This window comes from Actinoplanes sp. NPDC000266, assembly GCF_042899005.1.
GTDB lineage: Bacteria > Actinomycetota > Actinomycetes > Mycobacteriales > Micromonosporaceae > Actinoplanes.
This window is the reverse complement of record NZ_JBIAZI010000013.1, coordinates 1-56,885: the sequence shown is the minus strand read 5'-3', so window position 1 is coordinate 56,885 and position 56,885 is coordinate 1. Positions and strand designations below refer to the sequence as shown.

Annotated in this window: 49 protein-coding genes (1 of these 49 running past the window's edge); 24 read left to right on the top strand and 25 right to left on the bottom strand. The window is 70.8% G+C overall.

All coding sequences use genetic code 11. The features are described from left to right. Window positions 1-610, bottom strand: the beginning of a protein-coding gene (locus tag ACFY36_RS41365; RefSeq protein ID WP_499751386.1) for an AAA family ATPase. The gene continues 2,150 nt to the left of window position 1, outside the view; the window shows 610 of its 2,760 coding nt (coding positions 1-610); the start codon lies at window positions 608-610; its stop codon lies off the left edge, out of view. Window positions 611-629: 19 nt separating this feature from the next. Further along, window positions 630-1,265: a response regulator gene (locus ACFY36_RS41360; RefSeq protein WP_097328517.1), complete on the bottom strand. Its 636-nt coding sequence runs from the start codon at window positions 1,263-1,265 to the stop codon at window positions 630-632. Window positions 1,266-1,397: 132 nt separating this feature from the next. Between ACFY36_RS41360 and ACFY36_RS41355 the strand changes: the two genes are divergently transcribed. Together ACFY36_RS41355 and ACFY36_RS41350 are read left to right on the top strand one after the other, a co-directional pair. After that, complete coding sequence (locus tag ACFY36_RS41355; RefSeq protein WP_499751385.1) at window positions 1,398-2,324, top strand: hypothetical protein; 927 nt, start codon at window positions 1,398-1,400, stop codon at window positions 2,322-2,324. A gap of 26 nt (window positions 2,325-2,350) precedes the next feature. After that, window positions 2,351-3,964 carry an esterase/lipase family protein gene (locus tag ACFY36_RS41350; RefSeq protein ID WP_499751384.1) on the top strand — a complete coding sequence of 538 codons (1,614 nt, stop codon included), beginning with the start codon at window positions 2,351-2,353 and terminating at the stop codon, window positions 3,962-3,964. On the opposite strand, the gene ACFY36_RS41345 is transcribed toward ACFY36_RS41350, so the two are convergent. Both ACFY36_RS41345 and ACFY36_RS41340 read right to left on the bottom strand, forming a co-directional pair. Continuing rightward, the gene (locus ACFY36_RS41345; RefSeq protein ID WP_499751383.1) at window positions 3,959-5,335 is read right to left on the bottom strand and encodes a hypothetical protein; all 1,377 of its coding nucleotides are present in this window, start codon (window positions 5,333-5,335) and stop codon (window positions 3,959-3,961) included. The two genes, ACFY36_RS41350 and ACFY36_RS41345, sit on opposite strands and share 6 nt — an antisense overlap. Beyond that, on the bottom strand, window positions 5,332-8,292 hold the full coding sequence (locus tag ACFY36_RS41340) for a peroxidase family protein (protein WP_499751382.1): 2,961 nt from the start codon (window positions 8,290-8,292) through the stop codon (window positions 5,332-5,334). Before ACFY36_RS41340 ends, ACFY36_RS41345 begins: the two co-directional genes overlap by 4 nt. Window positions 8,293-8,379: 87 nt before the next feature. On the opposite strand from ACFY36_RS41340, the gene ACFY36_RS41335 reads away from it, so the two are divergent. Then, window positions 8,380-10,059, top strand: a complete 1,680-nt coding sequence (locus ACFY36_RS41335) for a GAF domain-containing sensor histidine kinase (RefSeq protein WP_499751381.1) — start codon at window positions 8,380-8,382, stop codon at window positions 10,057-10,059. 24 nt (window positions 10,060-10,083) lie between these two features. Here ACFY36_RS41335 and ACFY36_RS41330 read toward each other — a convergent pair whose 3' ends face one another. The 5 genes from ACFY36_RS41330 to ACFY36_RS41310 form a co-directional block, all read right to left on the bottom strand. Further along, window positions 10,084-10,269, bottom strand: coding sequence for a hypothetical protein (locus ACFY36_RS41330; protein ID WP_499751380.1), 186 nt, complete (start codon window positions 10,267-10,269; stop codon window positions 10,084-10,086). A gap of 65 nt (window positions 10,270-10,334) precedes the next feature. Then, window positions 10,335-12,026: a thiol reductant ABC exporter subunit CydC gene (gene cydC, locus ACFY36_RS41325; RefSeq protein ID WP_499751379.1), complete on the bottom strand. Its 1,692-nt coding sequence runs from the start codon at window positions 12,024-12,026 to the stop codon at window positions 10,335-10,337. Then, window positions 12,023-13,720, bottom strand: coding sequence for a thiol reductant ABC exporter subunit CydD (gene cydD / locus ACFY36_RS41320; protein ID WP_499751378.1), 1,698 nt, complete (start codon window positions 13,718-13,720; stop codon window positions 12,023-12,025). Before cydD ends, cydC begins: the two co-directional genes overlap by 4 nt. Continuing rightward, window positions 13,717-14,712, bottom strand: a complete 996-nt coding sequence (gene cydB, locus ACFY36_RS41315) for a cytochrome d ubiquinol oxidase subunit II (protein ID WP_499751377.1) — start codon at window positions 14,710-14,712, stop codon at window positions 13,717-13,719. The genes cydD and cydB overlap by 4 nt, the downstream gene beginning before the upstream one ends. A 51-nt stretch (window positions 14,713-14,763) precedes the next feature. Continuing rightward, complete coding sequence (locus ACFY36_RS41310) at window positions 14,764-16,164, bottom strand: cytochrome ubiquinol oxidase subunit I (RefSeq protein ID WP_499751376.1); 1,401 nt, start codon at window positions 16,162-16,164, stop codon at window positions 14,764-14,766. A 158-nt stretch (window positions 16,165-16,322) separates the two neighbouring features. Here ACFY36_RS41310 and ACFY36_RS41305 point away from each other — a divergent pair, with 158 nt between their 5' ends. The 4 genes from ACFY36_RS41305 (at window position 16,323) to ACFY36_RS41290 (ending at window position 26,475) form a co-directional block, all read left to right on the top strand. After that, window positions 16,323-18,938 carry a cation-translocating P-type ATPase gene (locus ACFY36_RS41305; protein WP_499751375.1) on the top strand — a complete coding sequence of 872 codons (2,616 nt, stop codon included), beginning with the start codon at window positions 16,323-16,325 and terminating at the stop codon, window positions 18,936-18,938. A 5-nt stretch (window positions 18,939-18,943) separates the two neighbouring features. Beyond that, entirely contained in the window at window positions 18,944-19,897 is a 954-nt protein-coding gene (locus ACFY36_RS41300) for an Acg family FMN-binding oxidoreductase (RefSeq protein WP_499751374.1), read from the top strand. Between the two features lie 19 nt (window positions 19,898-19,916). Beyond that, the gene (locus tag ACFY36_RS41295) at window positions 19,917-20,867 is read left to right on the top strand and encodes an Acg family FMN-binding oxidoreductase (RefSeq protein ID WP_499751373.1); all 951 of its coding nucleotides are present in this window, start codon (window positions 19,917-19,919) and stop codon (window positions 20,865-20,867) included. 181 nt (window positions 20,868-21,048) lie between these two features. Then, window positions 21,049-26,475, top strand: coding sequence for an ATP-binding protein (locus ACFY36_RS41290; RefSeq protein ID WP_499751372.1), 5,427 nt, complete (start codon window positions 21,049-21,051; stop codon window positions 26,473-26,475). A gap of 37 nt (window positions 26,476-26,512) precedes the next feature. Here ACFY36_RS41290 and ACFY36_RS41285 read toward each other — a convergent pair whose 3' ends face one another. From ACFY36_RS41285 to ACFY36_RS41275, 3 genes are read right to left on the bottom strand one after another with little or no spacing between them, the layout of a single operon-like run. Continuing rightward, a complete protein-coding gene (locus ACFY36_RS41285) occupies window positions 26,513-27,037 on the bottom strand; it encodes a hypothetical protein (RefSeq protein ID WP_499751371.1) in 525 nt (174 codons plus the stop codon). Between the two features lie 49 nt (window positions 27,038-27,086). Next, window positions 27,087-28,499, bottom strand: coding sequence for a hypothetical protein (locus tag ACFY36_RS41280; RefSeq protein WP_499751370.1), 1,413 nt, complete (start codon window positions 28,497-28,499; stop codon window positions 27,087-27,089). Beyond that, entirely contained in the window at window positions 28,496-29,857 is a 1,362-nt protein-coding gene (locus ACFY36_RS41275) for a thiamine pyrophosphate-binding protein (protein WP_499751369.1), read from the bottom strand. Before ACFY36_RS41275 ends, ACFY36_RS41280 begins: the two co-directional genes overlap by 4 nt. Before the next feature lie 110 nt (window positions 29,858-29,967). On the opposite strand from ACFY36_RS41275, the gene ACFY36_RS41270 reads away from it, so the two are divergent. The 3 genes from ACFY36_RS41270 to ACFY36_RS41260 are packed head-to-tail and all read left to right on the top strand — an operon-like array spanning window position 29,968 to window position 31,670. Beyond that, window positions 29,968-30,528: a hypothetical protein gene (locus tag ACFY36_RS41270; protein WP_499751368.1), complete on the top strand. Its 561-nt coding sequence runs from the start codon at window positions 29,968-29,970 to the stop codon at window positions 30,526-30,528. Next, window positions 30,525-30,941, top strand: coding sequence for a response regulator transcription factor (locus ACFY36_RS41265; protein ID WP_499751367.1), 417 nt, complete (start codon window positions 30,525-30,527; stop codon window positions 30,939-30,941). The genes ACFY36_RS41270 and ACFY36_RS41265 overlap by 4 nt, the downstream gene beginning before the upstream one ends. Window positions 30,942-31,001: 60 nt before the next feature. Then, window positions 31,002-31,670 (top strand): hypothetical protein, encoded by a 669-nt coding sequence (locus ACFY36_RS41260; protein ID WP_499751366.1) that lies wholly within the window; start codon window positions 31,002-31,004, stop codon window positions 31,668-31,670. A gap of 625 nt (window positions 31,671-32,295) precedes the next feature. Here the strand turns inward: ACFY36_RS41260 and ACFY36_RS41255 are convergent. Next, the gene (locus ACFY36_RS41255) at window positions 32,296-33,702 is read right to left on the bottom strand and encodes an Nramp family divalent metal transporter (protein ID WP_499751365.1); all 1,407 of its coding nucleotides are present in this window, start codon (window positions 33,700-33,702) and stop codon (window positions 32,296-32,298) included. Between the two features lie 152 nt (window positions 33,703-33,854). Here ACFY36_RS41255 and ACFY36_RS41250 point away from each other — a divergent pair, with 152 nt between their 5' ends. Beyond that, complete coding sequence (locus ACFY36_RS41250) at window positions 33,855-34,286, top strand: hypothetical protein (RefSeq protein WP_499751364.1); 432 nt, start codon at window positions 33,855-33,857, stop codon at window positions 34,284-34,286. Here the strand turns inward: ACFY36_RS41250 and ACFY36_RS41245 are convergent. Beyond that, on the bottom strand, window positions 34,182-34,928 hold the full coding sequence (locus ACFY36_RS41245) for a thymidine kinase (protein ID WP_499751363.1): 747 nt from the start codon (window positions 34,926-34,928) through the stop codon (window positions 34,182-34,184). The two genes, ACFY36_RS41250 and ACFY36_RS41245, sit on opposite strands and share 105 nt — an antisense overlap. A 112-nt stretch (window positions 34,929-35,040) precedes the next feature. Here ACFY36_RS41245 and ACFY36_RS41240 point away from each other — a divergent pair, with 112 nt between their 5' ends. From ACFY36_RS41240 to ACFY36_RS41215, 6 genes are all read left to right on the top strand, one after another. Next, window positions 35,041-35,319 (top strand): hypothetical protein, encoded by a 279-nt coding sequence (locus ACFY36_RS41240; RefSeq protein WP_499751362.1) that lies wholly within the window; start codon window positions 35,041-35,043, stop codon window positions 35,317-35,319. Between the two features lie 89 nt (window positions 35,320-35,408). Next, on the top strand, window positions 35,409-36,746 hold the full coding sequence (locus tag ACFY36_RS41235) for an ABC transporter substrate-binding protein (protein ID WP_499751361.1): 1,338 nt from the start codon (window positions 35,409-35,411) through the stop codon (window positions 36,744-36,746). Beyond that, window positions 36,743-37,612: a carbohydrate ABC transporter permease gene (locus ACFY36_RS41230; protein ID WP_499751360.1), complete on the top strand. Its 870-nt coding sequence runs from the start codon at window positions 36,743-36,745 to the stop codon at window positions 37,610-37,612. The genes ACFY36_RS41235 and ACFY36_RS41230 overlap by 4 nt, the downstream gene beginning before the upstream one ends. After that, complete coding sequence (locus ACFY36_RS41225) at window positions 37,609-38,463, top strand: carbohydrate ABC transporter permease (RefSeq protein ID WP_499751359.1); 855 nt, start codon at window positions 37,609-37,611, stop codon at window positions 38,461-38,463. Before ACFY36_RS41230 ends, ACFY36_RS41225 begins: the two co-directional genes overlap by 4 nt. 64 nt (window positions 38,464-38,527) lie before the next feature. Continuing rightward, entirely contained in the window at window positions 38,528-38,911 is a 384-nt protein-coding gene (locus ACFY36_RS41220; RefSeq protein ID WP_499751358.1) for a DNA-binding protein, read from the top strand. Between the two features lie 46 nt (window positions 38,912-38,957). Next, window positions 38,958-39,503: a hypothetical protein gene (locus ACFY36_RS41215; protein WP_499751357.1), complete on the top strand. Its 546-nt coding sequence runs from the start codon at window positions 38,958-38,960 to the stop codon at window positions 39,501-39,503. Here the strand turns inward: ACFY36_RS41215 and ACFY36_RS41210 are convergent. From ACFY36_RS41210 to ACFY36_RS41180, 7 genes are read right to left on the bottom strand one after another with little or no spacing between them, the layout of a single operon-like run. Further along, the gene (locus ACFY36_RS41210; RefSeq protein ID WP_499751356.1) at window positions 39,500-39,997 is read right to left on the bottom strand and encodes a hypothetical protein; all 498 of its coding nucleotides are present in this window, start codon (window positions 39,995-39,997) and stop codon (window positions 39,500-39,502) included. The two genes, ACFY36_RS41215 and ACFY36_RS41210, sit on opposite strands and share 4 nt — an antisense overlap. A 36-nt stretch (window positions 39,998-40,033) precedes the next feature. Next, a complete protein-coding gene (gene yiaA, locus ACFY36_RS41205; protein WP_499751355.1) occupies window positions 40,034-40,480 on the bottom strand; it encodes an inner membrane protein YiaA in 447 nt (148 codons plus the stop codon). 47 nt (window positions 40,481-40,527) lie between these two features. Further along, window positions 40,528-41,235: a respiratory nitrate reductase subunit gamma gene (gene narI, locus ACFY36_RS41200; RefSeq protein WP_499751354.1), complete on the bottom strand. Its 708-nt coding sequence runs from the start codon at window positions 41,233-41,235 to the stop codon at window positions 40,528-40,530. Further along, the gene (gene narJ, locus ACFY36_RS41195) at window positions 41,232-41,801 is read right to left on the bottom strand and encodes a nitrate reductase molybdenum cofactor assembly chaperone (RefSeq protein WP_499751353.1); all 570 of its coding nucleotides are present in this window, start codon (window positions 41,799-41,801) and stop codon (window positions 41,232-41,234) included. The genes narI and narJ overlap by 4 nt, the downstream gene beginning before the upstream one ends. Continuing rightward, entirely contained in the window at window positions 41,798-43,438 is a 1,641-nt protein-coding gene (gene narH, locus ACFY36_RS41190) for a nitrate reductase subunit beta (protein WP_499751352.1), read from the bottom strand. Before narH ends, narJ begins: the two co-directional genes overlap by 4 nt. Before the next feature lies 1 nt (window position 43,439). After that, a complete protein-coding gene (locus ACFY36_RS41185; RefSeq protein ID WP_499751351.1) occupies window positions 43,440-47,057 on the bottom strand; it encodes a nitrate reductase subunit alpha in 3,618 nt (1,205 codons plus the stop codon). Further along, window positions 47,050-48,255 (bottom strand): MFS transporter, encoded by a 1,206-nt coding sequence (locus ACFY36_RS41180; protein WP_499751350.1) that lies wholly within the window; start codon window positions 48,253-48,255, stop codon window positions 47,050-47,052. The genes ACFY36_RS41185 and ACFY36_RS41180 overlap by 8 nt, the downstream gene beginning before the upstream one ends. 101 nt (window positions 48,256-48,356) lie before the next feature. Between ACFY36_RS41180 and ACFY36_RS41175 the strand changes: the two genes are divergently transcribed. Genes ACFY36_RS41175 through ACFY36_RS41165 form a run of 3 tightly spaced genes read left to right on the top strand, consistent with a single transcriptional unit; the run spans window position 48,357 to window position 51,186 of the window. Continuing rightward, entirely contained in the window at window positions 48,357-48,899 is a 543-nt protein-coding gene (locus ACFY36_RS41175; protein WP_499751349.1) for a helix-turn-helix domain-containing protein, read from the top strand. 11 nt (window positions 48,900-48,910) lie between these two features. Then, complete coding sequence (locus ACFY36_RS41170) at window positions 48,911-49,711, top strand: copper homeostasis protein CutC (RefSeq protein ID WP_499751348.1); 801 nt, start codon at window positions 48,911-48,913, stop codon at window positions 49,709-49,711. Further along, on the top strand, window positions 49,690-51,186 hold the full coding sequence (locus tag ACFY36_RS41165) for an ApeA N-terminal domain 1-containing protein (protein WP_499751347.1): 1,497 nt from the start codon (window positions 49,690-49,692) through the stop codon (window positions 51,184-51,186). The genes ACFY36_RS41170 and ACFY36_RS41165 overlap by 22 nt, the downstream gene beginning before the upstream one ends. Here ACFY36_RS41165 and ACFY36_RS41160 read toward each other — a convergent pair. After that, window positions 51,157-52,239: an epoxide hydrolase family protein gene (locus ACFY36_RS41160; RefSeq protein ID WP_499751346.1), complete on the bottom strand. Its 1,083-nt coding sequence runs from the start codon at window positions 52,237-52,239 to the stop codon at window positions 51,157-51,159. The genes ACFY36_RS41165 and ACFY36_RS41160 overlap by 30 nt on opposite strands. 42 nt (window positions 52,240-52,281) lie before the next feature. Between ACFY36_RS41160 and ACFY36_RS41155 the strand changes: the two genes are divergently transcribed. Then, window positions 52,282-53,214, top strand: a complete 933-nt coding sequence (locus ACFY36_RS41155) for a helix-turn-helix transcriptional regulator (RefSeq protein ID WP_499751345.1) — start codon at window positions 52,282-52,284, stop codon at window positions 53,212-53,214. A 77-nt stretch (window positions 53,215-53,291) separates the two neighbouring features. Here ACFY36_RS41155 and ACFY36_RS41150 read toward each other — a convergent pair whose 3' ends face one another. Both ACFY36_RS41150 and ACFY36_RS41145 read right to left on the bottom strand, forming a co-directional pair. Next, the gene (locus ACFY36_RS41150; protein WP_499751344.1) at window positions 53,292-53,534 is read right to left on the bottom strand and encodes a hypothetical protein; all 243 of its coding nucleotides are present in this window, start codon (window positions 53,532-53,534) and stop codon (window positions 53,292-53,294) included. A 44-nt stretch (window positions 53,535-53,578) separates the two neighbouring features. Next, window positions 53,579-54,052 carry a hypothetical protein gene (locus ACFY36_RS41145; protein ID WP_499751343.1) on the bottom strand — a complete coding sequence of 158 codons (474 nt, stop codon included), beginning with the start codon at window positions 54,050-54,052 and terminating at the stop codon, window positions 53,579-53,581. A 134-nt stretch (window positions 54,053-54,186) separates the two neighbouring features. Between ACFY36_RS41145 and ACFY36_RS41140 the strand changes: the two genes are divergently transcribed. Together ACFY36_RS41140 and ACFY36_RS41135 are read left to right on the top strand one after the other, a co-directional pair. Continuing rightward, a complete protein-coding gene (locus ACFY36_RS41140; protein WP_499751342.1) occupies window positions 54,187-54,606 on the top strand; it encodes an RrF2 family transcriptional regulator in 420 nt (139 codons plus the stop codon). Window positions 54,607-54,621: 15 nt separating this feature from the next. Then, on the top strand, window positions 54,622-55,818 hold the full coding sequence (locus ACFY36_RS41135) for a globin domain-containing protein (RefSeq protein WP_499751341.1): 1,197 nt from the start codon (window positions 54,622-54,624) through the stop codon (window positions 55,816-55,818). Between the two features lie 61 nt (window positions 55,819-55,879). Here ACFY36_RS41135 and ACFY36_RS41130 read toward each other — a convergent pair whose 3' ends face one another. Then, complete coding sequence (locus ACFY36_RS41130) at window positions 55,880-56,482, bottom strand: helix-turn-helix domain-containing protein (protein WP_499751340.1); 603 nt, start codon at window positions 56,480-56,482, stop codon at window positions 55,880-55,882. A 79-nt stretch (window positions 56,483-56,561) separates the two neighbouring features. Here ACFY36_RS41130 and ACFY36_RS41125 point away from each other — a divergent pair, with 79 nt between their 5' ends. Further along, on the top strand, window positions 56,562-56,795 hold the full coding sequence (locus ACFY36_RS41125; RefSeq protein ID WP_499751339.1) for a putative antibiotic biosynthesis monooxygenase: 234 nt from the start codon (window positions 56,562-56,564) through the stop codon (window positions 56,793-56,795). Window positions 56,796-56,885 lie beyond the last annotated feature (90 nt).

Genomic DNA, 56,885 nt, shown 5'->3' with positions numbered 1-56,885 from the left:
CCCGGGCATCGGCGTCGGCCAGCGCGGACAAATGCAGCTCGGGCAGCCCGGCGGCCGCGCCGGACCCGCGGGCGGCCCCGGTGACCGCGCCGGCTTCGCGGGCGGCCAGGACGAGCCCGACCGACTCCACGCTGAGCCGCCGGGCCACGAAGACGAGAATGCTCGCCGAGGCGGCGTCGATCCACTGAACGTCATCGACAACACCGACGAGCGGTCGCCGGGCCGCGGCCTCACCGAGCAGCCCGAGCACGGCCAGCCCGACCAGCAGCCGCTCCGGCACCGGCCCGGCGACCAGCCCGAACGCGGTGGCCAGGGCCCCACGCTGCGGCGCCGGCAGATGATCGAGATATTCCAGGAGCGGCGCACAGAGCTGCTGCAACCCCGCGTACGCGATCTCCGACTCGGACTCGACCCCAGCCGCCCGAACAACCCGGCACCCGGCGCCATCGGTGGCGCGATGGGCCAACTCATCGAGCAGCGCGCTCTTGCCGCTGCCGGCCTCGCCTCGCAGGACCAGCGCCCGGCTGCGCCCCTCGCGGATGTCGCGGAGCAGGCGGTCGAGCTCGCCGAGCTCCCGCTGCCGTCCGAACAGCCCGCCGTCGCCTGTCACGCGGGCAGACTACCCAGCCTTACTTGTCTCCGAGCAAACGTGTGGCCAGCACCGCAGCCTGCGTGCGGCGCTCGAGGCCGAGCTTGGCCAGCATGCTCGACACGTAGTTCTTCACCGTCTTCTCGGCCAGGAACATGCGGGAGGCGATCTCGCGGTTGGTCAGCCCCTGCGCCACGAACTCGAGGATCTTGCGTTCCTGGTCGGTGAGCCCGGCCAGCTCGCGCGGCTGCTCGACACCGTTGCGGATGCGCTCGAGGACCCGCTGGGTGACGGCCGGATCGAGCAGCGACTGCCCGGCCGCGACCCGGCGCACCGCGTCCACCAGGTCGGTGCCGCGGATCTCCTTCAGCACGTAACCCGACGCCCCGGCCATGATCGCCGCGAAGAGGGCCTCGTCATCCTCGTACGAGGTCAGAATAAGCCCTTTGATCGACGAGTCGACCGCTCGCACGTCACGGCACACGTCGATGCCGTTGCCGTCGGGCAGCCGCGCGTCGAGCACGGCCACGTCGGGCCGCAGCGCCGGAATGCGGCGGGCGGCCTCCTGCGCGGACCCGGACTCGCCGACCACCTCGATGTCACCGCCGGCCTGGAGGAGGTCGATGAGGCCGCGGCGGACGACTTCGTGGTCGTCGAGGAGGAAGACTCGGATCACGCTTCATTCCTATCGCGCGGGCGCCGGCACACCAAGGGCCGAAAGACCCTAGTTGGCTTATGTCCTATATCAAAGTGTTTCGCACGATACTCTGCAGTCGAACCGGGCAGACGGCCACGACTGAGGCAAAACATGAAAAACGTGTATCAGCACGTACAACGGGCTGGACTCGACACGGCCGCGATGACCCTGGTGGGCTTCGCCGCCGGCTGCGGCATCGCCCGGCTCGGCTCGGGAGCCACACCCCGGAGCCAGCACTTCATCGACACTCCGGAGTTCGCCATCTGGAGCGCCGTGGTCGGTTTCGAGATCGCCTTGCGGCTGAACCTCTTCAGCGCCCTGTGGATCATCCGCGCCGAGATCCGGTCGCGGGTCGGCGTGGGATGTGTGTGGACGTCCTTCGTGGCGATCCTGATCGTCGCCGGCATCTTCCGCATCGCCGAGTTCATCTACCCGACGATCCACAGCGGGTTGCACGGCAACGGTCTGCGCCGGATGCTGCTGCACCTCAGCATGCTCATCACGCTCGCTCCCGGGCTGGTGAGCCTCTGGCGGATCCGATGGTGGATCTCGCGTGCCCACGTCGCGGACACCTTGGAGCGCCCCGACTCGCCGCAGGCGGGACAGCTGATCTCCGACGTCCTCTACTTCAACCGGACCCTGCAGAAGATCCTCCTGATGATCAGCGCGGTCGTGGTCGTGTCGATCGTCGACGTCGCGGCGTTCCGGATCGCCTACCTGGCCCAGGCGCCGAAGACCAGTGTGTTCCCGGTCGGCCTGGTCGTCCTCTACGGGCTGCTGCTGACGGTGGTGCTGTCCTTCCTCTACCTGCCGGTCTATTCGGGCTTCAACGAATACAAGCGGCAACTGCGCGACGCCCTGTGCCCGGTGCCCGCCGTCGGCGTCCCCGACGAGGCCTGGCACGGCAACCGGGACCGCACCGAACGGCTGCTGCAACTGCCGCGCGGGCCGTGGGAGTCGCTGCGCACCAACTACGCGGTTCTCACACCGCTCATCGCAAGCGTGTTCTCGCTGTTCCTGCCCGGGATCAGGTTCTAGGCACCGATCAGAGGAGTTGACCGATCATGCGGCAAGGCGACCTTCGGCCACTGGTGCTGGTTCGCGGCTTCGGCGGCGCGGACGTCGGTGACGTACAGGCGAGTGGCTATCAGGGATTCAACGACGGCACGGTCTATCCCGGGCGGCGCGGCGACAACTACATCTACGAGGGCTTCGTGCTGCGGGCCATGAAGGCGGAGCGGTATCCCTATCGGGACGCCACGAACGTCGTGGGCTACTACGCCGACGGCAACTGCGCGGCGCCGCCGGACGACTGCGGTTTCGACGCCTCGGTCCTCAGCGGGTCCGTCGCCGTGGACGCCTCGGCCGGTGCGCGGATTCTCGAGGCCGGCGTCGCCGGGACGATGTGGGTGTACCGCTTCTACGACCTCCGCCCGAGGACCATCGAGTGTTTCGGCGCCGGGCTGGCCCGCCTCATCGACATCATCGCGAAATGCGCGGCCCGACGGGGCGAGACGTTCCGCGGCGTGGACATCCTGGCCCACAGCATGGGCGGCCTCGTGGTGAACGCCGCACTCAAGAACATGACCGAGGCCGGGATCGACGCGCGGGACATGGTGCACCGGATCGTCACGCTCGGCACCCCGCACCGCGGCATCGCCTTCAACCTGCTGCCCCGCTGGATGGGCGACCTCCTCCCCCGCTCGTGCGACGCCGGGGACGAGCTCGCGGCGTTCGACCCGTGCCGGACGGCGTTCCTCGAGGTCGCCTCCCGGTTCGACCCAAGGCGCATCCTGACCGTCGTCGGCACCGACTACCGCAGCTACGGCACCCGGATGGCCACGCTGGCCAACCGGGTCGCCGGCCTGTTCGACGAGGGGTCGCTCGAGAACAACCGCAGCGACGGTCTCGTCAAACAGGCGTCGGCCCAGCTGCCGGGCTCGCCCCGGACCTTCGTGCACAAGTGCCACGGTGGCCGCGACTCTCTGGTGACCTCCCGCGAGGCGTACGAGATCGCGATGCGCTTCTTCCACGGTACCCACCGGGTGTGTCTGTGGCTCGACGACGCGGACGTGAGCAGCGGAGGAGACCACTTCGGCCGGAGCGAGTTCTATCTGGGGGTGTCGATCAAACCGCTGTACGTCGACTTCGAGCTGTTCCACCAGAGCGCCGAGGCGGAGAACTGCTACGGGCCGTTCCACGACCGGCGCCTCGCCGATCCGCTCCCCGACCGTGACACCGAGCTCAGCCGGCCGCTGGCCGAGTGCGGCGACCGGACGAACTCGTGGGCGGGCCCGGACCGGCTGATCTGGGAGGGGTGGCTCGACGCCAACCTGGCCGGCTCCCGCGACCCGGTCTTCCGCCTCGACATCTATCTGAGCGAGCGCGACGCGTTCGGCATCGGTTTCTCCGACAACGTGGTGTACCGCAAGCAGCTCTACGTCCAGGCCGTCCTCGGATCCGGCCCGGTGACGCTCTACGTGCACAACAGCGAGCGTTTCCTGGGGCCGAACGGTCCCGCGGGCGGCGCCGAGCTCGAGGGCATGGCGGAGAACTCGGCGACGGCGGCGGTCCAGCGGGCGGAGCCGACCGGCCGGCCCGGCGAATGGACCTTCCGCACTCAGGGCGCCTCGTTCGCCGCCACCTGGCGGGTGGCTATGGCCGCCGAGACGTCATGAGGCGTGCCAGCGCTGGTCGTGCTCGCGGTGCGCGCCGGTCAACCCGCCCTGGAAGAACCGTTCGTAGTACGGCTCGTCGACGTGGTGGGCCTGGATCCACACGCCCGGCACGTGGATCGCCTCGCAGTGCGCCGGAAAACGCCGGTGGGTCTCGTAGATGTACGAGCAGATGTCGGTCGTGCACGCGATCACGTCGGCCGCGTAGTCGCTGGCCTCGGCGAGGTATTTGCGGCCGAACTCGCCCTTGTAGACGCGGTCGAACAGGGCGTGGTCGGAGTAGATCCCGTCCGGGCCGAACTTGTCGGCCACGACCGCGGCCACCGCGTCGGCCATGCTGTCGTAGTAGGGCGGGCACATCGCCTTGATCAGGTACTCGCCCTGGTGGCGCAGGCCGACGGGGTGGGCCCGCGCCCGCGCGAACCAGGGCAGCGGGATGTGCCAGCGCGGCAGGTCGGCCGGTCTCCACTCCGGCACCACCCATTCGAAGCCGAGCATCGGCCCGTACGTCTTGCGGTACTGCGGGTGCCCCAGCAGGACCGGCGGTGAGATGGCGCCGTGGATCCAGGCGCCCAGCCCCATCGCCTCGGCGCCCAGCATGAGGTTCTGCAGCAGCAGATCGGCCTCGATCTGGGTGCGCATCGGCCCGATGGCCCCGAGCGGCAGCTTGATCCGTTTGTTCAGGAAGCCGTTGCGCACCCACTCCTTCACCCCGGCCATCCGGTAGAAGTTGCGGTCGTCGACGATCGCCGGCCGGGCGCCGGCGGGCTGGGTCAGCAGATACATCATCCCGTTGATGTACTGCCGGGACAGGTCGACCACCGGGAACAGGACGGTGGTGCCCGGAAGGTTCGACAGGAACCGGTTGGAGTCCAGGTAGGCCGGGAAGTCGCGGTTGCCGCCCGGAACGTCGATGCGGTGGTCCAGGACGCGGACCTTCGCCGCCCGGGCCCGGGCGATCAGCGTGTCGGCGTCGAGCAGTGAGCCACCGTCCGCCGGCGGCGGCAGGTGGCGCAGGAAGTAGGTCCCGCTGTCATTGATCAGGAAGAACGACGTGCCCTGGGCGTTGTCCGGGCTGCCGGCGGTCCGCCCGGCCATGGTCAGGTTGGGCTTGGCCATGATCGGCGCGCCGTCGCGCGGATCGGTGAACGGACGGTCGGGCATCGTGAGCCCGGTGCAGCCGGTCAGCGCGATGAGGACCGCCTCTTCGAGCTCGCTCAACGGGTGCCGCGGCTCGGCCGACTGATAGCTCATGGAGCCGGCCGGCACCGAACTGCCCTGGCTGACCCGATGGGTGCGCCGGCGGAAGACCGTCTCCAGCAGGGGCTGGTCGAACAGGGTGTCGAACCCGGCCGCCGTCCGCCGGTCGGTCATTTCGCGCCGCTTCCGCCACGCGCCGGCGGCTCCGGCACCGGCCGCCACGGCGCGAAGGCGCTCGCGTCCCGCGGGAGGACGGCCGCGAGGTCCGGGCAGTGCCGCTGGATCACGCTGGTCATGCCGTTGTTCGCGATCCAGTCGAGGCCGAACGGTGAGTAGATCTCCGGCCGGAAGTCCACGGTGAGGAAGCGGTCGCTCTGCAACCGGCGCGACGCCATCAGGATGAAGACGCGGAAGGCGGTGTCGGAGAATCCGAACCCCTCGGGCGGGGTCTCGGCGAACAGCCCGACCATGGTGTCGACCTCGTCGATGTCGCGGTACACCTCGCGCAACCGCCGGACCGACTCCGGATCGGCGCACAGGTCCTCCCAGCGCTCCAGGCGCGGCTTGTGCAGCCCGGCCCGGAAGTCGTTGTAGCGCGGGATTCCCCGCCGCCGGGTGCGGACCAGGTCGACGACGGACAGGTCGATCCGCTCGCCGTCGCGCTCGAGCTCCTGCAACGCCCGGGGATAGTTGTGCAGGGTGATCGCCCCCGGATGGGACAGCCCGAACGAGTAGAGCATGTTCTCGAGCCCGAGCGCGCGCAGCTCGTCATCGGCCGCGTTGCCCTGGATCTGGAGGAAGCCGCGGCGGTCGAGGATCTCGTTCGTCCGGTGGTCGCGATAGACGTACTCGTCCGGCAGCAGCGGATGCATCCGGTAGACGGTGACGAAATCCTCGGTCAGCGAGTACGGGGCGGCGTGGTGGTCCGGCATCGTCCCCGGGATGCCCGTGTTCGCGTGCTGGTCGACGAGCCACATCCCGAGCCGGGTCATCCAGTCGTGCGCGGGCGGCCCGTTCCAGTTGCTCTTGAGGCCCACGTCGATCGTCTCGGTGCCGAGGATCGCCGGTGTCCACTCCACCGTGTGGATCTTCGCGATCAGCGCCGACACGATGAGCCGGGCGGTCTGGTAGACCCGCTCGTCGTTCCAGCCCCGGTAGTGCGAGCGCAACTCGTCGCAGATCACGTTGTGCTCCCGGGCGAACAGCGTGTGCAGGCCGCTGAGGCCCAGCCACCAGCTCTCGTTGAACCCGGTGACCTCCTGCCCGTTGAGATCCTGGGGCAGGTGTCCTCCGGCCGTCAGCCGCAACTTCGCGCCGTCCCGCAGCGCGTCCGCGCCGGCCTTGTCCCCGCCGTACACCTCGGACCCGTCCCACCAGTGGGAGGCGGCATTGGAGAACAGCCGCTCGGTCCCGTCCGGCCCGGCCGGGCCCTGGGCGATGTTCCCGGCGATGCGCATGCGGGGCTCGGGCGCCCCGCCCGGGGTGTTCGACCATCCGGGCATGCCCGGCGGCAGCGGCACGACGACGTCGTTCCTGCCCAGCGGATGGCGGGCGTGGTTGACCCAGTCGTGCACCTGGAACTGGATCCAGGCCGCGGCCAGCAGGTTCATCGACGGCGCGGGGCGGAACGTCTCGCGGTACAGCAGCTCCCGGCTGACCACGATGGGGTTGGGCTCGTCGAACAGATCCGCCCGGTAGTCGGCCCGCAGATTGCGGCCGAACGTGGAGCCGACCGAACCCATGCGCGGATCGGACAGGTCGTTCGACGTGCCGTCGTAGGTGCGCCAGACCCGCGCGGTCTCGTCCGGCGCCGCCGGCACCGGGCGGGCGGCCGGCGGGGCCTCCCGCGGTTCGGTGTCGATGAGGTTGGCCCGGCGCAGGTCCTGGCGCAGCACCTGAAGATTGAGCAGCCCGAGCCGTACGCCCAGGCGGTGCCAGGGCACGAACCGGTTGACGAGCTTGAGCGCCGAGCCCACCGCGGCGCCCACGACCACGTTCCGCACCGGGGTCTCGCCTTGCCATCGCAGTTGGCGACGGTGGGCCGCGCTGGCGTCGTACGCCGCCTTGCGCGCCCGGTTGAGATTGCCCAGCGGCCGGAAGCCGTCAGTGGTGTTCCAGGGGTTGAAGTCCAGGCCGTTCAGCGCGGCCGGCTCGGCGCGGGCCCGCACGGTGAGGATGGCGACCGGCTCGACCGGAGTGTCGCGGGGCGTCCAGGAGACGGCGGTGTCCTCGATCGGCGTGGTCGCCTCGTCGCGGAACCGCTGGACGCACAACTCGAAGCGCATCGGCCCGGCCGCGAGCCGCCGTGCCGCCTCGTGGGCGAGGTGGTCCGGATCGTTCCAGGCCGGTTCGGATCCGGGCGGCGTGCCGGGCGCGGGGCGCAGCAGATAGCGGACGGCGAGGCCGTCACCCCAGGCGATGGCGCCGCGGCTCCAGTACGTCTCGGTGGCGACGCTGAGCACCTTCCGGCGCCGACCGGCCTGGATGTTGCCGAGCATCCGCTGGGTCTCCGACGGCCCGTCGGTGATCGCGAGCCGCAACAGCCCGGCCACCTGGGACAGCCGGTCACCGGCGGTGGCGACGGCGAACCGCACGAACTGCCCGGCGTCACGAGCGTGCGACACGGGGTAGTTGGTGGCCAGGAGGTCGTGCTGCTCGTCCGGCGACACGATGATCCGCAGCGCCACCCCGCGCAGGTCGGGCACCAGGTCGGGCTGGGTCTTCCCGGCGGCGTTGGAGAAGCGCACCGCCACGGGATAGGCGGCGCCCGGCTGGGCGAATCCGGTGCGCAGGTCCTCCGGCAGATCGAGGAACCTGAGCTCGGCGTCGTCGGCGGCGAGGGTGGCCTTGGCGTGGAAGGCACGGTCGACAGCGTGCGGGACGCCGTGCGCGCCGGCCGCTTTCCGGGTGCGGAGCTGGACTTTCATGACGTCGCGGGCCAGCCGCTCGAAGACGGCCCGCTCGGCCTCCGGGCTGCCGCCGAGATAGGTCTCGGACCAGGCCGGCGTGGCGGGACCCGGCGGCGCCTCGGCGCTCGATCCGGCCGGACTCGTGGACTCCTTGAGCATGGTGGACGGTCCCCTCGGTCCCGGCGGAAAGCGCCAGGCGGCGAGTTCCCCCTCGTCAACCATCCTAGACCGATATAAACATAAATGAGGCGATTTTTTCGAGCGGTCCGCCCGCCGTCGCTGAGCCGGCCACCGAATAGGGTGTGCGGCATGGCCGACAGCACTCCCGACCTGCCTTCTCTCGGGCTTCGCCCGCTTTCCCGGGTACGCCTCGACGAGCTCCTGAAGGAGATGCTGGACCGCGTCGGCGAGGTGATGACCAGCCGCGAGCGCCTGCGCGCCCTGCTCGACGCGGTGGTCGGCATCGGCACCGACCTCGACCTGCGCAGCACCCTGCAGCGCATCGTCGAGTCGGCCTGCGCCCTGGCCGGCGCCCGGTACGGCGCGCTCGGCGTGCTCAACGCCGACAGCTCGGGCCTGTCCGACTTCATCACCCACGGCATCGATCCGGCCACCCACGCCGCGATCGGCGACCTGCCGCACGGCCGGGGTGTCCTCGGCCTCCTGATCACCGACCCGCACCCCGTGCGGCTTCCGGACATCACCCGCCATCCCAACTCGTACGGCTTCCCGCCGCACCACCCGCCGATGCACAGCTTCCTGGGCGTGCCCGTCCGCACCCGGGACCAGATCTTCGGCAACCTCTACCTGGCCGAGAAGCAGGGCGCCGACCAGTTCTCCGACGACGACGAGGAGATCGTGGTCGCCCTGGCCGCCGCGGCCGGCGTGGCCATCGACAACGCCCGCCTGTTCGCGCTGGCCCGCCGCCGCGAGCGCTGGCTGGCGGCCGCCGCCGAGATCACGGGCGTCCTGCTGGGAACCGTCCGCCGCACGGAGGCCCTGCGCCTGATCGCCCGCCGGGCCCGCGAGGTGGCCGACACGGAACTGGCGATGGTCCTGCTGTACGACGAACAGGCCGCCCGCTACACCATCGAGGCCGCCGACGGTCTGAGCGCCGACTGCCGGACCCTGGAGGGTCGCGCGGTGGCCGCCGACCTTTCCGGCCACGACACCATCGACAACCTGGCCGCCGCGGCCGACTGGCCCGGCCCCGTCCCGTCGGGCCCGGCGCTGGCCGCCCCGCTGGCCGCGGCCGGCTCCCGCCGGGGCGTCCTGATCGTCACCCAGCCCGCCGACCGGGCTCCCGACGCCGAGGACGCGGTGCTGCTGTCCACTTTCGCCGGTCAGGCCGTGCTGGCCCTGGACCGGGCCCGGGCCCAGGAGGAACGCGAACAGCTGGTGGTGCTGGAGGATCGCGAGCGCATCGCCCGCGACCTGCACGACGTGGTCATCCAGCGCCTGTTCGCCACCGGCATGCAGTTGCAGGGCGCGGTCGCGCACGCCGGCCGCCCCGAGGCGGTGAAGCGCATCAACGCGGCGGTGGACGACCTGGACGCCACCATCCGAGACATCCGCCGTTCGATCTTCGAGCTGCGGGCCCCGGTCGGCCCGTCCCTCCGCGCCGAGATCAGCAAGACGGTCCAGGAGGCCGCCGAGCCCTTGGGCTTCCGCCCCGTCCTGGACACCACGGGCCCGGTCGACAGCGCGGTCCCCGACGACGTCGTCCCCGAGCTCCTGGCCGTCCTCCGCGAGGCGCTGGCCAACGTGGCCCGCCATGCCCAGGCCACGTCCTGCCGGGTCTCCCTGCGCGCCACCGGCGACGAGGTGATCCTTCAGATCGAGGACGACGGCATAGGCTTCGATCCGTCCCTGGCCCGGGGCGGCCTGGCCAACATGTCCGACCGGGCCCAGGACCTCTCCGGCTCCTTCGAGGTGACAGTGGCCCCCTCCGGCACCGGCTCCCTGCTGACCTGGCGCGCCCCGCTGTGAACCGGCCGGGCGGGCCGGCCGCGGTCAGGCCGGCTCGCGGACGCCACCCTCGTCGCCGCCGCCCTCGTCGCCGTCGCCGGGCATCGGCTCGACGGGCGCCTCGGGCAGCTCGTCCGGCGCTCCCGGCAGCAGCTCGCCGACGTCGTCGGGGACGGGCTCCCGCGGATCGATCGGCGGGTAGTCGTCGGGATTGAGATCCGGCTGCGTCATGATCACATCATCCGTCACATCAGGGGTCAAAGCGCGTCAAGACGACGCCGACACCTCCTTTCCCTTTACACCGGCTCGGGAACCGCGACGGGCTCCGGCACCTTGACCGCGCCCAGGTCGATCACCTGATCGACCTGGGCCGCCACGTCGGTGCGGTGGGTGATCAGCAGGACCGAGCGGTCGCCGGCCGCGGCGAGCAGGTCGCGGGTGAGAGCGGCCGCGGTCTCGTCGTCGAGGTGCTCGGTCGGCTCGTCGAGGATCAGGACGCGGAAGTCGGCCAGCAGGGCCCGCGCGAGCGCCAGCCGGCGGCGCTGACCTCCGGAGAGGGCCATGCCGTGCTCACCCACGAAGGTCTCCAGCCCGTCGGGCAGCGTGTCGGCCCAGTCGAGCAGGCGCGCACGGGCGAGAGCCGCGCGCAGGTCGGCCTCGGTGGCGTCCGGCCGCCCGATGCGCAGGTTGGCCGAGATCGTGGTGTCGAACAGGTACGCGTCCTCGGGCAGATAGCCGACGACCCGCCGCACCTCGTCGGGGTCGAGCCGCGGCAGATCGATCCCGTCGAGCGTGATCCGCCCGGCCGTGGGGTCGAGGAAGCGGACCAGCAGAGCCGCGATCGTGCTCTTGCCGGATCCGCTCGGCCCGGTCAGCGCCACCCGCGCCCCGGCGGGCAGCTCGAAGCTGACATCGCGCACGGCCGTGCGTCCCGGCACCCATGAGGCGCTGACACCCTCCACGCTGATCGCGGGGGCGACGGAGGTGGTGACGCTGGACGGCAGCCGGGCAGGCTCCTTCGGGACGGCGATGGGGTCGGGGGCATCGAGAATCTCGGCCAGGCGGCGCAAGGAGGTGCGGGCGGCGGCGAAGCGCTGAGCGGCGACCGGGAGGCCGGCGATCGACTCGTAGACGGCCAGCGGGGTCAGGACGACGACGGCGAGGAGTTCGCCGTGCAGGCCGCCGGAGCGTACGGCCACCGCGCCGGCGGCCAGGCCGGCGATCAGGCTCAGGCCGGTGGCCAGGGCGGTCACCGCGGCCGAGGCGCCGGCGGCGGCCGAGGAGCGCTGCTCGGCCCGGCGCAGTTCGGCGTCGGCCTCGGTGAGGCGGGTCAGCCGGGTGGCCGTGGCGCCGTACGCGGTCAGGTCGGGCAGGCCGTGCAGCAGGTCGACGGTGGCAGTGGCCAGGCCGCCGCGCAGCGGGGCGAGACGGCCGTCGGCACGGCGGGCGGCCGCCGACTGGAACAGGGGCACGCCGATCGCCACCACCAGCAGGCCCAGGGCGAGCGCCACCCCGGCGACCGGGGACAGCGTGCCGATCAGCACGACCGAGCCGAGGCCGACGACGGCCGCGACCGCGTAGGGCAGGACCACGCGGACGAGCATGTCCAGCACCGCGTCGACGTCGGAGGCGAGGCGCTGGGCCAGGTCGGCGCCACGGAAGCCGGCCGTGCCGGCCGGCGCGAGCGCGGCCAGCCGGTCGAAGAGGCGGACGCGCAGGCGGCCCAGCACGCGCAGCGCGGCGTCGTGGCCGGCGAGGCGCTCGGCGTAGCGGAGGACGCCCCGGCCGATGCCGAAGGCGCGGACCGCGACGATCGCGACCATCAGATGCAGCACCGGCGGGTGCAGGGCGGCCCGCGAGATCAGCCAGGCCGAGGTGGCCATCAGCCCGACCGCGGCCCCGGCCGCCCCGATGCCGGCCAGCACGGCCAGCAGCAGCCCGGGTGCGGCCGGCCGGGACGCCGTACGCAGCAGCGTGAACCAGGTCATAGAACACCGTCCGAGGTGAGGCGCGCGGCACCCGACAGGAGACGCTCGTTGACCGAGGGGACCGGGGCCGTGGGCGCCGGGAGATCGCCGGCGGCGGGCGCGAGCTCGACGACCCGGCCCGCCAGGGCGATCAGTTCGGGCCGGTGGGCCGCGATCAGCACCGTGCGGCCGTGGGCCAGGCGGCGAACAGCGGACATGACCTCGGCGGCCGTGGCCGCGTCGAGGTTGGCGGTGGGCTCGTCGAGCAGCACGATCGGCGCGTCCCGCAGGAACGCCCGGGCCAGGGCGATCCGCTGCCGCTGCCCGGCCGACAGGCCGGCGCCGTCGTCGCCGAGGATCGTGTCGTAGCCCCGCGGGAGGCCGAGGATGAAGGTGTGCGCCCCAGCGCGGTGGGCCGCGGTGACCACGTCGGCGTCCGGGCCGGCGCCGAGGGCGATGTTCTCCCGGACCGTCCCGGCGAACAGGTACGGCCGCTGCGGCACCCACGCGATCCGCGACCGCCACGCGCCCGGATCGACAGTGGCCAGGTCGGCGCCGCCGACCGTGACCCGGCCCGCGCCAGGGGTGGCGAAGCCGAGCAGCACGTTGAGCGCCGTCGACTTGCCGCAGCCGCTGGGGCCGGTCAGCGCCACGATCTCCCCCGGCTCGACGACCGCGCTCAGCCGCAGCGCGTCACGGTCGCGGTAGCGGACCACGACCTCTTCGAACGCGATCGCCCCGTCCGGCACGGGCGCCGTGCCGGACGCCGGCTCCGGCTCGTCGAGGATCGCGAACGCGTCCGACGCGGCGGCCAGGCCTTCCGCGCTGGCGTGGTAGTTGGCGCCGACCTGGCGCAGCGGCAGATAGGCCTCGGGGGCCAGGATCAGCACGAGCAGCGCCGTGGCCAGGTTGAGACGCCCGTCGACCAGCCGCAGGCCGATACCGACGGCGACCAGCGCCACCGACAGCGTCGCCAGCAGTTCCAGGACCAACGACGAGAGAAAGGCGATGCGCAGCGTACGCATCGTCAGGCGCCGCTGATCGTCGCTGATCCGCCGGATCGTGGCGGCCTGGGCGCGGGCCCGGCCGAACAGCTTGAGCGTGGGCAGCCCGGCGATCACGTCGAGGAAGTGATGCGACAGCCGGGTGAGCAGCTTGAACTGCTTGCGGTTGGCGCTCTCGGTCTGCAGCCCGACCAGCGCCATGAAGACCGGGATGAGCGGCAGGGTCAGCACGATCGTCACGGTGGCGATCAGGTCGGCCGGCAGGATCCGGGCCAGCACGATCGCCGGGACCAGCCCGGCCAGCACCAGCTGCGGCAGATAGCGGGCGAAGTACGCGTCGAGCGCGTCCAGTCCCCGGACGACCAGGGTGACCGCGGCCCCGGTCTCGGCCGAGCCTGGCCGCTGGGCGAGCCGCCGGAGCAGGGCGAGGCGCAGCTCGCTCTTGACCGAGGCCGACGACCGGGCCGCCACCGCCTCCTGCGCCCAGGAGACGGCGGCCCGGCCGGCGATCACCACGGCCAGCCCGATCAGCGTGGCCCGCAGGTCACCCAGACCGGCGCCATCGAGGAAGACCGCGGTGATGCCGCCGGCCAGCAGCGTCGCCTGGGCCACGATCAGCCCGGCCAGGGCGGCGCCGAGCACGACCGTGACCACCAGGTAGGCCCGGGTGCTCCGGGCGTACCGGAGGAGCCGCGGATCGAGCGGCCTCATGCCGGAATCTTGTCTACGCTGAGCCGCTTGCGGAACACCCAGTAGGTCCAGCTCTGGTAGAGCAACACGAACGGCGTGCAGCCGGCCGCGACCCAGGTCATGACCTTCAGGGTGTACGCCGAGGCCGACGCGTTGGTGACGGTCAGGCTGTTGGCGTCGGCGATCGAGGAGGGCATGACGTTCGGGAACAGCGTCACGAACAGCGCGAACACCGCCAGCACGATCGTGGCCGCGGTGGCCAGGAAGGCCCAGCCCTCGCGCCGGGCCCGGATGGCCGGGATCGCGGCCAGCAGCGACACCGCGGCCGCGGCCATGAGGATCCAGCCGGCCACGTCGTGGTGGGCGATCGCCGTCCAGAGCAGGAAGCCGGCCGCGATCACGACCGCCGGCCCGATCAGCCGGGCCGCCAGCCGGCCGGCCCGCTCCCGGATCTCGCCGTCGGTCTTGAGCGCCAGGAAGACCGCGCCGTGCAGCGTGAACAGCGCCAACGTCGTCAGGCCGCCGACCAGGGCGTACGGGTTGAGCAGGTCGAAGAAGCCGCCGACGTATTCGTGGTCGGCGTCCAGGCGTACCCCTCGCACGATGTTGCCGAAGGCGACGCCCCAGAAGACCGCCGGGATCCAGCTGCCCGCGATGATGCAGAGATCCCAGCGGCGGCGCCAGCGTTCGTCGTCGCGCTTGCCCCGATATTCGAAGGCCACACCGCGGATGATCAGAGCGGCCAGGATGAGCAGCAGCGGCAGGTAGAAGCCGGAGAACAGGGTGGCGTACCACTCGGGGAAGGCGGCGAAGGTGGCACCGCCGGCGACGATCAGCCACACCTCGTTGCCGTCCCAGACCGGGCCGATCGTGTTGATGAGCAGGCGGCGCTCGCGGTTGTCGCGGCCCAGCACGGGCAGCAGGATGCCGACGCCGAAGTCGAAGCCCTCGAGCAGGAAGTAGCCGGCCCACAGCAGCGCGATAAGGGCGAACCAAACGGTGGTGAGTTCCATCAGAATCTGCCTTCAGACCGATTAAGGGCGGTGGCGGGGTGGTTGGATGGGCTAGTAGGCGAAGGCGAGCGGACGGTCCTCGTCGGAGGAGTCCGAGCCGGACGGTGGTGGGATCTCGGGGGCGCCGGCCCTCGCGTACTTGAGGAAGAGCCCGGCCTCGACGACAGCGAGTACGCCGTAGAGCACGGTGAGGGTGATCAGCGAGGTCGCGGCCTCACCGGTGCTGACCGAGGGTGAGACGCTCTCGGAGGTCTTGAACAGGCCGAACACCGTCCACGGCTGGCGGCCCATCTCGGTGAAGATCCAGCCGAACGAGTTGGCCGCGAGGGGCCCGCCGAACGAGAGGATGACGGCAAGCCAGAGCCATCTGTTCGTCGGCGTCCGGCCTCGGCGCATGGCCCAAAGGGCGACCAGCGCGACCGCCATGGTGGCGATGCCGAAGCCCATCATCAGGCGGAACGACCAGTAGGTCACGGGGATCGAGGGCGCGTACTCGCCGGGTCCGTACTTCTGCTCGTACTCGGCCTGAAGGTTGTCGATGCCCTCGACCTCGCCGTCGAAGGTGCCGGTGCCCAGGAAGGAGAGGAGCGAGGGGATCCGTACGCTGTAGAGCTCCTCCTCGCCGTTGAGCGAGCCGATGGTGAAGATGGAGAAGCCGGCGGGCGCCGCGTTCTCGTAGAGAGCCTCGGCGGCGGCCATCTTCATGGGCTGCTGCTCGGTCATGATGCGCGCCTGCTGGTCGCCGGTGATGAGCACGCCGACGCCGGCGATGAGCACGACCCAGGCGCCGAGCTTGAGGCTGGGGCGGAAGACGTCCATCTGGTTCTTGCGCTTGAGGTGCCAGGCGCTGACCGCCATGAGCACCGCCCCGCCGGTGAGGAAGCAGGCGGTGATCGTGTGCGGGAACGTGACCAGCGTCGTCGAGTTGGTCAGGAGCTTCCAAATGCTGGTCAGCTCGGCGCGGCCGGTCTCGTCGTTCATCCTGTAGCCGACCGGATGCTGCATCCACGAGTTGGCGGCCAGGATGAAGTACGCCGACAGCAGCGTGCCGATCGCGGCGGCCCAGATGGTCGCGAGGTGCACCTTCTTGGGCAGCCGGTCCCAGCCGAAGATCCACAGGCCGAGGAACGTCGACTCGAGGAAGAAGGCCAGCAGGCCCTCGATCGCGAGCGGCGCCCCGAAGACGTCACCGACGAAGCGGGAGTACGCACTCCAGTTCATGCCGAACTGGAACTCCTGCACGATGCCGGTCACGACGCCGATCGCGAAGTTGATCAGGAAGAGCTTGCCCCAGAACTTGGTGGCCTTGAGGTAGTGCTCCTTACCCGTACGGACCCAGGCGGTCTGCAGGCCGGCGACGAGCACCGACATGCCGATGGTGATCGGCACGAACAAGAAGTGGTACACGGTGGTGATGCCGAACTGCCATCGGGCAATGTCGAGCGTGTCCACGGGCTGGTCCTTTCCACGGATGGCTCGATCCTGTCGGGCGAGGCCGTCCGCGGAGGAGGGTCTAAAGTCCTGTGCCGCCCAAGACTTAAGTACCGGCATTTTTATGCCAGGACTTTCGGCTCTCCCGCGGCCGGGCCGAACCCGGAATGCTGCCCACCGTGGACACCGCGACCGCACCGACCACGCTCGGGCTCACCTCCGACCAGGCCTCCCGGCGCCTCGCCGCCGACGGCCCCAACGCCGTCGATCCGCCGCGCCCGCGCCGGCTGACCGGGCGGGTGGGCCGCCAGCTGACCGACCCGCTCGTGCTGCTGCTCATCGCGGCCGCCGTGATCACCGCCCTGCTCGGCGACGTGCCCGACACGGCCGTGATCGTGCTGGTCGTGCTGGTGAACACGGTGATCGGCGTCGTGCAGGAGGTGCGCGCCGACGCCGCCATCGCGGCCCTCGACCGCCTCGCCGCGCCGTCGGCCCGAGCGGTCCGCGACGGCCACGACCTCATTCTTCCGGCGGCCGATCTGGTCAAGGACGATCTGGTACGCCTGGAGGCGGGCGACATCGTCCCGGCCGACCTCCTGCTGGTCGAATCCCAGCGCGCCACCTTCGACGAGTCGTCACTGACCGGCGAGTCGGCGCCGGTGGCCCACACGGCCGGAGAGGAGGCCGGCTCCGGCACGGTACTGACCACCGGCCGGGCCGCCGGTGTGGTCGTTCGCACCGGGGCCGACAGCTCCCTCGGCCGCATAGCGGCGCTGGTCGCGCAGACCGACTCCGGCGCGACCCCGTTGCAGCGCCGCCTCGCGACGCTGGGCCGCGTGCTGGGCCTGGCCGCGGTCGCGATCTCCGCCGTCGTCTTCGCGGCCGGCGTCCTCTCCGGCCAGCCGCTGGCCCGGATGGCCATCACCGCGGTCAGCCTGGTCGTCGCGGCCGTGCCCGAGAGCCTGCCCGCCGTGGTGACCCTCGCGCTGGCCCTGGGCTCCCGCCGCATGGCCCGGACCAGGGCCATCCCCCGCCGCCTGCATGCGGTCGAGACCCTCGGGTCGGTCACGGTGATCGCCTCCGACAAGACCGGCACCCTCACCGAGAACCGCATGTCCGTCCAGCGCGCCCTCACCCCCGCGGGCACCACCTTCACCATCACCGGCGAGGGGTACGCCCCCACCGGCACCGTCACACCGGACGCCGCAGGCCCGGAAACGCCGGGTGAGGTCCGGGAGCTCGCCCTGGGCGGGCTTCTCTGCAACGACGCCGAGCTGATCGCCCCGGCCGGCGACCGTCCGGAGTGGGCGGCCGCGGGCGACCCGATGGAGGCGGCGCTCGTCGCCTTCGCGGCCCGCTGCGGGCTCGATGCGGAAGCCGAGCGGGGCCGCCACCCGCGCGTCGCCGAGCAGCCCTTCGACCAGGACACCCGCCGCATGGTCACCGTTCACCGCCGGCCCGGGGGCGGCTATCTGACCGTCTGCAAGGGCGCGCCGGAGAGCGTGCTGACGGCCGCCGCCGAGCTTGCCGGCCCGGCCTCCGGCGGAACTGCGGGCGAGCTGGCGCGGGCGGCGGGTGAGCTGGCGGCCCGGGGGCTGCGGGTGCTGGCGGTCGCCACCGCGGTCACCGACGAGCGGCCCGATCCGGCTGATCCGCCACGGCTGCGGGTGGCGGGGCTGGTGGGTATCGGCGATCCGCTGCGGGCCGGTGCGGCCGGCACCGCCGAGGCGTTCGCGCGGGCGGGCGTGCGGCTGGTTCTCATCACCGGCGACCATCCGGCCACGGCCGGGGCCATCGGGCGGCAGCTGGGGATTCTCGGGGACGGTGACCAGGTCGCCTCCGGGCCCGGGGAGGTGGGTGCGCGGGTCTACGCCCGGGTGCAGCCCGAGGAGAAGCTCGACATCATCGCCGCCCTCCAGGAGCGCGGTGAGGTGGTGGCGATGACCGGTGACGGGGTCAACGACGCGCCGGCGCTGCGGCGGGCCGACATCGGGGTCGCCATGGGCGGCGGCACCGAGGTGGCGCGGCAGGCGGCCGAGCTCGTGCTGGTCGATGACAACCTCGGTACCGTCGCGGCGGCCATCGGTGAGGGACGGCGGATCTACGACAACATCCGGCGGTTCCTGCGGTACGCGCTGTCGGGTGGCATAGCCGAGCTGCTCGTGATGCTGGCCGGGCCGTTGCTGGGCATGCCGCTGGCGCTGTTGCCGGGGCAGTTGCTCTGGATCAATCTGCTCACCCACGGCATTCCGGGGGTGGCGCTCGGCGCCGAGCCGGCCGACGCGGGGGTGAGCGATCGGCGTCCCCGGTCGCCTCAGGAGTCCGTGCTCGGTGACGGGCTGTTGGCCGCCGTGATCCTGGGTGGTCTCTGTCTCGGGTCGGTGACGCTGGCCGCCGGGGTGCTGGCCATGCTGTTCGACCGGCCGTGGCAGTCGGTGATGTTCGTCGTGCTCGGGCTGGCGCAGCTCGGGGTCGCCCTGGCCGTGCGGGCCCGGCCCGCGGCCGGTACGCCCCGGAACCGGTGGCTGCTGATCTCCGTGGCGGTGTGCGCGCTCCTCCAGATCGGCGGCGTCCTGCTGCCGCCGCTGCGGGCTCTGCTCGGCACCGAGGCGCTGACCTGGCGCGAGCTCGTGGCCTGCGCCGTCTTCGCCGCGATTCCCGCCCTGCTGCTGCGCGCGTCGGCCTGGTGGTCCAGCCGGCACAGCCACGGCCCGGGCGGCGGGCGGGCGGGACTTTGGTCCCGGATGGTCGGGCGCAAGGCCTCCGGTGCCGACACGCCGGTGCGAGGAGAGTGATTGCCATGACAACGCCGCTCGAGAAGGCCGCTCAAGCCGCCCAGCACGCCCCGTCCGTCTTCAACACCCAGCCCTGGTCCTGGCGTCTCGCCGGCGACACGCTGGAGCTGCGCGCCGACGAGGACCGCAAGCTCGGCACGGTGGACCGGGACGGCCGGCTTCTGCTGCTGAGCTGCGGGGCGGCCCTGCACCACGCCCGGGTGTCGCTGGCCGCGCACGGCTGGTCGGCGACCGTGGAGCGGTTCCCCGAGCCGGAGGTCCTGGCCCGCGTCCGGCTCGGCCCGGCCGTTCCGGCCGACCCCGGGGCGCAGCGTCTGGAGGCCGCGATCCCGCGGCGGCGCACCGACCGGCGCTCGTTCGGCGAGCGGGAGGTCTCCGAGGCCGAGCTGACCCGGCTGCGGCAGCTCGTCGAGGCCGAGGGGGCCTATCTGCATCTCGTGCGGACCGACCAGATCGCCCAGCTCGCCATCTCGGCCGAGCTGGCCGGCGACGCCGAGCTGGGCGACCCGGAATACCGGGCCGAGCTCGACCGGTGGACCAGCCGGCCCGAGTTCGCCGGGGACGGCGTGCCCAGGTCGACCGCGGTCGAGGCCGGACTGCGGCGGGTGCCGGTGCGCGACTTCGCCCCGGACGGCGAGGCCGGGCTCTCCGTCGGCGCCGAGCACGATCAGGGCGCCGCCTACGTGGTGCTCTTCGGCGAGGACACCCGGCCGGTCGATCTGCTGCGCGGCGGCGAGGCTCTCTCCGCCCTGCTCCTGCTCGCGACCGCGGACGGGCTGGCCACCGCCCCGATCAGCGACGCCATCGAGGTCGAGTGGCCCCGGCAGCTCGTCGCCGGTCTGCTGGCCGGGGTCGGCGAGCCCTACCTGGTCGTGCGGCTCGGCTACCCGGCCGCGCCGGAGCCCCTGCCGCCTCGCCCGCGCCGGGATGTCCGCGACGTCATCACGATCATCGAATAAGAAGGACAGGGAGATCACGGTGTCCGCCTACGACGAGACCGACCTGCGCCTGGCCGCGAAGGCCGGGATCCGGGCGCCCTCGATCGGCAACAGCCAGCCCTGGCTGTTCCGGCTCGACGGCGGCGCCATCGAGGTGCGCACCGACCCCGCCCGGCGGCTGCACCACCTCGACCGTGACGGCTGGGCCGCCCGCCTGGCCTGCGGCGCCGCCACCTTCAACGCCCGCCTCGCGCTGGCCTGGGCCGGCCATCCGGCCGAGGTGCGGCTGCTGCCCGACCCGCACGACGCCGGGCTGATCGCCCGGCTGAACCCCGGTCCGGGGCGGCCGCCGACGTACGCCGAGGCCGAGCTGCACGCCGCGATCGAGCGCCGCTACAGCAACCGGGGGCCGTTCTGGCCCGATCCGGTGCCGGCCGACGTGCGGGCCCGGCTGATCGCCGCCGCCCGTGAGGAGTCGGCCTGGCTCGACCTGCTGGTCGGCATGACCGCGATCGGCGCCTTCGCCGAGATCGCCCGCTCGGCCGACCGGGTGCTCCGGCGCGACACCGCCTACCAGGCCGAGCAGGCCTCCTGGACGCATGTCGAGTCGGCCGCCGACGGCATTCCGGTCACCGCCGGCGCGCCCCTGGCCGAGCCGCAGGACCTGCTGCCGCAGCGGTTCTTCAACGACCGGCGGCGCGTCGCCGGGCGCGACTACGAGCCGGAGCCGCTGGTCGGCATCCTCGGCGTGGCCGGCGACCGGCCGGCCGACCAGATCCTGGCCGGTGAGGGACTTCAGCGGGTGCTGCTCACCGCCACCGCGGCCGGCCTCGGCACGTCGATGATCAGCCAGCCGATCGAGGTGCCGGCCGCCCGCGAGCAGTTGCGCCGCTCGCTGGGCCGCTACGGCTGGCCCCAGATCGTCATCCGGTTCGGCTACGGCTCCCCCGGCCATCCGGCTCCGCGCCGCGACGTCACGGAGGTGATCTAGGCCGGACCGGTGGCGATCCACGGCATCTTTTGTGGGATCCTCACAAAGCATCTCGTCTGCCATGCACGATGCGAGCATTGGTTACCCGCTGGTAATCGGACAGGGTAGAGGCAGGTGCAGGCGGCGCTCCGGGACCCGGACGTCGCCTTCTGCGCGTAAGTGGTGCTGGGAGGCTCAACCGGTGTTCAGTCGTGTCGCAATCGTCAACCGCGGAGAGGCCGCTATGCGGCTCATCCACGCCGTCCGGGATCTGTCCGCCGAGACCGGCGCGCGCATCGAGACGGTCGCGCTCTACACCGACGCCGATCGGAACTCGACGTTCGTGCGTGAGGCCGACGTCACGTACAACCTGGGCCCCGCCTCGGCCCGGCCCTATCTCGACCTGGCCGTCCTCGAGCGTGCCCTGCTCGCCACCAGGGCCGACGCGGCCTGGGTGGGCTGGGGCTTCGTGGCCGAGGACCCGGCCTTCGCCGAGCTGTGCGACAAGATCGGCGTCACCTTCGTCGGGCCCAGCGCCGACGCCATGCGCAAGCTCGGCGACAAGATCGGCGCGAAGCTGATCGCCGAGGAGGTCGGCGTCCCGGTGGCTCCGTGGAGCCGGGGCGAGGTCGCCACCCTCGAGGACGCGCTGCGGGCCGGCGACGAGATCGGCTACCCGCTCATGCTCAAGGCCACCGCCGGTGGTGGCGGCCGCGGCATCCGCATGGTCGCCTCCGGGGCCGACCTGGCCGACGCCTACGAGCGGACCAGCCAGGAGGCCCTGCGCGCCTTCGGCTCCGGCGTCGTCTTCCTGGAGCGCCTGGTCACCGGCGCCCGCCACGTCGAGGTGCAGGTCATCGCCGACGGGCAGGGCACCGCCTGGGCCCTCGGCGTGCGCGACTGCTCGGTGCAGCGGCGCAACCAGAAGATCATCGAGGAGTCGGCCTCCCCGGTTCTCGGGCCCGAGCAGACCGCCGAGCTGAAGTCGAGCGCCGAACGGCTCGCCGTCAAGGTCGGCTATCGCGGCGCCTGCACCGTCGAGTTCCTCTACCACCCGGGCGAGAAGCTGTTCGCCTTCCTCGAGGTGAACACCCGCCTCCAGGTCGAACACCCGATCACCGAGATCACCACCGGCACCGACCTGGTCCGCCTCCAGCTGCACGTGGCGGCCGGCGGCCGCCTGGAGGGCCCGCAGCCGGCCGAGTCCGGCCACGCCGTCGAGGCCCGGCTCAACGCCGAGGACCCCGACCGCGACTTCGCCCCGGCGCCCGGCCGCATCGCCCGGCTCGCCCTTCCGGCCGGCCCGGGCATCCGGGTCGACACCGGTGTCAGCGAGGGCGACACCATCCCGGCCGACTTCGACTCGATGATTGCCAAGATCATCGCGTACGGGACGGACCGTGAGCAGGCGCTGGGCCGGCTGCGCCGCGCCATGGCCGAGACCACCGTCATCATCGAGGGCGGCGCCACCAACAAGAGCTTCGTGCTCGACCTGCTCGACCAGCCCGAGGTGATCGACGCGAGCGCCGACACCGGCTGGATCGACCGCGTCCGGGCCCAGGGCCGCCTGGTCAGCCACCGCCACTCGGCCATCGCGCTGGCCGCGGCCGCCATCGAGGCGTACGAGGACGAGGAGGAGGTCAGCCGCACGCGGCTGCTCGCCACCGCGCACGGCGGCCGCCCGCAGGTGCAGCACGACACCAGCCGCCCGCTCGACCTGAAGCTGCGCGGCACCTCGTACAAGGTCTCGGTGGCCCGGGTCGGCCAGCGGCGCTTCCGGGTCGGTGTCTCGGCCGGCGGCGACGTGCACGCGGCCGACGTGGTGCTCGAGCGCTTCGACGAGCACAGCGGCCAGGCCCTGGTCAACGGCCGCCGCTTCCGGCTGATCACCGCCACCCACGGCCCGATCCACCTGGTCGAGGTCGACGGGGTCACCCACCGGGTCAGCCGCGACGAGGGCGGCGTGGTCCGCTCCCCCGCCCCGGCCCTGGTCGTGGCCACCCCGCTCGCCGTGGGCGACGAGGTCGAGGCGGGCGCGCCCATCCTCGTCCTGGAAAGCATGAAAATGGAGACGGTGCTCCGGGCGCCGTTCCACGCCCGGGTGCGCGAGTGCCCGGTGAGCGTCGGCAGCCAGGTCGAGACCGGAGCGCCGCTCATGCGCCTGGAACCGCTCGGCGACGGCGCCGAGGACGAGGCCACGGGCGGCCAGGACGTCAAGATCGACCTTCCGGGCGCGCAGGCGAAAGAGGCGGCCGACCGCGCGCTGGAGCACCTGGCCGACCTGCGCAGCATGCTGCTCGGCTTCGACGTCGACCCGCAGAGCCGCAAGCGCGTGCTGGGCGGCTATCTGGCGGCCCGGGCCGAGCTCGGCGGGCGCCCGCTGCCGGGCGAGCTCGACCTGCTCACCGTCTTCGCCGACCTGCTCGAGCTCAGCCGCAACAAGGGCGACGCCGACGTCGAGCCGGGCAACCCGGTGCACAGCCCCCGCGAGTACTTCCACAGCTACCTGCAGAGCCTGGATGCCGAGCGGGCCGGTCTCACCGACGGTTTCAAGGCCAAGCTCGAAGCCGTGCTGGCCCATTACGGCGTCAACGGCCTCGACCGTACGACCGAACTGGAATCCGCGGTCTTCCGCGTCTTCCTGGCCCAGCAGCGCGTGTCGGCCGAGGCCGCCGTCGTGTCCGAGCTCCTGCGCCAGTGGCTGGCCGGATCACCCCCGGCCGAGCTCCTCGCCGAGCAGGCCGGCCTCGTGCTGGAACACCTCGTCTCGGCGACCCAGGTGCGCTTCCCGGCCGTCTCCGACCTGGCCCGCGGCGTCGTGTTCCGCTGGTTCGCCCAGCCGCTGCTGCGCCGCAACCGGGCCCGGGTCTACGCCGAGGTCCGCGACGACCTGCGCCACCTCGACGCCAACCCGGCGGCGCCGGACCGGGCCGAGCGGATCCAGTCGATGGTCGCCAGCTCCGAGCCCCTCGTGCGGCTCATCGGCCAGCGGATCGGGCGGCCCGGCCGCGACCACGCCCCGCTGCTGGAGGTGCTGACCCGCCGCTATTACAGCAACCGGGCCCTCACCGATTTCACCGCGCACGAGGTCGACGGTGTCCGCCTCGTCACCACCGAGCACACCGGCCCCCGCGGCGTGACCCGGGTGGCCGCCACCGCCGTCGACATCAGCGCGCTGCCCAGCGCCCTCACCGCGGTCGCCGCTCAAGAACCGCAGGTCGCCGACATCTACGTGAAGTGGGAGGACCAGCCCGACGCGGACACGATCGCGGAGCGGCTGGCGGCGAGCCTGACGATCACCGGCGTTCGGCGCGTCACGATCACCGTGGCCGGCAGCAGCGGCGTCATGCACCACCACTTCACCTTCCGCCCCGGCGACGACGGCGCGCTGGGCGAGGACAGGCTGATCCGCGGCCTGCATCCGCAGATCGCCCAGCGCCTGCAACTCCAGCGCCTGCGCGAGTTCCACCTCACCCGGCTGCCCTCGGCCGACGAGGAGATCTATCTGTTCAAGGCGGTCGCCCGCAGCAACCCGGCCGACGAGCGGCTCATCGCCATGGGCCAGGTCCGCGACCTGACCCCGCTGCGCGAGGCCGACGGCCGCCTGGTGGCGCTGCCCGCGGTCGAGGACGCGATCACCGCCGGCCTCGACGCGATCCGCAACATCCAGGCCCAGCGCCCGCAGAACAAGCGGTTCGACACCAACCGCATCTTCTTCTACATCTGGCCGACCACCGAGCTGTCCCCCGACGAGCTGAACGCCCTGGTCCAGCGCATCCTGCCGACCACCGTCGGCGCCGGCCTGGAGGAGGTCGAGTTCCTGGCCCGGCAGCGCACGTCGAGCGGCGAGCTCACCGAGGTCTCGGTGCGGATCACCCTCGAGGCGGGCGGCGCCAAGCTGCACGTCGGCGAGCCGAGCTCCGACGTCGTGCAGCCCCTCGACGACTACCGGCAGAAGGTGCTGCGGGCGGCCCGCCGCGGCAACACGTACCCGTACGAGCTCACCGGCATGCTCGGCGACTTCGTCGAATATGATCTTGACGAGAAGAACGAACTTGTAAAGGTGCAAAGGCCGAAGGGTCGCAACACCGCGGCCATCGTCGCCGGCGTGATCACCACCAGGACCGAGCGCTACCCCGAGGGCGTCACCCGGGTGCTGCTGCTCGGCGACCCGACCAAATCCCTGGGATCGCTGGCCGAGCCCGAGTCGGCCCGCGTGATCGCCGCGCTCGACCTGGCCGAGCGGATGCGGGTGCCGCTGGAGTGGTACGCCCTGTCGGCCGGCGCCAAGATCTCGATGAGCTCCGGCACCGAGAACATGGACTGGGTCGCGGCCGCCCTCAAGCGGATCGTCACCTTCACCCAGGCCGGCGGTGAGATCAACATCGTGATCGCGGGCATCACGGTCGGCGCCCAGCCGTACTGGAACGCCGAGGCCACCATGCTCATGCACACCAAGGGTGTGCTGGTCATGACCCCCGACTCGGCCATGGTGCTGACCGGCAAGCAGTCGCTCGACTTCTCCGGCGGCGTGTCGGCCGAGGACAACTTCGGCATCGGCGGCTACGACCGGGTGATGGGCCCCAACGGCCAGGCGCAGTACTGGGCGCCCGACCTGGCGGGCGCCCGCGACGTGCTCATGGCGCACTACGACCACACGTACGTCCTGCCGGGCGAGACCGGGCCGCGGCGCGCGACCACGTCGGACCCCTCCGACCGTGACGTCTCGTCGTTCCCGCACACGTTCGCCGGCAGCGACTTCACCACGGTCGGCCAGATCTTCTCGGCTCAGCACAACCCCGACCGCAAGAAGCCCTTCGACATCCGTACGGTCATGCGCGCGCTGGCCGACCAGGACCACGTGGTCCTGGAGCGCTGGGCCGGCATGGCCGACGCCGACACGTCGGTGGTGCAGGACGTCCACATCGGCGGGTGGCCGGTCTGCCTGGTCGGTATCGAGTCGCGGTCGGTGCCGCGCCGCGGCTTCCCGCCCACCGACGGCCCGGACACGTACACGGCGGGCACGCTGTTCCCCCGCTCGTCGAAGAAGACCGCCCGCGCCATCAACGCCGCCTCCGGCAACCGGCCGCTGGTCGTGCTGGCCAACCTGTCCGGCTTCGACGGCTCCCCGGAGTCGATGCGGAAACTGCAACTGGAGTACGGCGCCGAGATCGGCCGGGCGATCGTCAACTTCGAGGGCCCGATCGTCTTCTGCGTCATCTCCCGCTACCACGGCGGCGCGTTCGTGGTCTTCTCGAAGGCCCTGAACCCGAACATGACGGTGCTCGCGCTCGAGGGCTCGTTCGCCTCGGTGCTGGGCGGCGCCCCGGCGGCCGCGGTCGTCTTCTCCGGCGACGTCAACAACCGCACGGCCACCGACCCGCGCGTGGTCGATCTCCAGGCGCGCGTCTCGGGCGCCACCGGAGCCGAGCGGGCCGCGCTGAACTCGCAGCTGGCCGAGCTCCAGTCGTCGGTCCGGGCCGAGAAGGTGGGCGAGGTGGCGGCCGAGTTCGACCGCGTGCACAGCATCCAGCGGGCGGTCGAGGTCGGCTCGGTGGACGCCATCATCAGCACGGCCGACCTGCGGCCGCGCATCATCGAGGCCATCGAGCACGGCCTCAAGCGCTAGGAGAATGGCCGCCGGGAGAAACCCGGCGGCCATTCATTCAGGCGCGCGGAGGCCAGACGCGGCCCGCCTGCGCCTGGGCCACGCGACGCCGCGTACGCCAAGGGAAGTAAGCCGCGAGGAGACCGACCAGGATCAGCACCGCGCCCGCGATGATCACGCGCAGCGAGTTGAAGAAGTTGGTCGACCGGTTCGTGATGCCGTCGTCCGTGACGAACTGCTCCGGGTGGGCCGGGTCGTACCTGATCTGCAGGGCCGGGTGGGTGGCCGGGTCGCAGTCCTTCGCGTCGGAGCAGGCGATGCGCGACTCGTGCTGCTTGTCGCCGATCCAGTAGCGCAGCAACGCCTGGGCCTGCCCGACGATCGAGGCCTCCTTGTAGTCGAGCAGGACGGCGTTCACCTCCGTGCCCTTGCTCTGCAGGCGATCGGCCTGGGACGCGTCCTCGCGCTTCACGACGATGCCGCCGATGAGCAGCGCCAGGCCGGCCGCGACCAGAACCCCGGCCGTCACATAGACGAGCACCTTGCCGCGGTTGTTCGGGTGCGAGGGGTCACCGCTGGACATCCGTCGTTCCTCCTGGTTCGTGGGGGTGGGCGGGATGACTTTAGCGACATCACCTGTGCGGCTTCAGCCAGCGGGCCGTCGCGCGGGCCGTCCCGGGCATGACCGGGTCGTTCGCGATCTCGTCGAGCAGCCGGTGGTGCCCGTCGGTGCCGATGCCGTAGGTGACGCCGTGCAGCACATGCCCGTCCCGTTGCCGGGCCAGAACGAGACGCCACTGCTGCTCGGTGAAGCTTCCGCCGCAGTGCGGCATGGCCCAGGCCGCGGCGCGGCGCACGGCGAGGTCATGGCCGGGGCCGGTCAGAAGATCGAGGAGCAGCGGCCGGTGTACGCCGGTGCCCAGCATCGTCATGGTCTGCAGGGCCCGGGTCGGATCGCCGCCGGAGCGCCGGGCCAGGTCGCGGCGGCAGCCGTCGAGCAGCACCTCGGAGACCGGTTCCCGCAACGGCGTCTGCGCGATGGTCATGGCCGCGAACACCCGCCGGTCGACCGCCGACCCGTCCAGGGCCGTGCTGACCAGTGCGGCCAGGACCGGGTCGGGCTCGCCGGGCTCCCCGAGCCGGGCGGTCGCCTCGGCGGCGACCCGTCGTCCTTCGGCGGTGACGATTTCTTGCGCTTCCTGGGTGTACGCCCGGTGCGCGGCCCCCAGCAGCCGGCCGGCCTCCCCGGTCGCCCCGGTGTGGCCCAGCACGCGGGCCAGCCGTTCCTGTTCCCCGCCCCGGAAGTGCCCGTTCTCGATCTTCCGTACGGCCGCGAGCAGCGCGCCCTGATGATGCCGGTCGCTGTCGGGCGCCTCGAGCTGTTTGAGGACGTACGCGTTGGCGACCGGATCGGCCGTCACGTCCAGAAGGGACAGTGGCTCGATCACGGCCGGCCGGTGGGGATCCTCGACCAGATCGACGCAGGCCTCGATGAGGTGGATCCCGGCCGACGGATGTTCCAGCAGGCGGCTGGCCGCCTCCTGCCGTTGCAGCCATGCCGTGCCCTCGTTGACGATCAGGTCGTTCAGCAGCTTCTCCCCGATCTCCCGCCACAGGCCGGGCGGATGCAGGAGCAGGCCCGGCCGGTCGCCGGCGAGGTCGGTGAGCTCACCCCACTGGCTGCCGGTGAGCGGATGCCGCGAGCGGGCCAGGTCGAGGAGCTCGTGCAGCGCCCGGTCGCCGGGCGGGCGGCGGCCCGGTGGTGGCCGGCTGCCGTCGGGCAGCGTGCGGTAGAGGGCGTCGCGCACGGTGACCAGCGACTCCGGCGCGAGCCCGAGCAGCCGCTCGTAGCGCCGCACGACGTCCCGGCCGGCGGGCAGGGCGCCGCTCTCCCACCGCGTGACGTGCGAGGGCGCCAGCCGGGGACGGCCGTCGGTGCGGTACGCCTCGGCGAACGCCCGGCCGCTGCGCAGCTCGGGATCGGCGCCGAAGCGGCGGTTGGCCCGCAGCAGCCAGCCGACGTAGTCGGCCCCGGTCAGCGTCACGGCTCTTCCCGTGACCGCCGGTGGCGGGGCGTCACGCCGGGCGCGGTGCGGATCTCCACCACCGCCGGACCCGGCCGCAGCGCCGCCCGCGCCAGGCCGGCGACCTCATCGCTCCCGGCGCCTTCCTTCAGCAGGAACAGGGTCAGGTCGAGGCCGGCCATGCCGGCCGGGTGGGTCCCGTCGCCGTCGAAGACCACCACCTTGCGGGCGGGCGAGGCCAGGGCGGCGCCGATCGCGAGGGGCAGGGCCCGGCTCTCGGCGGCGAGGAAACGGCCGTCGCGGGGACGGGCGATGAGCGCGCACGCGAAGGCCTCGCACCGGCCACCGCCGATCACGACGACGGCGTCGGCCGGGATGAGCGCGTCGATCGTGGCCAGGGCGCGCCGCGGGTCGACGGTCCCGGCCGGGATCGGCGGCGAGTGGTCGAGCAGATCCTCCCGCCAGCACTCGGCGGCGCTCCCCACCGGCGCGAACCAGGGCGCCCGCCGGGACACGGCGCCGCACAGCAGCCCGAGGATCTCCGCGGTGTCGCCGTCGCCGTCGTCCACCAGCACCGTCCGCGGCGCTTTCGGGGCCGGCCGCGTCCGGCCGAACGCCAGCACCAGGTCGGCCGCGCGCAGCACGCGCTCGGCGGCCGGGTGGGCCAGGTCGCCGGCCAGGCCGAGGTCCTGCACGTGCCCGTCGAACAGCCCCTTGGCGGCCAACGTGGTGGCGAGGGCTGCTCCTGTGCGCTCGGCCAGATCCCGTACGAGATCGGCACTGCCGGTGGCTTGAACGCCCCGCCCGGCCAGGAGCACCGGCCGCCGGGAGCGCGCCAGCGCGGCCGTCAGCCGGCGGGCCACCGCCGCGTCGTCCCCCACGGCGAGACCGATCCGCGGCCGGGGCGCCGGCAGTTTGACCGCGCCCACCCGCACCGGCGCCGTCAGCAGCTCGGCGTCGACGCCGACCACCACGGGACGCAGCCGGTCGGCCGCGAGGCTCAGCGCGTCGGCCAGGACCGCCGCCGGGTCCTCACCGGGCCACATCCGGCGGTACTCGGTCACGTCGTGCTCCTCGGCGGCCGCGATCAGCACCACCGCCGACCGGTTGCGCGAGGCCACCCGCAGCGACGACACCACCTCGCTGAGCCCCAGCCCGTGCGGCACCGAGCAGATGCCCGGCCGCCCGGCCGCCCACGCGTAGCCCTCGGCCATGGCCACCGCGGCGCTCTCATGATGGGCCGCCACGACCTCGACGCCGCGCTCGCGCAGGGCGAGCAGCAGGGCCGCGTTGTCGTCACCCATCAGCCCGAAGACGTGGCCGCGGCCACTGGAGAGGATCGCCTCGGCGAAGGCCTGCGCGTGGGTGGAACCGGCCATCGATCTCCCTCGGATCTCCGCAGCCCACCGGCCGGGTCGAAGGCTGAAGGATAGCCGAGGACGCCGCCGCCGGACGAAGCCGAAAGCGGCGATCATGTATCGTCCGGCCGGTGGGCGACGCTCTCGAAAGGCTGATCGCGGCGGGTTCACCGGGCCTGGCGACCCCGTCTCCGGTGGGTGCCCCGCTGTACGACCGCAAGAACGGCTTCTACGCCTTCGACTCGGCCCTGCTGGTCCGCCCGGTGGGCGCCCCCGGCGGCCCGGTCCGGGACGTGGCCGCCTGGAACTCCCGCCAGTTGTGGGGCGCCGTCTACGGCCGCACCCTCGACGGCGTGACCCTCTTCGCCGAGGACGTGTTCGGCGGCCAGTTCGGCCTCCGCGGCGACGAGGTGGTCTCGTTCAATCCCGAGACCGGCGAGCTCGAACACATGGCGTCCTCGCTGGAGGCGTGGGCCGCCGAGATCCTCGACGACCATTCGGTGATGACCGGCCAGCCCCTGGCCCACGAGTGGCAGCTGAAGCACCGCCCGCTCTCCCCCGGCGAACGCCTGATCCCGGTGGTCCCGTTCGCGCTGGGCGGCGAGTACACGGCGGACAACCTGCGCCCGATCACCGACGCCGAGGCCATGCGCGTCTACGGCGACCTCTACAAGGTGACGTCCTCCCGATGAACCGCCGGGCCATGGCCGCGGTCCTGGCCGGCGGCTTCGTCTGGACGATGATCATCGTCGGCCTGTCGTTCGCGATGGTCGAGAAGGGCGCCGCCCAATGGTGGGTGATCCCGCTCTTCGGCGCGGCCATGCCGGCGATCGCGGTCCTGGCCGTCCGCCGGATCCCGGCCGCGCCACCCGCGCCACCACCCGCGGCGCCGTCCACGCTCGAGCCCACCGAGCTGCTCAGCCCTCGCGAGCTGGAGGTGCTGCGCCACCTGGCCGCCGGCCACTCGAACAGCGAGATCGCCAAGGCGCTGTTCCTGGCCCCCGGAACGGTGAAGGCGCACCTCAACCACATCTTCCGCAAGCTCGGCGCGACCAGCCGCCTCCAGGCGGTGGCCCACGCCCGCGAGGCCGGGCTGCTGGATTAAACCCGGTCTAGACCTTTCGGCAGACGATTTCCGCGGCCGTCCGCCCCTAGCGTCCGCCGCATGAAGAAGTTCGCCCTCGCGGCCCTGTTCGTGATCGTGGTCGAAGGCCTGTCCCTGAAGGAGTTTCTGCCCCTGCCGCTCGCCCTGCTGATCGCCGCCGCCTGGGCGGCCGGCATCAGCTTCGCCGCCGCCTGGGCCGGTCGCCGCCCACGGCTGAGTATGTGGCTGGAGGAGGGCCTGGTCGCCGTCGGCTGCCTCACCATGGGCCTGCTGGCCTTCGGCGGCGCCATCGGGCTGCTCATGCTGGGCATCGCCCTGGACAGCTCGTCGGTCACCGGCGAGACCATGGTGACGATGTTCCTGCCCAGCATCCCGATAGCGATAGCGGCCAACGTCCCCACCGAACTCGTCGTCATCCCGGGCCTGCTCATCCTGGCCTGGCGCCCGGGGCCGCGCCGGGTGCTGGTGGTCACGGCGGCCACGCTCTACTTCGTACACCGGATCTGGACCTATCTGGTCTTCGCCCCCGACCGCCTGGACTTCGCCCGCGCCGAACGCTCCACGACACCCCTGTCCCCGGCCGAGAGGGCCGATTTCGCCCAGGCCTTGCACGTCGACGACCCGCGCTGGATCCTGAACCTGCTCATCTTCGCCACCCTCCTCCTGGCGGCCTTCCATTCGCGCCTCGACTTGAGCCGACAGCCTTCAGGTGGACTCCCGGAGAGGTGATCCTTGGCGGATTCTCGGCGGCTTCACCCGGTCAGTGCGGCCGGCGCTGTGGTGCTGCGGTTCCTGGAGCCGGACACCACGGCCGACGCGGGTCGTATGTTGTTGCGGAACCGGGTGTCGAGCGGCCTCCTCACCGCGGCCCTCACTCTTCTGGTGCGCCGGCGTTTCGCGGGCGGGGGCGACGTCCGGGCGTACGCCGAGCAAGTTCTGACGGCTGAGGACATGGCGGGACATCGCCGCGTCGAAGCGGGCGTGTCGCTGGTCGAATCCAAGGTGGCGATCGGGCCGCCGAGGGCGCTATCAGGATCTGGTGGCGCGTTTCGAGCCCGGCCATTTCGCCACAGTCACTCACCGGGTGTTCGACGCTGTTGTCCGGCGCTGTTTCGCGCCGGCGCCTTCGGAGGATCTGGTGCGGCGGGTGGCCGCTGAGGCCGTACGCAGGAATGGGTCTGCCCTTGTCTTTCCGGAGACCGTCCGGGAACTGATCGACGGGTCTGCGGCGGGCCTGGAACCCAGGATCCGGGTCGAGAACGAGTTCGCCGGGCTCCTGGCGATGGCCGACTGGTTCGGGCTGCTGCCGGCGGAGGTTCAGGAGATCGTCGCCTCCGCCGAGCAGCCGGAGGGGTCAGAGCTTCTGCAGCTGGGTGACGACCATGGCGATGGCGAAGAAGCCGTAGAAACCGATGGCGACCAGCATGCCGCCGAGGCGCCAGCCCCGCATGCGGATCGCGGCGGGCAGGTCCCGGACGTTGAGGCGGACCAGCAGGATCGAGTAGAGCAGGGTGACCACTGACGCCGCGCACGTCGACACGATCAGCAGGCCCAGCGGCTGGGTGAAGCCGGCCAGCAGGATCGTCGAGCCCAGCACGATCTCGGCCCAGACCACCGTGAGGTAGATGCGGGGCTCGGTCCAGCGGGTGGAACCGGTCAGATAGTTGCGGCGCAGGAAGTCCGACGCCACCCGGCCGATGATGTCGAGCAGGCCCATCGCGGCCGCCCACAGCGATACCGCGGCCACCGCCAGGAACAGCAGTTTGAGCCAGCCGCCGACCTGGTCGGCCAGGATGCCGGCCTCGATGCGGAGGAACGACGTGTCGTTCTTGAGGTCGTCGCGGCCGAACAGGGTCTCGTACGCCAGCAGGCTCATGATGCTGATCGTCACGAAGCAGACCGCCACGAACGTGACCAGATGTTCGGTGTTGGCGCGCTTCCACCAGACGCGCCAGCGGCTCAGGTTCTCCTCGTCGGCCGGGAAGAGGTAGCGATCGGCGCCGGCGGCCTCCTCGCGGCCGGTGATCGGTGAGACGAGCCGGGGGACGTGCGCGCCCATCCCGTACCGCTTGTCGCGGATCCAATTGCTGAGGACCAGATTGTGTACGCCTCCAGCACCGGCCGCGCCGATGGCGCTCAGGATCAGCGTGAAGGTGATGCCGTCGGGGATCTGGCCGAACTCGGTCACCGTCGCCTTGGCGGCGTCGCCCCACGTGGTCAGGGAGATGACGAAGACGACCACGACGAGCAGGAAGAACAACGTCAGGGCGACCTTGACCGTCTCGACCCGCTCGACCGTGGTGTAGACGACCTTGGACAGGGTCAGCAGCAGGCCGACCGCGACCAGGGTGATGATCGTGATCCAGACCGGGTCGCCCCAGCCGACGAGGTAGGTGAAGACGGTGGAGCCGCTGGTCGCCCAGCCCGGCCACACGTACTGGAAGGCCCCGGCGAGGCAGATGATGACGCCCCACCCCTTCCACCAGCGGGAGAAGCCGGCCACCACGGTCTGGCCGGTCGCGAGGGTGTACCGCTCGATCTCCATGTTGATGACGAACTGGACGGCGAGCGTGCAGAAGGCCAGCCAGAGCAGGCCGAGACCGCCGATCGCGGTCAGGTAGGGCCACAGGATGATCTCGCCGGCGGCCATGCCGATGCCCACGGCGATGATGCCGGGGCCGATCATCCGGCGCAGCGGGAGGGGCTCGGGCAGGGAAACCGTCTGTATGGCCGGGTCGGAGGTGGCGCGCGATCGAGGCATGTCGAACTCCGAAGGGGATGTACGAACCAGTACGTTAGTTATCCGGTGTGACCGCCACCACTGTCAAGCGAACGACTGAAAGTCGGCCGGGCCTCTCGACGTACGGGGGCGAAGCTCGCGAACCTGGTCGAACCAACAATCAGGAGGCCCTTGTGAAGCGCCGGATCTGCGCCGTCATGGCCGTCGCCCTCGCCGGAGGGTGCAGCACCCCCGCCGCCTCGGCCCCGAACGCGGCTCCGCCGGCCGCCCGCAGCGGGCTCGGATCGGTCAGCGTCCCGGACCCGTGCGCCCTGCTGAGCCGCGACGATGTGACTGAGCTGACCCGCCGCGAGGTGACCCAGGTCGACGAGGGCGACGAGTACTGCCAGTGGCAACAGGAGGGCGGCCAGCTGGCGGTCTTCCTGAGCCGCACCGATCCGGCCGAGTTCCACAGCACGGTCGACGGGATCGGCGACGGCGCGTGCTGGAGCTCCGGGCACCTATACGTGCTCTACGGGACTCTGCAGATCGACGTCTACTCGCGGGGCGGGGACGACCTCCCGGACGCCAAGCGGGTCGCCGAGGCCGTCATAACCCGGCTGTGAGATCGGCTGGGACACCGGATTGAGGGCGTACGGCTGCCCGGCCCGATGATGCCGCCGGCACAGCACGACATAGCCCACCTCGGCGTCGGCGTCGGTGTTGCCGACCACCACGGTGTCACCGTCGCGCACCATCACGCCACCGGTCACCCGCGCGTTCATCCGGGCCGGCTGACCGCACCAGCACATCGGGTAGACCTGGAGCGCCTCGACGATGTCGGCCAGCACGACGAGCCGCGCCGACCCCGGGAACTGCTCACCCCGGAAGTCCGACAGCAGCCCGAACGTGAACACGTCGATGTCGTGGTCGTCGACCAGGGCCGCCAGCTGGTCGACCTGCTCGGGCGACAGGAACTGCGCCTCGTCCACGATCACGTGATCGACCCGGGCCCCGTTGTACGACAGCACCCGGTGCACCAGGTCGGTGTCGGCCTCGAACTCGATCGCGTCCGCCTCGATCCCGATCCGCGACGACACGATCCCCTCGCCGGCCCGGTCGAGCCGGGTCAGCAGCATGCCCGTACGCCCGCAGGCCGCGTAGGTGTGCCGATATTGCAGCACCATCGTGCTCTTGCCGCTGTTCATCGCCGCATATCGGTAGTGCAGCTGGGCCACCCGTGCTGCCGCCTCTCGTTTCCCGTGCAAACCCGGGAAGCCTAACGGCCGTACGCCGGATGGCGATCATCGCTCCGCCCCACGCGCCGGGAAGGTCCGGTGAAGTACGGTTTTCGCGGACGACCCGCTACGGTTGGTGACTATGGCAACCTACTCCGGCCCGGCCCGGCTCACTCTTGTCGACGGCACCCAGGTGTCCGGCATGGCCTCGCTGAGCACCAACCAGCGCGGCGGTCTCGACACCTGGGGCGGAACCTTCCGCCCGGACCAGGTCACCGACGAGATCCGCAACGCGGGCGAGGGTCTTTCCCTGGAGCTGCCGTACGACCAGACCGGCTCCGTCGCCGTGACGGGCGTCCGGAGGCTGCTGGCGACGCAGATCCTGGTCTCCCTGGCCGGAAGCGGTCCCGCACCCTTCTGAACCACCGGTAGCAGGCGGTTGACTTTCAGTTACATAGATCACAGACTATTCGATGTCGCGATCGATGGCCCCTCTCCGAGGAGTACGCCATGAAACGCTTCATCGCTGCTCTGCTCGTGATCTCCCTCGCCGCCTGCACCGGCGACTCGTCCGAGGACGCCGGCGGGGCCGCTCCGCCCGCCTCGCAGGCCGACATCGACAAGGCCCTGCAGACGCCGGCCAAGCTCGTCTTCTGGACCTGGGTTCCGGACATCCAGAAGGAGGTCGCCCTCTTCGAGAAGAAGTACCCGGCGATCGACGTCGAGGTCGTCAACGCCGGCCAGGGCGAGCCGCAATACACCAAACTGCGCACCGCCCTCAAGGCCGGCTCCGGGGCGCCCGACGTCGCGCAGATCGAGTTCCAGTACATCCCGACCTTCTCGCTGACGAAAAGCCTGATCGACCTCAGGCCGTACGGAGCCGAGGCGCTCAAGGGAAAATTCGTCGACTGGACCTGGAACCAGGTCACCGGCGCGAACGGCGAGATCTGGGGATATCCGCAGGACACCGGCCCGATGGGCATGCTGTACCGCAAGGACATCTTCGACAAGCACGGCATCGCCGTCCCCAAGACCTGGGACGATTTCGCCGCCGCCGCCCGTAAACTGCACGCCGCCGACCCGAACGTCTATCTGACCAACCTGGCGTCGAATCAGAACGGCGCCTGGATGGGCCTGCTCTGGCAGGCCGGCGCGAAACCGTTCACCAACACCGGCCCCGACTCGGTCACCGTCCGCCTCAACGACGAGGTGTCCAAGAAACTCGGCACCTATTGGGGCGGCCTCATCTCCGAAGGTGCCGTCTCGGCCGACGCCGATTTCACCGACGCCTGGTACCAGGCCCTCAACCGGGGCAAGTACGCCACCTGGCTGACCGCCGCCTGGGGACCGGTGTTCCTCACCGGCAGCGCGAAATCGACGAGCGGCAAATGGCGTGCCGCTCCCCTGCCGCAATGGCAGTCCGGCGGCCCGGAGGTCTCCGGCAACTGGGGCGGGTCGACCAGCGCCGTCGTCACCGGCACGAAGAACCCGATCGCCGCGGCCAAGTTCGCCGAGTTCCTCAACACCGATTCCGCCTCCGTCAAGATGTTCGCCACCGAGCAGTTCCTGTTCCCGGCCACGAAGGAGGTGCTGGCCGATCCGGCCTTCACCGGCCAGCAGCCCGAGTTCTACGGCGGGCAGATGGTCAACCAGGAGTTCGCGCGGATCAGCGACACCGTCGACAAGCAGTTCCAGTGGCCGCCGTTCCTCGATCAGGCCGTGAACGACTGGGACGAGACGGTCGGCAAGTCGTTCGCCGACAAGTCCGACACGAACGCCGCGCTCGACCAGTGGCAGGAACGCGTGACCGAGTACGCGGAGAATCAGGGCTTCAAGGTCAGCGAATGACCACGCACGCGCGCAGCGGCTATCTGTTCGTGGCGCCGTTCCTCATCGTGTTCGCCGCGATGCTGGTCGCTCCCCTGGCCTACGCGGCCTATCTGAGCCTGTTCCGGGAGCAGCTCGTCGGCGGGACGGTCTTCGCCGGCTTCGACAATTACACCCGGGCCCTGCAGGACGACCGTCTCCTGGACGGCGTCCTGCGGGTCGCCCGTTTCTTCGTCATCCAGGTGCCGGTGATGCTGGCCTTGTCGCTCGCGTCGGCGCTGGCCATCGACAGCGGGCTGCTGCGTTTCGCCAAGGTGTTCCGGCTCGGCATCTTCATTCCGTACGCCGTTCCCGCCGTCGTCGCCACGCTGATGTGGGGCTATCTCTACGGTCCCGACTTCGGCCCGTTCGCCCAGCTCGCCGACAAGTTGGGGCTGCCCGCGCCGCAATTTCTCAGCGAGACCTGGATGCTCGGCTCGATGGCCAACATCGTCACGTGGGAATTCGTCGGCTACAACATGATCATCCTCTATGCCGCCCTCCGCGCCGTCCCGCACGACCTTTACGAGGCCGCGGCGGTCGACGGCGCCGGCGCGTGGCGGATCGCGTGGAGCATCAAGATCCCGGCCCTGCGCCCGGCCCTTCTGCTCTGCCTCATCTTCTCGGTCATCGGCAGTTTCCAGCTTTTCGCCGAGCCCCAGTTGCTGCAACGGCTCGCGCCGAGCGTCATCGACAGCGGATACACGCCGAATCTGTACGCCTACACGCTGGCCTTCACCGGCCAGGAGGTGAACTACGCCGCCGCGGTCTCGTTCCTGCTGGGTCTGGTGATCGTCATCGCGTCGTACACGGTCCTGTTCATCAGCGGCCGGCGGAGCCGTTCGTGACGGCCCGCCGCAGCAACCTTCTGACCCTGGGCATGCTGGCCCTGCTCATCTATTTCCTGCTGCCGCTGTTCTGGCTGGCCGTCGCCTCCACGAAGAACACCGAAAGCCTGTTCTCCACCTTCGGCCTCTGGTTCGCCGGCGACTTCTCCCTGTTCTCCAACATCAAAGAGACTTTGACGTACGCCGACGGCGTCTACCTGCGCTGGATGCTGAACACGCTGTTCTACTCACTGGTGAGCGCCGGCGGCGCGGCTTTCCTGGCCGCGATGGGAGGGTACGGCTTCGCGAAATACCGTTTCCGCGGCAACAACGCCCTGTTCGCCCTGGTGCTCGGCTCCATCATGGTGCCCACAACGGCGCTCGCGATCCCCACGTACTTGCTGTTCAGCAAGGTCGGAATGGTGAACACGCCGTGGGCCATCATCCTGCCGTCACTGGTCAGCCCGTTCGGCCTGTACCTGATGCGCGTCTACGCCCAGGACGCCGTCCCCGACACACTGATCGAGGCGGGCCGGATAGACGGCGCGAGCGAGCTGAGCATCTTCTTCCGCCTGGCCCTGCGTTCCCTGGCCCCCGGCATCATCACGGTCCTGCTGTTCACCTTGGTAGCCACCTGGAACAACTACTTCCTACCGCTGATCATGCTGAACGACCCGGACCTCTATCCCATAACGGTCGGCCTGGCCGCGTGGTCCTCCCAGTCGGCCGCCGGAGGCAGCGGCTCCACCGGCGAACTGCTGGCCCTGGTCATCACGGGAGCCGCGCTTTCCATCATCCCGTTGATAGCCGCCTTCCTTCTGCTACAGCGCTACTGGCAGTCGGGCCTCTCGGCCGGCGGCGTGAAGGAGTAGCCCTCCCTTTTGCGGCTTCAACAGTTTGTTGACAACGAAGCGTTGAAGTGATCGGATGGGCGTCATGACACAGGCACACACAGAGTTCGCCGCGCTGAGCCGGATCGCGGAGCGGCACGCCGCCACCGACGGTCAGCGGCGACGGGCCGCCCATCCCACCGCCGTCGAGCCCCATGAGGCCGTGCGGCTGGTGGCTGGGCTGGCCTTCGGGACGATCGAGGCCGATCTCGGCGAGCCCGATCTGGACGACGGCGACCTCTTGGCGGCGCTGGCGCTGATCGCCCACGTGCGGGCCGACGTCGATCAGCTCGAGCTCGGCCTGCTGGACGCCGCCCGGGGGCGTGAGCTGACCTGGCAGGGCATCGCCCAGGGCATGGGGCTCAACAGCGCTCAGGCGGCCAAGCAACGCCGCGACCGCCTCGCCGAGCGCCGGCCGGCGGCGGACTGATGCTCACTGTCGCCGCCGGGCTTGGCGACCGCTACGATGCCCATCGATGACGGGGAAACGGGATCTCAAGGTGTGGGTCTGCTCGGCGCTGCTGGGCGGGTTCGCTGTCGTGTCGGCCGTGATGGTGGTCGACGCGGTGCTGGTGTGGCGGGACTTCGGGCCGGCGGCCGACGACTATCTGCGCCTCTACACCGGCTACGACCGCGACTCGGCCGCCTCGCTGGTCTCCTCGGTGCGCACCGGGCTCGCCTACCAGACCGGCCTGGCCGTGGTCGCCGCGCTCGCGACCGCCGGACTGGCGGTCGTGGTTCACCGGCGGCGCCGATGGGTGCGGGCCACGACCTGGTGCACGCTCGGCGTGCTCGTCTTCGGGCTGCTGGCCGGCTTCACCGCCGCCGAGGCGACGAGCGAGGCGGCCGAGCTGCTCCCGTCCTGGTATCCCGCCCTCACCTCGGTCTTCAGCGCCGTTCTCATCGCCACCGCCGTCGCGGTCGCCGTTCTGATGTCGAAGCTCGAGGATTTTCACGAGCCGGACCCGCGGCAGCCCGATCCGCGCTGGGAATCCTTCGTGAAGCGCCAGGCCGAGCGCTAGCGGCTGTCCTTGCGGGCCTGGCGGCGGGCGCCGGCGGCCCGGGTCGAGGCGTGCCGTTTGCGGCGGTCGGGCGTGTCGGGGCGGTTGTCGGTGCGCTGCGGGCGCGGCTTCCGGCCGCTCTTGGGACGCGGCGGCTTGGCGAGAGCCGCCGCGGCCGCCTTGGCCTCCGCCTCGCGCTCGGCCTTCAGGGCCTCCGCGGCCTCGTGGGCCAGGATGGCCAGGCGGGCGCTGACCTCGGACAACAGCTCTTCGAAGACCTCGGCCTTGGCGCGGCGGCGGGCATTGCGGTCGTACGCCTTGCCTCGGCCGCCGGTCTCGGGAACGCGTTCGGCGGCGCGGCGGCGGTAGTTCTTCACCTGTTTGTTCCGGGCCCGGCGGACCCGGCCGTGCAGCTCGATGAGCGCGTCCTCGTCGAGCTTCTTCAGGCGTTTCCGGTCGGCCTCGCGGACCAGCGCCAGCTCCGCCTCGGTCAGGGTGCCCAGGATCGCGTCCATGAGGTCAGAGCCTGGCCGCCCGACAGGGAGAAGTCCTCATGCGCTGCGGGTGAAATGATCCGGAGGAACGTACGAGGGCCGGTAGTGCAGGGCGTCGCGGACGTTCTTCTGCACCGCGACCGACGCGAACAGCGCCATCGCGAACGACAGGCCGTAGAAGCCCTTCTCGCTCAGTGCCATGCCGCTGTTGATCAGGCCGACGGCCAGCATGATGACCGAGGCGCCGACCACGGCCCAGGCCAGGCCGAGGTACAGCGCGGTGACCGGCAGGCCCTCGGCCTTGTCGCGCACCGATTTCTGCAGTGAGATGGCCGCGAACAGGCCGAGCACGAGGACGGCCGCGTAGAAGCCCTTCTCGCTGCGCATCATCGAGGCGTTCCACAGGCCGACGGCGTACGAGATGACGCCGAGGAACAGTGCCGCCCACGACGCGCCGACGAAGGCGGCGGTGGGCTTGCCGGGCGAAGCGGGTGTCGTTGTCATGGCAGCAGCCTTCCGGACCGCCGCCGCCGGCGGATGAGTACGAGTACCTAAAGCGCCCGGTCCCATCCGCGCCGGGTGGGCGCCGCGTCACGGCTGCGATAGACGATGTACGGCCGGGTGAGGTAGCCCAGCGGCGCCGAGAAGACGTGCACGAGCCGGCTGAACGGCCAGAAGGCGAACAGCGCGAACGCCGCCAGCGCGTGCAGTTTGAAGCCGATCGGCGCCTGCGCCATGAGGCCGCTGTCGGGCTGGAAGTAGAAGATCGAGCGGAACCACGGCGACACCGTGAGCCGGTAGTCGTGCGGCTCGCTGGTCAGGTTGCCGAGCACGGTCGTGCCCAGCCCGAGGCAGATGGTGCCGATGAGCAGCACGTACATCACCTTGTCGTTGACCGTCGTCGCCGAGAAGACCGGCCCGGTCGTACGCCTGCGGTAGATCAGGATCGCGGCGCCGGCCAGCGTGCAGAAGCCGGCCAGCGTGCCCAGCGCCACGGCGACGAGGTGGTACGCGGCCTCGCTGATCCCGGCGGCCTCGGTCCACGATTCGGGGATGAGCAGGCCGCCGACGTGGCCGACCGCGACGAGCAGGATCCCGAAATGGAACAGCGGGCTGCCGATCCGCAGCAGCCGCCGCTCGTAGAGCTGCGACGAGCGGGTGGTCCAGCCGAACTTGTCGTAGCGGTACCGCCAGATGTGCCCGAGGACGAAGACCGTCAGGCAGATGTACGGGATGACGACGAAGAGCAATGTGTTCATCGGTAGGTGCCCACCTTCTCCTCCGGTGGCCCCTGCGCGGCCAGCTTGGCGACCTCGGACATCGAGCGCAGCGGCGGCAGGGTGGCCGACACCGATTCGAGGACGTCCACCCACGGGGATCGCATGTCGTGCAGGGCCAGGCGCAGCAGTTCGAGCCCGGCGCGGTGGTCGTTCATGACGGAACGGCCACGTTCGGGCATCGCGGCGGCGTACTCGAGGACGACCGCCAGGTGGTCCGACAGCTCGTCGTCGCCCAGGATCAGCCCGTCCGCCGCGTACGTCTGCTTGAGTTTCAGCAGCGCCATCCCCCGGTTGCGGGTGTCGCCGTACGCGTAATAGGTCAGGTAGAGGCAGCACCGCTTGCGCTGATCGAAGGTCGCGACGTAGTCCGCGGCCAGCGTCACCGGCGGCGTGTCCCGCGCGTGCTCGATGAAACGCAGCAACGGCACGCCCACCTTCGCCTCTAAGGTGGACGCGGCTGCGGACAGCAGATCGAGGCGTCCCAGCAGTACGGGGTCCGGGTAGCCCAGCAGAAGCGACTGCACCTGCCACGCGCGGGCGTTCACGACTCGTCCTTCCGCGGCGGGAAGAGCCCGTCGGGCTTGCCGCGCCCGTCCCAGTTGAGCAGGTTGACCCGCCCGGTCATGGAGTCGGAGGTCTGCCGGTCCTTGAGCATCTGGAAGTTCTCCACCGCGATCGGCTGCGGTCCGCCCGACGACTCGCCGAACGGTCCCGAGCCGCCCATCCCCGGCCCGCCCTCGTAGTCGAGGCTGCACTCGGTGGCCAGTTCCTCGAGCGAATGCGCCTGCTCCGCGTGGGCCGGCGGGATCACGTACCGCTCGTCGTACTTCGCGAGGGCGAGCAGCCGGTACATGTCGTAGATCTGCTCGCCGGTCATGCCCACCGCGGCCGGGATGCTGTCGTCCGCGTCGCGTCCCATGTTCAGGTCGCGCATGTACGAGCGCATTGCCGCGAGCTTGCGCAGCACCGCGTCCACCGGCCCCGGGTCGCCGGCCGTGAACAGCTGCGCCAGGTAGTCGACCGGAATGCGCAGCGCCTCGATGGCCGCGAACAGGTTGCCCCGGTCCTCGGCGTCGTAGCCGGTGTCGCGCACGACGTCGACGACCGGCGACAGCGGCGGGATGTACCAGACCATCGGCATCGTCCGGTACTCGGGATGCAGCGGCAGGGCAACCTTGTGCACGTTTATGAGCGAATAGACAGGAGAACGCTGCGCCGCGTCAATCCAGTCGCGCGGGATGCCGGCCCGTTCGGCCTCGGCCGCGACCGCGGGGTCATGGGGATCGAGGAACACTTTGCGCTGGGCCTCGTAGAGGTCGTGGTCGTCGGTCACGGATGCCGCGTCGAGGACCGCGTCGGCGTCGTACAGCATCAAGCCGATGTAGCGCAGCCGGCCCACGCACGTCTCCGAGCACACGGTCGGGATGCCGACCTCGATGCGCGGGAAGCAGAACGTGCACTTCTCGGCCTTGCCGGTGCGGTGGTTGAAGTACACCTTCTTGTACGGGCAGCCGGAGACGCACATCCGCCATCCGCGGCAGCGGTCCTGATCGACCAGGACGATGCCGTCCTCCGCGCGCTTGTAGATGGCACCCGACGGGCAGGAGGCCGCGCACGACGGGTTGAGGCAGTGCTCGCAGATGCGCGGCAGATAGAACATGAAGGTCTGCTCGAACTCGAACTTCACCTTGTCGGCGATGCCTTTGAGGAGCACGTCCTTGTCGCCGTGGTCGATCGAGCCGCCGAGGTCGTCGTCCCAGTTGGCCGACCACTCGACCTTCATGTCCTGGCCGGTGAGCAGCGACTTGGGCCGGGCGACCGGCGTGTGCTCCTGCAGCGGCGCGTTCGTGAGCGTCTCGTAGTCGTACGTCCAAGGCTCGTAATAATCCTGGATCGCCGGGAGCTTGGGGTTGGCGAAGATGGTCAGCAGCTTCTTGAAACGGCCACCGCCCTTGAGTTTCAGCCTGCCCCGGCGGTTGAGCTCCCAGCCGCCGCGCCACGTCTCCTGGTCCTCGTAGCGGCGCGGATAGCCCTGCCCGGGCCGGGTCTCGACGTTGTTGAACCAGACGTACTCGACGCCGCTGCGGTTGGTCCACGCCTGTTTGCAGGTGACCGAGCAGGTGTGGCAGCCGATGCACTTGTCGAGGTTCATCACCATCGCCATCTGGGCCATCACGCGCATCTCAGTACTCCACTTCCTGGGACCGGCGGCGGATGACGGTCACCTCGTCGCGCTGGTTGCCGGTCGGGCCGAGGTAGTTGAACGCGAACGACAGCTGGGCGTAGCCGCCGATCAGGTGCGTCGGTTTGATGAGCAGCCGGGTGAGCGAGTTGTGGATGCCGCCGCGCCGCCCGTTCGTCTCGGTGCGCGGCACGTCGATGAGACGGTCCTGCGCGTGGTGCATGTAGACGGTGCCCTCGGGCATGCGGTGCGAGACGATGGCCCGGGCCACCACGACGCCGTTGCGGTTGACCGCCTCGATCCAGTCGTTGTCCCGTACGCCGATCTTCGCCGCGTCCGGGGCCGACATCCAGATGTTCTGCCCGCCGCGTGAGAGCGACAGCATGAACAGGTTGTCCTGATATTCGGAGTGGATGGACCACTTGTTGTGCGGGGTCAGATAGCGCACGGCGATGCCGAGCTCGCCCTTCTCCCCCACCTTGGGCTCGCCGAACAGCGCGTGCATGTTCAGCGGCGGCCGATAGGTCGGCATCCACTCGCCCAGCTCGGCCATCCAGTCGTGGTCGAGGTAGAAGCTCTGCCGCCCGGTCAGCGTGTGCCACGGTTTGAGCCGCTCGACGTTGATGACGAACGGCGAATAACGCCGGCCGCCGGCCTCGGAGCCGGACCACTCGGGCGAGGTGATGACCGGCGTCGGCCGCGACTGCGTGTCGGCGAAGGTGATCTGCTTGCCCTCGTGCTCGGCCGCCAGGTCGGCCAGCTCGACGCCGGTCCGCTTCTCCAGCTGCCGGAAGCCCTGCGTGGCCAGATGGCCGTTGGTGGTGCCGGAGAGGGCGAGGATCGCCTCGCACGCCTGCACGTCCCGGGCGATCGACGGCCGCCCGTTCGGGGCCGTGCCGTTCTTGTGGCGCAGATAGTCGAGTTCCCGGCCGACCTCGAAGGTGACCCCCTTGGTGGTGGCGCCGAGCGTGTCGAGCAGCGGGCCGAGCGAGGACATCTTGTCGAAGACGGCCGTGTAGTCGCGTTCGACCGCCACCAGCTTCGGCATGGTCCGGCCCGGGATCGGTTCACAGTCCCCGTTCTTCCAGTCCCGGACACGGCCGTACGGGTTGGCCATCTCGTCCGGGGTGTCGTGCAGCAGAGGCGCGGCCACCACGTCGGTGCGCGTGCCCAGATGCTCACCGGCCATCGCGCTGAACGCCTTGGCGATCGTCATGAAGGCGTCCCAGTCGGTGCGGGTCTGCCAGGGCGGGGCGATCGCCGGGTTGAACGAGTGCACGAACGGGTGCATGTCGGTGGTGTTGAGGTCGTGCTTCTCGTACCAGGTGGCCGCGGGCAGCACGATGTCGGAGTAGACGGTCGTCGAGGTCATCCGGAAATCGAGCGTCAGCAACAGATCGAGCTTGCCGGTGGGCGCCTCCTCGTGCCACGTCACATCTTTCGGCCGCGCTTCGGGCGGAGCTTCTTTCGCTCGTACCGCGTGGTCCGCACCCAGCAGATGCTTCAGGAAGTATTCGTTGCCCTTCGCCGACGACCCGAGCAGGTTGGCCCGCCAGATCGTCAGCACCCGGGGAAAGTTCCCCGGGGCGTCCGGATCCTCGGCCGCGAAACGGATATTTCCTGATTTAAGGTTTTTCACGACGTGGTCCGCCACCGGCTCACCGGCCGCCGCTGCCTCGTCCGCGAGGTCGAGCGGGTTGCGGTTGAAGTGTGGCACCGAAGGCATCCAGCCCATCCGTGCGCTGGCGGCGATGAGGTCCGCGGTCGTCTTGTTCGCGAAGCCTTTCGCCACCGACAGGGTCGAGGCGGGGAACGGGTCGTACCGGTACTGGTCGGTATGCAGGTACCAGTAGGCGGTCTGGATCATCTGCCGACCCGGCCGCGTCCAGTCGGATGCCGTGCCCAGCACCGAATATCCGGTGATCGGCCGGACCTTCTCCTGACCGACGTAATGGGCCCAGCCGCCGCCGTTCACACCCTGGCATCCGGTCAGCGTCGTCAGCGTCAGGAACGACCGGTAGATGGTGTCCGAGTGGAACCAGTGGTTGGCCCCCGCGCCCATGATGATCATCGAGCGGCCGCGGGACTCCTCGGCGTTGGCCGCGAACTCCCGCGCGATGCGGGCCGCCGCCGGCCCCGGCACGCCCGTGATGGTCTCCTGCCAGGCCGGCGTGTACGGCGAATCCGCGTCGTCGTAGCCGCTGGGCCACTCCCCCGGCAGCCCTGGCCGGCGGACCCCGTACTGCGCCAGCAGAAGGTCGAACACCGTGGTGACCGTCCGGCCGGCGACCAGACGCACCGGAACGCCGCGCCGGATCGTGCCGGCCGACCCGTCCGGCGTGTCGAAGCGTGGCAACTCGACCTCCGCCACACCCTCGCCGGCCGCGCTCAGCAACGGGGACAGGTCACCCAGGCCGAGGTTCCACTTCCCGACACCCGTGTCGCCGTAACGGAATCCGAGCGACCCGTTTGGCACCACCGGTGCGCCGTCGGCGTCGAGCACCACGGTCTTGAACGCCGCGTTCTCGACCTCCTGGCCGAGGTCGGCCGCCGTGAGCATCTTCCCCGGGCGTCCATTGTCGAGCGTCACCAGGAACGGCAGATCGGTGTACCGGCGTACGTAATCGAGGAAGTAGCCGGTCTGCCGGTCGACGAAGAACTCCTTGAGCACGACGTGGCCCATCGCCATGGCCAGGGCGCCGTCCGTGCCCGGGGCCGGGGCGAGCCACTCGTCGGCGAACTTCACGTTGTCGGCGTAGTCGGGGGCGACCGCGATGACCTTCTGCCCGCGGTAGCGCGCCTCGGCCATCCAGTGCGCGTCCGGCGTGCGGGTCACCGGCAGGTTGGAGCCCCACATGATGAGGTAGCCGGCGTCCCACCAGTCGCCCGACTCGGGAACGTCGGTCTGGTCGCCGAACATCTGCGGCGAGGCCACCGGCAGGTCGGCGTACCAGTCGTAGAACGACAGCATGGCCCCGCCGAGCAGGTTGTAGAAGCGGGCGCCGGCCGCGTGGGACACCATCGACATGGCCGGGATCGGCGAGAAGCCGGCGAGCCGGTCCGGCCCGTACGTCTTGATGGTGTGGACGTGGGCCGCGGCGATCATCTCGGTCGCCTCGTCCCAGGTGGCCCGCACGAGCCCGCCCCTGCCTCGCACCGATTTGTAGGCGCGCGCCTTCACCGGGTCGCCGGTGATGTCGGCCCACGCGGCCACCGGGTCGCCGAGCCGCTGCCGCGCCTCGCGGTACATCTCGAGCAGGACCCCGCGGACGTACGGATATCGCACGCGGGTCGGCGAGTACGTGTACCAGGAGAACGCGGCCCCGCGCGGGCACCCGCGCGGCTCGTACTCCGGACTGTCCGGGCCGACGCTCGGATAGTCGGTCTGCTGGGCCTCCCAGGTGATGATGCCGTCCCGGACGTACACCTTCCACGAGCACGAGCCGGTGCAGTTGACGCCGTGCGTGGAGCGCACCACCTTGTCGTGCGACCAGCGGTCGCGGTAGAACGTGTCGGCCTGCCGGCCGCCGATCTGGAAGAGGGCGCGATGGTCGGCCGACACTTCCCCACGGGTGAAGAAGCGGCGCGTGCCGACCAGGGCGTCGTCCAGTTCAGGCATTGCTGACCCTTCCCTCGGTGCGGGTTGTCCTGGCTATCGCGGTCACCGTCAGCGTCATGGCGGCCAGCGCCACCAGAGCCAGCAGGACCAGGCCGACGGCGTACGACTCGTACGCCTCGTACAGCCCGCCCATCACCAGCGGCGGCAGGAAGCCGCCGAGCCCGCCGGCCGCGCCGACCACCCCGGTGACCGAGCCGACCTGGTTGGCCGGGGCCATCACCGCGACGAGCGCGAAGGTGGCCCCGCTGCCCGCGCCGAGCGCGGCCGCCATGGCCAGGAAGGCGATGGTGCCCAGCGGCATCAGGGGTGGGGTGAAGGCCTGCACGAAAGCGCCCAGCACGACCACCGCGAGCGCGGCGGCGAGCACCCGCACGCCGCCGAAGCGGTCGGAGAGCCAGCCGCCGGTGGGGCGCATGACGACGGCCAGCAGCACGAAACCGGCCATCCGGTTGGCCGCGTCGGCCTGCGTGAGGCCGTAGGCGGTCTTCAGATACGCCGGCAGATAGACGGAGAAGGCGACGTAGCCGCCGAACGCGACCGCGTAAACCGCCGAGGCCTGCCACGTCACGCGCAGCCGCAGCGTCGCCGCGAGGCGCTGGGTGAACGGCCCGGTCGGCACCGGCCGGCCCGGCGCGTCCCGCAGCACCGTGAAGGAGACGAAGGCGTACACCACCAGAACGGCCGCCGTGACCAGGAACGGCGTCTTCATGCTGCCCGCGTCGACCAGCCGGACCGTGGTGAGAGCGCTGACCGCGGTGCCGCCCATCCCGGCCCCGAAGACGCCCACGGCCAGCCCGCGCCGCTCGGGCGGGAACCAGGCGTTGACGAAGGGCACGCCCACCGCGAAGACCGATCCGCCGACGCCGAGGAAGAAGCCGCCGATCAGCAGCCCGGCGAACGACGTGGTGCCGGACAGCCCGAGATAGAGCACGGGCACCACGGTCGCGAGCGACACGATGGGGAACATGACCCGCCCGCCGAACCTGTCGGTGAGCGCGCCCACGGGTATGCGCCCGAGCGATCCGACCACCACCGGCACGGCCACCACGAGGGCCTGCTGGGTGGAGTCGAGATCGAGCGCGGCCTGGAAGCGCGGGGCCAGCGGGCTCAGGAGCGCCCAGGCCCAGGAGTTGACGACGAAGCCGAGGGTCGCGACCGCCAGCAGCAGCCCGCGAGGCGGTGTACGGGACGCCTGCATGCCTCATATCAGATCAGGGACGGCCGTCGTACAACCCCCGAAATTAGGGACCAAAGTCCTCTTTGTTTGCCGTTCCCGGCCCTGGGAATACGGTCAGAACCATGGAGTCCCCCGTTCTGCGCGCGGTCCAGGAGGCCGCCCTCGGGCTGACCACGGCCCAGGTCGCCTCCCGTGTCGGCCTGCCACCCTCCACCGTGCGCAGTCAGCTCGACGGCCTGGTCGCCGAGGGCCGCCTGGTGAAGGCCCGGGCCAGCGGCGGCGTGCCGCACCGGCCGGCCTGGCGCTACCGGGCGCTGGCGCCGTCACAGGGCAACCTCTACTCGCTGCTGCTGCGGGCGCTGCTCGAACAGGTGGCCGGCGACCGGGCCGCCACCGTCGGCGTGGGCCGCCGCTGGGGCCGGTCCATGGCCGCTCAGGGCGGGCTGCTCGCGGTGCTCGACACGCTCGGTTTCGCCCCCGATCCGCGCTCGGAACGCCGGATCGACCTGCACGCCTGCCCCTACCTGGACCTGGTCCACCGCTATCCCGACGGCATGTGCGGCCTGCACGCCGGGATCATCCAGGGCGTGCTCGGCGACCGGGACGAGGTCGTCCTGGAACCGTTCGCCGCGCCCGGCGCGTGCGTGGTCCATCTCCTCTCATGAAATAATCAGGTTTGTTTCCCATTTCTCGTCCCGAGGAGCCCGCCCTGAGCCCCGTCGCCTTCGAGCTCGCCGTCCAGGACTCGCACGGCCTCGAGGTGTCGGCCCGTCTCGGGGCCGACCGCATCGAGCTCTGCTCCGCGCTCGCCCTCGGCGGCGTGACCCCGTCGCTGGCCTTCGTCGAGGCCGCCGTGGCCACCCCCGGCATCCCACCGGTCCACGTGCTGGTCCGCCCGCGTCCCGGCGGCTTCACCTACGACCCCGCCGAAACGGCGACGATCCTTCGGGACGTACGCCACGTCCTGCTCGCCGGCGCGACCGGCGTGGTGATCGGCGGCGTGCGCGACGCCACCGTCGACACCGACCTGGTCAAGCGCGTCCTCGACGCCGCCGGCGACGCCACCGTGACGTTCCACCGGGCCTTCGACACCCTCACCGACCCGGCCACGGCGGTCGAGACGCTGGCCGCCCTGGGCGTACGGCGAATCCTGACGTCCGCGGGCGCGACCTCGGTCGGCGACGCCCTGCCGGCCCTGGCCGCCCTCACCACCACGGCCGCCGGCCGCATCGAGATCATGGCCGGCGGCGGCGTCACCCTCGGCCTGATCCCGGCCCTGCTGCGCACGGGCGTCCCCGCCATCCACGCCTCGGCCAAGCGAGTGGTCCCCGACGACCTCACCGTGGGCCTCGGCACGTCCTCCCCGGCCGGCGCGGGCGGCCGCGAGACCACCGACGAAGTTACGGCCGCCGCGATCCTTGCCGCGATCCGAGAAGCCGAGGAACATCGGCGTCCATGCGAACGATCGATCAATTAGGGGTCTTCTGGCTTGTCACTCACCCGGACGAGAAGCTGAGCGGACGTCTCCGGTTCGATCCTTCCGGAGACAACGTTCGACTCACAATCGTGGGACGCTTCGTCGAGGACGACGAAGCGGAGGACGAGACCGACATTGCGATACATGGCTGGGCCGGCGGTGATCCGGTCACGGTCGACGGCGCGTATCGGAACGGCGGGAGTTCCCGGAGCCGCGGAGTCGACGAGACGCACTATCGGGCGAACCGTATCTTCGTCGGCCGTCATCTGGCCCCGGACGACCTCCACTTCGAGACAGCACACCTCGAACTGAGCGACCTCAATGGCTGGGTCGGCACAACGGGACTGATGCCGGATCGCGAGTCTTCCGCAGAGGATGTCATCTATCACATCAGCTATCGGAAACCGCCCAGCCAGGAGGGCACCTTCTCGCGTGGCCGAGTGCGGATTTCGTTCGGTCCGGAATTCGTGGCAGAGGCAGGGAATCAGGTCAACCTTCGCGAACACCTGCGCTTCCACCTGTATTACGACGCCGCTCAGCAGGTCGACAGCATCCGACGGGACGTCGGACGTCTCCAGGCGCTGATTATCCTTTGCTCAGGGTCGTCGACTGTCTTGGACGAGCTTCTCCTCAGCAGGTCAGACGTCAAAGCGACGATGCTCGACGGGTCGGTGAGCCGCTTCGACGAGCTCATCGAACTGTGCGCAAGTCCGGTCAATTATGTCGCCGAGGCAGAACGAAAGCCGGCTCAGGCGCACGACGTGCTCATCTCCTATGACGAGTTGGGCGGCATCGAAGCGGTGGCCCGATGGATCGACGAGTCGACGGTCTTCGAACGACCGCTCGATTACCTGACCAGCATCATGATGGCGCGCCATATGTATGCCGAGAATAGATTCCTCAACGTCACCTATGCCGCAGAGGCCTATCACCGCATCACGGTGGGCGGCTCGCGGAAGAACGACACCGAATTCCAGCAAGCGATGACTGCCTGCCTCGAGTCGGCGCCGGCCGAATTTCAGAGTTGGCTGGCGGAACAGTTACGTCATAACAACGAACCGACGCTGCGCAGAAGGCTTCAACAATTGGCGAACGCTGTCGCTCCGGCCGACCGATCCATCATCGCGGACAGATCCCGGTGGGCCTACCTCACAGCCACCACCCGGAACGAGATCACGCACATCGGCGACCGTTACCGCGACATTGAGGGCAGCGATCTCGTCCTCCTGGCGCAGTCTGTCTATGACGTCGTCCGGCTGAACATGCTCAAGCAATCGGGCGTGGAGATCGACATTCTTGCCACAAAGTCCCAGATCTATCCGTTTGCCTGGTATCAGGCACGCCTAGCCGCAGGCCTCGACCGGATTCGGCGCGTGTTCGAGTCGAAGCCGGCCGAGACAAGTCGAGGAGTTCTCGTCACCCCTCTACTGTCCGCTTCGGGAGACTCAGGTCAACGGCCTGAAGAACTCCCGTAGGTCTTCGGCCAGGTCGGACGGGGCCTCCAGGGCCGGGAAGTGGCGGGCGTGCGGGAACTCGGTCCATCGGGTGCCGGATGGGGTGGCTATCAGTTTGCGGACGGTGTCGTCGGCGCCGAAGACGGCGAAGGCCTGCGGGACCGCGGGCGGGCTGCCCCAGTCGGCGGAGTGGGCCTGCTCGTAGAGGGTGTGGGCGGCGGTCACGCCGGAGGCGGTGTGCCAGTAGAGGGAGACGTTGGTCAGCAGGCGGTCGCGGTCGACCGGGCGCTCGGTCCATTCGGCGAACTTCTCGGCTATCCAGGCCAGTTGCAGGACCGGTGAGTCCGTCAGGCCGTACCCGATGGTCTGTGGCCTGGTGTTCTGAATGGCGAGATAGCCGGAGTCCTCGTGGGTGAAGGCGTCCATGCGCTGGCGGATCAGCTTGTCCAGCGGATCGTCCGGGTCGAGCCGGCCGGCCATGCCGGGGATGAAGGTGGCGGTCGCGGCGGCGGTCACCGGGTCCGTGCACACGTGCACGCCGATCACGTGCTCGCCGTCGATGCCGGCGACGGCGCCCGAGACCCCGGCGCCGACGTCACCGCCGTGCAGGCCGTACCGGTCGTACCCCAGAAGCTCCATCAAGGTCTTCCAGGCCCGCGCCATCCGGGCCATGGTCCAGCCGGGCTCGGCCAGCGGCGCCGAGAAGGTGTAGCCGGGCAGCGAGGGCACGACCAGGTGGAAGTCGGGCAGCAGCGTGATCAGCTCCTCGAACTCGGCGAACGAGCTCGGGAAGCCGTGCGTGAGCATCAGCGCCTTGGCGTTGCGCGCGGATGAGCGAATGTGCGCGAAGTGAACACGCTGGCCGTCGATCTCGGTCACGAACTGCGGAAGCTCGTTGAGCCGGCGCTCGGCGGCGCGCCAGTCGAAGCCGGACCGCCAGTAGCCGGCCAGCTCCTTCACCTCGGCCAGGCCGATCCCGCGGCCCCAGCCGTCGCCGGGCCATCGCGTCCGGGCCAGGCGCTCGTGAAGGTCATCGACAGCGGTCTGTGGAATTTCGATGCGGAAGGTGTCCATGAGCCGACGCTAGAGACAATCGCGGAAGGCTAGGTTCCTGAAATGGACACCGCCGCCCGGCTGCTGCGCCTGCTGTCCCTGCTCCAGTCGCGCCGCGACTGGACCGGGCCGTCGCTCGCCGAGCGGCTCGGCGTCACCACGCGCACGATCCGCCACGACATCGGACGGCTGCGCTCGCTCGGCTACCCGGTCGACGCCCGCCCCGGGGTCGCCGGCGGCTACCGGCTGGGCACGGGCTCGGCCCTGCCACCGCTGCTGCTCGACGACGACGAGGCGGTCGCCGTCGCGGTCAACCTGCGCGGCGCCGCCCTGACGAAGCTCGAACAACTCCTGCCGCCCCACCTGCGCCACCGGGTCCGGGCCGTACAGTCGGCCGCGCTGCTCCTGCCGTCCCCCGGCCCGCCGGTCGACCCGGACGTGCTCACCCACATCGCGTACGCCTGCCAGGAGCACGAGCGCCTGCGTTTCGACTACCGCGACCACGCCGGCCTGGTCAGCCGCCGCGACGCCGAGCCGTACCGCCTGGTCCACGACCAGCGCCGCTGGTACCTGCTGGCCTGGGACCCGGGCCGCGACGACTGGCGCACCTTCCGGGCCGACCGGATGACCCTGCACACCCCGAACGGCCCGCGCTTCACCCCGCGCCCGGTGCCGCCGTCACCGGACGTGGCCCGCGGCCTCCGCGAGGCGACGTGGCGCTACCGGGCCCGCGTGATCGTGCACGCGCCGGCCGCCCACGTCCGGTCCCGCCTGCCGGTCGCCACCGAGATCGAGCCGCTGGCCGAGGACCGCTGCGCCTTCACCCCGGGCTCGGACAACCCCGAGATGCTGGCCCTGTGGCTGGGCTTTTTGGGCGCCGACTTCGAGGTGGTCGACGCGCCGGAGCTCCTGGCGGCCGTACGGGCCCTGGCCGCCCGCTACGCAGCGGTCACCGTCGCCGCCGATACGCCACGGTCGGCCACCACTCCCCCTTGACCAGCCGCCGCCGGTCCCGTTCCGGATCCCGAACGAAGCCGGCCCGCTCGGCCACGGCCCGCGACGAGGTGTTGCCCTCATACGCCCACAGCCCCGAGAGCGATGTTGCCGAGCCGCTCCCCGGTCACCGAGTCGGCGATCAGGAACCCGCGCGGCCCGGCCAGGATGGCGGCCCGAACCGCGTCGGCCCTGACAACGGCCGGTTCCGAGGTGAACCGCTGAATGAGCTCATCCCCGACGGCCGCCGCATACCACTCGGCATCGTCCACACTCCACGACCGCAGCGCGACAACCCCGTCGTCGTCCCACGTCTCCACCACGAGAGGACAACACACACAACGCGAACGGGCGACCCGGCGGCGTCCTAGGTGTCGTATTCGCCGTTCCATGGCTCGTGGAACCCCAGTCTTTGTGGGTAGAGCTCGGCCCATGGCCCGCCGTGGCCCTCGTAAGGGTCGTCGGTGGTCTCGTCGATGAGGCCGAAGACGACGTTGTCGAACTCGGCCCGGAAGGGACGGATGGCGATATTGCCGTACGCGACCGCCTCGAGGCAGGCCAGCCAGTCCGACAGGACCTGCTCGGCGGCCTCGACGGCTGCGGGGCTGTCGCCCCTGACGCCGGTGAACCGGAGGCGCGAGCCGGTGTGGTGTCCGCTTTCGTCGAAGAGATGGAGCACCGCGTAGATCCGCTGCTGGTTCCGCCAGTCGTGACCTGGCTTGACGTTTTCCTGGTAGGCGCCGGTGATGTCGGCGAAGAACTGTCCGCCCGCATGCCGGCCGATGCGGCTCGTACGGTAGTCCGGCTCGTACTTGATCGGAATGACGTCGGGGAGTCGCACAGCGCGAATCCTAGCCAGCGCCGCCCGTGGGGCGGGGCAAGGGTTGAAACCAGCGGCGTACCTCTCAAAGGCCTGCGGAGTGACCATCCCCATAAACAGGACTCCAAGACTCCTCTTTATGGCAGGCTTCGCTTGTGCGCCTCAACCGGTCGACGGACATCAGCCTCCGGATTCTCATGCTCGGCGCGGTCGGTGACGATCTGCTCACCATCGACCACCTCGCCGAGTCGCTGAACGTTCCCCGCCACCATCTGGCCAAGGTGGTGCAGAAGCTTCAGCGCATGGGTCTGCTCGAGACCGTCCGCGGCCGCAACGGAGGGGTTCGCCTTGCCACCGCCGCCCGCGACGCCTCGATCGGTGCTGTGGTGCGGGAGCTGGAAGGCGCCACCGAGGTGGTCGATTGTGAGGGCGAGACCGCCTGCCCGCTGAGCCGGGGCTGCCGCCTGCGCGGCGCGCTCCGCAAGGCGCAGGAGGCCTTCTACGCGGCGCTCGACCCGCTCAGCGTCGGCGATCTCACGTCGCCGCCGACGTACCAGATCCTGGTCAACCTGTAACAACGGAGGAACCTCGTGCTGTCAGCAAAAAGCGCGCCGATCGTCGCGGCGACCCTGCCGGTCGTCGGCGCGCACATCGACCAGATCTCCGGTGTCTTCTACGACACGATGCTGGGCGAGAACCCCGAGCTGCTCAACCTTTTCAGCCGCAGCGCGCAGGCCACCGGCGAGCAGAAGTCGGCCCTGGCGGGCGCGGTCGCCCTCTTCGCCACCCACCTCATCGGCGAGGCCCCGCTGCCCGAGCACGTGGTCGACCGCATCGCCCAGCGGCACTGCGCCCTCGGCATCCGCCCCGAGCAGTACGCGATGGTCGGCAAATATCTGCTCGGCGCCGTCGGCACGGTTCTGGGCGACGCCGTCACTCCCGAAATCGCCGCCGCGTGGGACGAGGTCTACTGGCTGTTCGCCGTCCGCCTCATCGGCATCGAGTCGCGTGTCTACGCGTCGGCCGGCGTCGACGGCGAAAACCCTTGGCGCACCTACGTTGTGGCCAACAAGGTGGCCGAGGCCGACGACACCGTCTCGCTGCTGCTCACCCCGGCCGACGGCGAGCCGGTCCCGCACTACCGCCCGGGCCAGTACGTGACGATCGCCGCCACCCTGCCCGACGGCAGCCGTCAGCTGCGGCAGTACTCGCTGTCCCAGGCCCCCAACGGCGGCACGCTGCGCATCACCGTCCGCCGCGTGCGCGGTGCCGGCGGCAGCCCGGACGGCGTCGTCTCCGGCTGGATCCACGACGTGGTCCGGCCGGGCGACCAGCTGACGGTCTCGCAGGCGTACGGCGATCTGACCCTGCCCGAGAAGGGCGACCACCCGCTGCTGCTGATCAGCGCCGGCGTCGGCGTCACCCCGATGGCCGCCATCCTCGACGAGGTCGCCCGCACCCAGCCCGGCCGCACCGTCACCGTCGTGCACGCCGACCGCAGCCCGTCGCGCCACCCGCTGCGCACCGAGATCTCCGCCGCCGAGAACCGCCTGCGCTCCTTCGAGCACCTCACCTGGTACGAGCAGCCGACTCCGGGCGCGTTCGCCGGCCGCGTCGACCCCGACGCCATCCCCCTGCACCCCGGCACCGAGGTCTACCTCTGCGGCCCGGTCCCGTTCATGCAGGCCGTCCGCGAGGGCCTCCACCGCCGCGGCCTCCCCGAGGAGCGCATCCGCTACGAGGTCTTCGGTTCGGAGCAGTGGCGTACTGCTCCGGTTCCTGCTTGAACCCTTCAGAGGTACGGGATTCACCCGAGGCGGACTGGGTTGGGGAACGGCGACGTCGTGGTCAAGGCCGTTCCCCGCTTCCGGGCTGTCCTGCAACGCCCGGCCGCCTCCGGCGGCCTGAGGTCAGGACGTTCATCCGCTCGCCCTGGCGGCCCAGAATGCTGAGCAGCTCCACCGGTTGCCCGCCCGTGCTGCCGAACCAGTGCGGCACGCGGGTGTCGAACTCGGCCGCCTCGCCCGCGCGCATCACGACATCCCGCCCGTTCAGCACCAGCCGCAGCGTCCCCGAGAGCACGTAGAGCCACTCGTGTCCTTCGTGGACGCGCGGATCCGGTTCGCTCTGATCGGCCGGCACGATCACTTTCCACGCCTGCAACGCCCCCGCGTGCGGAGTGAGCGGAAGGACGGTGCGCCCGTTGGCCCGGCGCGGCACCAGCCGCACCCGCGGATCGCCGACCGGCGGCGCGCCGACCAGGTGTTCCAGGGGCACCTGGTGGGCCTGCGCGAGCGGCAGCAGCAGGTCGAGGGTGGGCCGCCGCTGCCCGCTCTCGAGCCGGGAGAGCGTGCTCTTCGAGATGCCGGTCATCCCGGCCAGCACGGCGAGAGTGAGACCGCGACGGTGGCGGACGCGCCGCAGGCGGGCGCCGACTTCGGGCTGTTCCATGCCCCGATTCGAACGCCCGCTTCCCAGCCTCGGCAACATTCTTTGCCGTTTCCGCACGCCCCGGCGCAGCCTGGCCGTCATGAGCGAACGCAGGATCCCACCGCCGTCCCGTCACCACATGGCCGTCATGATCTGGCTGGCCGTCTTCCCGACCCTCACCGCCCTGCAGTTCCTGCTCGGCCCCCTGCTGCGCGACGCGCCGGCCGTGCTCCGCACACTGGTCTTCGCCTCGATCGCCGTCCCGATCGTCATCTACGGCCTGATGCCGCCCTTGCAGCGCCTCCGGGCCCGGGTGCTGACCGGCCGCTCCTAGTGTTGTGAGTCTTTAAATCGTTGTCAGTGGGTACGTTGGTGGGATGCCGTTGCCGACAGCAGTGCCGATCGTGCTCACTGATGACGAGCG

What these genes read in the sequence shown, in the direction of transcription:
- ACFY36_RS41340 (WP_499751382.1), bottom strand. Translation starts at nt 8,292, where the DNA reads ATGGTTGACGAGGGGGAACTCGCCGCCTGGCGCTTTCCGCCGGGACCG.
- ACFY36_RS41355 (WP_499751385.1), top strand. Translation starts at nt 1,398, where the DNA reads ATGAAAAACGTGTATCAGCACGTACAACGGGCTGGACTCGACACGGCC.
- cydD (WP_499751378.1), bottom strand. Translation starts at nt 13,720, where the DNA reads ATGAGGCCGCTCGATCCGCGGCTCCTCCGGTACGCCCGGAGCACCCGG.
- ACFY36_RS41160 (WP_499751346.1), bottom strand. Translation starts at nt 52,239, where the DNA reads ATGGACACCTTCCGCATCGAAATTCCACAGACCGCTGTCGATGACCTT.
- ACFY36_RS41275 (WP_499751369.1), bottom strand. Translation starts at nt 29,857, where the DNA reads ATGGCCGGTTCCACCCACGCGCAGGCCTTCGCCGAGGCGATCCTCTCC.
- ACFY36_RS41155 (WP_499751345.1), top strand. Translation starts at nt 52,282, where the DNA reads ATGGACACCGCCGCCCGGCTGCTGCGCCTGCTGTCCCTGCTCCAGTCG.
- narI (WP_499751354.1), bottom strand. Translation starts at nt 41,235, where the DNA reads ATGAACACATTGCTCTTCGTCGTCATCCCGTACATCTGCCTGACGGTC.
- ACFY36_RS41265 (WP_499751367.1), top strand. Translation starts at nt 30,525, where the DNA reads ATGAACCGCCGGGCCATGGCCGCGGTCCTGGCCGGCGGCTTCGTCTGG.
- ACFY36_RS41240 (WP_499751362.1), top strand. Translation starts at nt 35,041, where the DNA reads ATGGCAACCTACTCCGGCCCGGCCCGGCTCACTCTTGTCGACGGCACC.
- cydC (WP_499751379.1), bottom strand. Translation starts at nt 12,026, where the DNA reads ATGACCTGGTTCACGCTGCTGCGTACGGCGTCCCGGCCGGCCGCACCC.
- cydB (WP_499751377.1), bottom strand. Translation starts at nt 14,712, where the DNA reads ATGGAACTCACCACCGTTTGGTTCGCCCTTATCGCGCTGCTGTGGGCC.
- yiaA (WP_499751355.1), bottom strand. Translation starts at nt 40,480, where the DNA reads ATGACAACGACACCCGCTTCGCCCGGCAAGCCCACCGCCGCCTTCGTC.
- ACFY36_RS41125 (WP_499751339.1), top strand. Translation starts at nt 56,562, where the DNA reads ATGAGCGAACGCAGGATCCCACCGCCGTCCCGTCACCACATGGCCGTC.
- ACFY36_RS41180 (WP_499751350.1), bottom strand. Translation starts at nt 48,255, where the DNA reads ATGCAGGCGTCCCGTACACCGCCTCGCGGGCTGCTGCTGGCGGTCGCG.
- ACFY36_RS41300 (WP_499751374.1), top strand. Translation starts at nt 18,944, where the DNA reads ATGACAACGCCGCTCGAGAAGGCCGCTCAAGCCGCCCAGCACGCCCCG.
- ACFY36_RS41350 (WP_499751384.1), top strand. Translation starts at nt 2,351, where the DNA reads ATGCGGCAAGGCGACCTTCGGCCACTGGTGCTGGTTCGCGGCTTCGGC.
- ACFY36_RS41215 (WP_499751357.1), top strand. Translation starts at nt 38,958, where the DNA reads ATGACGGGGAAACGGGATCTCAAGGTGTGGGTCTGCTCGGCGCTGCTG.
- narH (WP_499751352.1), bottom strand. Translation starts at nt 43,438, where the DNA reads ATGCGCGTGATGGCCCAGATGGCGATGGTGATGAACCTCGACAAGTGC.
- ACFY36_RS41210 (WP_499751356.1), bottom strand. Translation starts at nt 39,997, where the DNA reads ATGGACGCGATCCTGGGCACCCTGACCGAGGCGGAGCTGGCGCTGGTC.
- ACFY36_RS41235 (WP_499751361.1), top strand. Translation starts at nt 35,409, where the DNA reads ATGAAACGCTTCATCGCTGCTCTGCTCGTGATCTCCCTCGCCGCCTGC.
- ACFY36_RS41285 (WP_499751371.1), bottom strand. Translation starts at nt 27,037, where the DNA reads ATGTCCAGCGGTGACCCCTCGCACCCGAACAACCGCGGCAAGGTGCTC.
- ACFY36_RS41220 (WP_499751358.1), top strand. Translation starts at nt 38,528, where the DNA reads ATGACACAGGCACACACAGAGTTCGCCGCGCTGAGCCGGATCGCGGAG.
- ACFY36_RS41345 (WP_499751383.1), bottom strand. Translation starts at nt 5,335, where the DNA reads ATGACCGACCGGCGGACGGCGGCCGGGTTCGACACCCTGTTCGACCAG.
- ACFY36_RS41230 (WP_499751360.1), top strand. Translation starts at nt 36,743, where the DNA reads ATGACCACGCACGCGCGCAGCGGCTATCTGTTCGTGGCGCCGTTCCTC.
- ACFY36_RS41335 (WP_499751381.1), top strand. Translation starts at nt 8,380, where the DNA reads ATGGCCGACAGCACTCCCGACCTGCCTTCTCTCGGGCTTCGCCCGCTT.
- ACFY36_RS41130 (WP_499751340.1), bottom strand. Translation starts at nt 56,482, where the DNA reads ATGGAACAGCCCGAAGTCGGCGCCCGCCTGCGGCGCGTCCGCCACCGT.
- ACFY36_RS41185 (WP_499751351.1), bottom strand. Translation starts at nt 47,057, where the DNA reads ATGCCTGAACTGGACGACGCCCTGGTCGGCACGCGCCGCTTCTTCACC.
- ACFY36_RS41330 (WP_499751380.1), bottom strand. Translation starts at nt 10,269, where the DNA reads ATGACGCAGCCGGATCTCAATCCCGACGACTACCCGCCGATCGATCCG.
- ACFY36_RS41255 (WP_499751365.1), bottom strand. Translation starts at nt 33,702, where the DNA reads ATGCCTCGATCGCGCGCCACCTCCGACCCGGCCATACAGACGGTTTCC.
- ACFY36_RS41260 (WP_499751366.1), top strand. Translation starts at nt 31,002, where the DNA reads ATGAAGAAGTTCGCCCTCGCGGCCCTGTTCGTGATCGTGGTCGAAGGC.
- ACFY36_RS41165 (WP_499751347.1), top strand. Translation starts at nt 49,690, where the DNA reads ATGCGAACGATCGATCAATTAGGGGTCTTCTGGCTTGTCACTCACCCG.
- ACFY36_RS41175 (WP_499751349.1), top strand. Translation starts at nt 48,357, where the DNA reads ATGGAGTCCCCCGTTCTGCGCGCGGTCCAGGAGGCCGCCCTCGGGCTG.